This is a genomic window from Pseudomonas sp. ABFPK (genome assembly GCF_001586765.1).
Taxonomy (GTDB): Bacteria; Pseudomonadota; Gammaproteobacteria; order Pseudomonadales; family Pseudomonadaceae; genus Aquipseudomonas; species Aquipseudomonas asiatica.
This window is the reverse complement of sequence record NZ_LQXW01000015.1, coordinates 1-55,182: the sequence shown is the minus strand read 5'-3', so window position 1 is coordinate 55,182 and position 55,182 is coordinate 1. Positions and strand designations below refer to the sequence as shown.

The window sequence follows — 55,182 nt, the reverse complement described above, 5'->3', positions numbered from 1 at the left end:
GGATGTCCCCGGCCGCGGCCGACGCGACCTCAAGCGCCTGTTAAACGAACTGCAGGTGCCGCTTTTCCTGCGCCCGCGCCTGCCACTGCTGTACCAGGGCGAACGCTTGCTGGCGGTGGCCAACCTGCCCGGGCTGGTGCAGGCTGATTGCCAGCTGTCCTGGCAGTTGCCGACGAACGCGCAAGGTTTGAGCTGAAGGGTACATTCGGGTAGACTACCCTCCCTTCTTGATACAGCTTCTGTGGGTTCCGCGAAAACACAGGAGTTGCCGATTACCAAGCAGTTTTTTGCTGGGCTGATTCTGGAAATGACGAGCGAGCTCCATGCCGGGGATACCCCTGGTCTGTACAGACGCGGCAGTTTTTCGAGATGCACTGTGATTGACGCAGGTGATCGGGGGCTTCGGCCTTCCTTCGCTTTCTCCGGCGGCGCTGGCCGCCTTAACGCAGACTTCTAGGGTTTTTCATGACGCGCTACATATTCGTCACGGGCGGTGTTGTTTCTTCATTGGGGAAAGGCATTGCCTCGGCTTCCCTGGCGGCCATCCTGGAAGCGCGGGGCCTGAAGGTCACCATGCTCAAGCTGGATCCGTACATCAACGTCGATCCGGGCACCATGAGCCCGTTCCAGCACGGTGAAGTGTTCGTCACCCACGATGGCGCCGAGACCGACCTCGACCTGGGCCACTACGAGCGGTTCATCCGCACCACCATGACCCAGAACAACAACTTCACCACCGGCCGCATCTACGAGCACGTACTGCGCAAGGAACGTCGTGGTGACTACCTGGGCGCGACCATCCAGGTCATCCCGCACATCACCGATGAAATCAAGCGTCGCATCATCAAGGGCGCCGGCGATGCCGACGTGGCCCTGGTGGAAATCGGCGGTACCGTCGGTGACATCGAGTCGCAGCCGTTCCTCGAAGCCATCCGCCAGCTGCGCGTCGAAGTGGGCTCCAAGCGCGCCATGCTGATGCACCTGACCCTGGTCCCGTACATCGCCACCGCTGGCGAGACCAAGACCAAGCCGACCCAGCACTCGGTCAAGGAGCTGCGCTCCATCGGCCTGCAGCCTGACGTGCTGATCTGCCGCTCCGACCACCCGGTCGATGCCTCGTCGCGTCGCAAGATCGCGCTGTTCACCAACGTTGAAGAGCGTGCGGTGATCTCGCTGGAAGACGTCGACACCATCTACAAGATCCCGGGCGTGCTGCACGCACAGGGCCTGGACGATTTCGTCGTCGAGCGTTTCGGTCTGCAGTGCAATGGCGCCGACCTGTCCGAGTGGGACAAGGTGGTCGATGCCAAGCTCAACCCTGAGCACGAAGTGACCATCGCCATGGTCGGCAAGTACATGGAGCTGCTGGATGCGTACAAGTCGCTGATCGAAGCGATGAGCCACGCCGGCATCACCAACCGCACCAAGGTCAACCTGCGCTACATCGACTCGGAAGACATCGAGAACCAGGGCACCAGCCTGCTCGAAGGCGCCGATGCCATCCTGGTGCCGGGCGGTTTCGGCCTGCGCGGCGTGGAAGGCAAGATCACCGCGGTGCAATACGCCCGTGAGAACAAGGTGCCGTACCTGGGTATCTGCCTGGGCATGCAGGTGGCCGTGATCGAATTCGCCCGTAACGTGATGGGCTGGAAGGACGCCAACTCCACCGAGTTCGACCGCAACAGCGGCCACCCGGTAGTCGGCCTGATCACCGAGTGGGCCGATGCCACCGGTGCCGTCGAAACCCGCAGCGAAGCCTCCGACCTGGGCGGTACCATGCGACTGGGCGCACAGGACTGCCAGCTGGCGGCCGGTTCCAAGGTGCACGATTGCTACGGCAAGGACGTGATCACCGAGCGTCACCGCCATCGCTACGAAGTGAACAACAACCTGCTGCCGCAACTGATCGATGCCGGCCTGGTGGTTTCCGGCCGCTCTGAAGACGGCGCGCTGGTGGAAGTGGTGGAGTCCAAGGACCACCCATGGTTCGTCGCCTGCCAGTTCCACCCGGAATTCACCTCGACCCCGCGTGACGGCCACCCGCTGTTCAGCGGCTTCGTCAAGGCAGCCCTGGCTCAGAAGAACAAGGCCTGATCAATGACCCAGAAGATCATTCGCGTCGGTAACATCGAGATAGCCAACGACAAGCTGTTCGTCCTGTTCGGCGGCATGAACGTCCTGGAGTCCCGTGACCTGGCAATGAAGGTCTGCGAAGAGTACGTGCGGGTGACCGAGAAGCTCGGTATCCCGTACGTGTTCAAGGCCAGCTTCGACAAGGCCAACCGTTCGTCGGTGACCTCGTACCGTGGCCCGGGCATGGAAGAGGGGCTGAAGATCTTCGAAGAGATCAAGCGCACCTTCAACGTGCCGGTCATCACCGACGTGCACGAGCCTTATCAGGCCGAGCCTGTAGCCAAGGTGTGCGACATCATCCAGCTGCCGGCCTTCCTGTCGCGGCAGACCGACCTGGTGGTGGCCATGGCCAAGACCGGCGCAGTGATCAACATCAAGAAGGCCCAGTTCCTCGCGCCCCAGGAAATGAAACACATCCTGACCAAGTGCGAAGAGGCCGGTAACGACCAGTTGATTCTCTGCGAGCGTGGTTCGAGCTTCGGCTACAACAACCTGGTGGTGGACATGCTCGGCTTCGGCATCATGAAGAAGTTCGAGTACCCGGTGTTCTTCGACGTGACCCACGCCCTGCAGATGCCGGGTGGTCGCGCCGATTCCGCCGGTGGTCGCCGCGCCCAGGTCACCGACCTGGCCAAGGCCGGCATGAGCCAAGGCCTGGCAGGGCTGTTCCTCGAAGCACACCCCGATCCGGACAACGCCAAGTGCGATGGCCCATGTGCCCTGCGCCTGGACAAACTGGAGCCATTCCTGGCCCAGCTCAAGCAACTGGACGACCTGGTGAAAAGTTTTCCGACGGTAGAAACCGCGTAAAGCTCAATTCTCGGGTAAAGTACCGTCCGATCCACCCCTGACCAGTCGGTCAGGGGTTCCCTTCACCCGGCCTGCCCACTGCAATTCCGCCCGGTGAACGGCAAGAATTCCCTAAGCTAAGTTGTTTTCGTCAATTCTGGAGTGCTTACAACAATGGCAAAAATCGTCGACATCAAAGGTCGTGAAGTTCTCGATTCGCGTGGCAACCCCACCGTGGAAGCCGATGTACTGCTCGACAACGGCATCATCGGCAGCGCCTGCGCGCCGTCCGGTGCTTCCACTGGCTCGCGCGAAGCGCTGGAGCTGCGTGATGGCGACAAGAGCCGTTACCTGGGCAAGGGCGTGCTGAAGGCTGTCGCCAACATCAACGGCCCGATCCGTGACCTGCTGCTGGGCAAGGACCCTGCCGACCAGAAGGCCCTGGACCGCGCCATGATCGAGCTGGACGGTACCGAGAACAAGGCCAAGCTGGGCGCCAATGCCATCCTGGCCGTTTCCCTGGCTGCCGCCAAGGCCGCTGCCCAGGACCAGGACCTGCCGCTGTACGCGCACATCGCCAACCTGAACGGCACCCCTGGCCAGTACTCGATGCCGGTACCGATGATGAACATCATCAACGGTGGCGAGCACGCCGACAACAACGTCGACATCCAGGAGTTCATGGTACAGCCGGTTGGCGCCAAGACCTTCTCCGACGGCCTGCGCATGGGTACCGAAATCTTCCACCACCTCAAAGCCGTGCTCAAGGCCCGTGGCCTGAACACCGCCGTTGGTGACGAAGGTGGTTTCGCCCCTAACCTGGCTTCCAACGAAGACGCCCTGGGCGCCATCGCCGAAGCTGTCGAGAAAGCCGGCTACAAGCTGGGCACCGACGTGACCCTGGCCCTGGACTGCGCGGCTTCCGAGTTCTACGAAGACGGCAAGTACAACCTGTCCGGCGAAGGCAAGTCGTTCGACGCCGAAGGCTTTGCCGAGTACCTGAAAGGCCTGACCGAGCGCTTCCCGATCATCTCGATCGAAGACGGCCTGGACGAGTCCGACTGGGCTGGCTGGAAGATCCTCACCGACAAGATCGGCACCAAGGTGCAGCTGGTTGGCGACGACCTGTTCGTGACCAACACCAAGATCCTCAAGGAAGGCATCGAGAAGGGCATCGGTAACTCGATCCTGATCAAGTTCAACCAGATCGGCTCGCTGACCGAAACCCTGGAAGCCATCCAGATGGCCAAGGCTGCTGGCTACACCGCGGTGATTTCGCACCGTTCCGGTGAAACCGAAGACTCGACCATTGCCGACCTGGCTGTGGGTACCGCTGCCGGCCAGATCAAGACTGGCTCGCTGTGCCGTTCCGACCGCGTTTCCAAGTACAACCAGCTGCTGCGCATTGAAGAGCAACTGGGTGCCAAAGCGGTTTACCGCGGTCGTGCCGAGTTTCGCGGCTAAGCAAGAGATGGTAAAAAGACAGCAGCCGGAGTTGTGGGAACGTTCGTACTGAACTTTCCTACATTTCAACGGGTTTCTGTCGACGAAGCCTGGCCTCGGCCAGGCTTCGTGCTATTCGAGGCCCGGAAGTAATAATAGCCGGCGGCCTTTTTAACCTGGATAACGTGATGCGCAGTCCCTATTGGTTGTTCCTCGTCCTGCTCCTGCTGCTGGGTGGCCTGCAGTACCGCCTGTGGGTGGGTAATGGCAGCCTGGCGCAAGTGACCGAGCTGAAGCAGCAGATTGCCGAGCAGCATGCCGAAAACGAGCGCTTGCTCGAGCGCAACCGTGTGCTCGATGCCGAAGTGCTGGAGCTGAAAAAAGGCATGGAGACCGTCGAAGAGCGGGCTCGCCACGAATTGGGAATGGTCAAAGAGGGCGAAACCCTCTTCCAGTTGCCACAGAAATGATCGAAACCTTACCGGCCTTCTGGGCCGTGATTCCTGCTGCGGGCGTCGGTGCCCGCATGGCTGCCGACCGCCCCAAGCAGTATCTGGAGCTGGCCGGGCAGACCATTCTCGAGCACAGCCTCGACTGTTTTCTTGGCCACCCTATGCTCAAGGGCGTGGTGGTCAGCATTGCCGAAGATGACCCGTACTGGCCTCGCCTGCGCTGCGCCAGCGACTCGCGCATCCAGCGCGCCGTGGGAGGGCGCGAGCGTGCCGACTCAGTGCTCAATGCATTGCTGATGCTGCATGCCCAAGGGGCGGCGGACAGCGACTGGGTGCTGGTGCATGATGCTGCGCGACCAAACCTGGCGCGCAGCGATCTGGACAAGCTGTTGTCGGAGCTGGCGGACGACCCGGTGGGTGGCCTGCTGGCGGTGCCGGCTCGCGATACCCTCAAGCGGGCCGATGCTGATGGCCGGGTGGGCGCTACCGTAGACCGCAGTACCATCTGGCAGGCCTATACACCGCAGATGTTCCGCCTTGGGGCGTTGCATCAGGCGCTGGCCGAGTGCCTTGTGTCGGATGTGCTGGTGACCGACGAGTCCTCTGCCATCGAGTGGTCCGGCCAGGCGCCGCGGCTGGTCGAAGGGCGCAGCGACAACATCAAGGTGACCCGGCCGGAAGACCTGGAGTGGTTGCGCCAGCGTTGGGCAGGGCGCCGCTGAATTTCTTGCTCCTGTGCCGGCCTCTTCGCGGGTAAACCCGCTCCCACAGGTATCGCACATCCCTTCAGGTTTGCGCTGTACCTGTGGGAGCGGGTTTACCCGCGAAGAGGCCAGACCAGCCAGCACAAGGTTTCAGTTCAAGCGATACTCCGGCAACCCCGCCAACCCTTCTTTCAGGTAATCCACCAGCCGCCGTACCTTCGGCGACAGGTGCCGCTGCTGCGGATACAGCGCCCACACCGCGGTATTCGGTGGCTGGTGCGCCTCAAGCAACGACACCAGCGCACCACTGTTCAAGTGCTCCAGCACGTAGTAATCCGGCAACTGGCACAACCCCATCCCCTGCAGCGCTGCGTCCAGCACTGCCTGCCCGCTGTTGCAACGCCAGTTGCCCTGGACTCGCTGGCTGATCTCGCGGCCGTCCTGCTGTAGCGCCCACAAATCCGAACTGCCTACCAGGCAGTTGTGCCGCGCCAGTTCCGACAGGCTGTGCGGCCGACCATAACGTTCCAGGTAGGCCGGCGAAGCGCACAGGTACATGCGCCGGGGTGCCAGGCGGGTTGCCACCAGTCGTGAGTCGGCCAGCCGGCCCAGGCGGATGGCCAGGTCCATGCCTTCATGCACCAGGTCGAGGGTATGGTTGCTCAGTTCCACATCCACCCGCAGCTGCGGGTACAGCGCCATGAACCGCGTCACCAGCGGCACGATGAAACGCTCGCCGTAGGCCACCGCGCAGGTCATGCGCAGCAGCCCCTTGGGCTCGCTGGCCAGATCGCCCATGGCGCGTAGAGCTTCCTCGCGGCCATCCTGCAGGCGCTGGCAGTGCTGCAGGAATGTCTGCCCGGCCTCGCTCAGGGTCACCCGCCGGGTACTGCGGTACAACAGGCGCGTCTGCAGCCGCTCCTCCAGCCGGGCGATCTGCCGGCTGATGTGCGATGAGGAAACGCCCAGGCGCTCGGCGGCTGCAGTGAACTGGCCCGACTCGGCCACGGCGACGAACTCGTCGATGCCCTCCCAGCGGCTGCTCATTGATTATCCCTGTATGGCAATAATGTTTTGTCTTTACCTGGATTATTCATCAAAAGGTGGTGAATTACACTGCCAGACTGAATCGACCCTCTGTCTGGAGACCTTTGATGATCAAGTCCCGTGCTGCCGTAGCCTTCGAAGCCAAGAAACCCCTGGAAATCGTCGAAGTCGACGTGGCCATGCCCAAGGCCGGTGAAGTGCTGCTGCGCGTGGTCGCCAGCGGTGTCTGCCACACCGACGCCTACACTCTGTCGGGCGCCGACCCGGAGGGCATCTTCCCGTCGATCCTCGGTCACGAAGGTGGCGCGATCGTCGAGGCGATAGGCGAGGGCGTCACCTCGGTCGCCGTCGGTGACCACGTCATTCCGCTGTACACCCCGGAATGCGGCAAGTGCAAGTTCTGCCTCTCGGGCAAGACCAACCTTTGCCAGGCCATCCGCGCCACCCAGGGCAAGGGCCTGATGCCGGACGGCACCACGCGCTTCTCCTACAAAGGTCAGCAGCTGTTCCACTACATGGGTACCTCGACCTTCTCCGAGTACACCGTGCTGCCGGAAATCTCCGTGGCCAAGATCCAGAAAGAAGCGCCGCTGGAAAAGGTCTGCCTGCTGGGTTGTGGCGTCACCACCGGTATCGGCGCGGTGCTCAACACCGCCAAGGTCAAGCCGGGTGACACCGTGGCCATCTTCGGTCTGGGCGGCATCGGCCTGTCGGCAGTGATTGGTGCGGTCAAGGCAAAGGCGTCGCGCATCATTGCCATCGACATCAACCCTGCCAAGTTCGAGATCGCCCGTCAGCTGGGGGCCACCGACTGCATCAACCCGAAAGACTACGACCGCCCGATCCAGGAAGTGATCGTCGACCTCACCGACGGCGGCGTGGACTTCTCGTTCGAGTGCATCGGCAACGTGCAGCTGATGCGTGCTGCGCTGGAATGCTGCCACAAGGGCTGGGGTGAGTCGGTGATTATCGGCGTGGCCGGTGCCGGCCAGGAAATCGCCACCCGTCCGTTCCAGCTGGTTACCGGTCGCGTATGGCGTGGTTCGGCGTTCGGTGGCGTGCGTGGTCGCAGCGAGCTGCCGAGCTACGTGGAAATGTCCGAGAAGGGCGAGATCCCGCTGGATACCTTCATCACCCACACCATGGGCCTGGAAGACATCAACAAGGCCTTCGACCTGATGCATGAAGGCAAGAGCATCCGCAGCGTCATCCACTTCTGAGGTTTGCCATGAGCCTGGATAACATCTCCTGCCAGAAGAGCTTCGGCGGCTGGCACAAGCGTTACCGGCATCACTCCAAGGTGCTGGGTTGCGACATGGTGTTCGCCGTCTACCTGCCGCCGCAGGCCGAACAGGGCGAAAAGCTGCCGGTGCTGTACTGGCTCAGCGGCCTAACCTGCACCGACGAGAACTTCATGCAGAAGGCCGGTGCCCAGCGCCTGGCCGCGGAGCTTGGGTTGATCATCGTCGCCCCCGACACCAGCCCGCGTGGCGAGCAGGTGCCGGGCGACCCGGACGGTGGCTGGGACTTCGGCCTGGGTGCCGGGTTCTACCTCAATGCCACTCAGCAGCCCTGGGCCCAGCACTACCGCATGCACGACTATGTCGTGGAGGAGTTGCCCGCGTTGATCGAGGCGCACTTCCCGGCTTCGGGCGAGCGCAGCATCAGTGGCCACTCCATGGGCGGGCATGGCGCGCTGGTGTGCGCCTTGCGCAACCCGGGGCGCTACCGCTCGGTGTCGGCGTTCTCGCCGATCAGCAACCCGATGGATTGCCCGTGGGGCGAGAAAGCCTTCAGCCGCTACCTGGGTGAAGACCGTGCGCGCTGGCGCGAGTGGGATGCCAGCGTGCTGCTGGCCGAGGCTCCGGCCGGCGAATGCCCGCCGTTGCTGGTGGACCAGGGCGACCGTGACGACTTCCTCGAAAAGCAGCTCAAGCCTGAAGCGCTGGAGCAGGCGGCACGCAAAGGTGGGCATGAACTGACCCTGCGCCTGCAGCCTGGCTATGACCACAGCTACTACTTCATCGCCAGCTTCATCGAGGAGCACCTGCGTCATCATGCGGTGGCCTTGGGGCGGGTGTAAGGCGTAGCTGCGCGATCGCCTGCAGGAGCAGCCTTGTGCTGCGAATGGGCTGCGAAGCAGACCCTGGGTCTAACGCTATCGCCGATATTGCCGGGGCCGCTTTGCGGCCCATTCGCAGCACTAGGCTGCTCCTACAACGACGGCCCCAATACCGGTTAAAGCAGGTAGAATCACGCCCTGACTCATTCAGGGCGTTTTTCTATGCGTATTGGCCACGGCTACGATGTGCACCGTTTCTGCGACGGTGATTTCATTACCCTGGGCGGGGTGCGTATCCCCCACAAATACGGCCTCCTGGCCCACTCCGATGGCGACGTGCTGCTGCACGCCCTGAGCGATGCCTTGCTGGGCGCGGCAGCGCTGGGTGACATCGGCAAGCATTTCCCTGACACTGACCCGCAGTTCAAGGGCGCCGACAGCCGTGTTCTGCTGCGTCATGTGGTCGGCATCGTCCAGGCCAAGGGCTGGAAGGTCGGCAACATCGACGCCACCATCGTCGCCCAGGCGCCGAAGATGGCCCCGCACATCGAAACCATGCGCAAGCTGATCGCCGAAGATCTGCAGGTTGAACTCGACCAGGTCAACGTCAAGGCTACCACCACCGAGAAACTGGGCTTCACCGGCCGCGAGGAGGGCATCGCCGTGCATTCGGTAGCCCTGCTGCTGCCAGCATGACGGAACTTGAACTGCTGGGCCCGCGTGCATCGGGTGAACCACTGGGTACCGCCGTTCTCAAGGCAGTGGCCGAAGATTTCCAGGTCGACGAAGTACTGGACATCCCGCTGTCGGGACAGGGCGAGCACTTGTGGTTGTGGGTCGAAAAGCGTGACCTGAACACCGAGGAGGCGGCCCGTCGGCTGGCCCGTGCCGCTGGGGTGCCGGTGCGCACGATCAGCTACGCCGGCCTCAAGGACCGCCAGGCCCTGACCCGCCAATGGTTCAGCCTGCACCTGCCCGGCAAGGCCGACCCGGACCTGTCGCGTGCCGAGGATGCCAGCCTGCGTGTGCTCAAGCAGGTGCGCCACCAGCGCAAGCTGCAGCGCGGTGCGCATTCGGCCAACGGCTTCACGCTGCGCCTGACTGCCCTGGCTGCCGATCACCAGGCGGTGGATGCGCGCCTGGAACAGCTCAAGCAGTACGGTGTGCCGAATTATTTCGGCACCCAGCGCTTCGGCCACGGTGGCGGCAACGTTCACGACGCTCTTGATTGGGCCGCACGCAATGCCTTGCCCGAACAGCGCAACGTGCGTTCGCGGTTGCTCTCGGCCGGGCGCAGCTACCTGTTCAACCAGGTGCTGGCAGCCCGTGTTGCCGACGGCAGCTGGGCGCGTGCGCAGGTGGGCGACCTGTTGGCGTTCACCACGAGTCGTAGCTTCTTTCCTGCTGGGGAGTCGGAATGTTCCGATCCTCGGCTCGCGATTCTTGACCTGCATCCGACCGGCCCGCTGTGGGGGGCAGGCGATTCGCCGGCTACGGGGAGTACTGCGCAACAAGAGGATGCGATCGCCGCACAGCAGCCGGCACTTTGCCAGTGGCTGGCCCTGGCGGGCATGGATCACGAACGACGCATTCTGCGGCTCCCTATTGGCGGTCTTACGTGGCATTATCCCGAGCCTGATATCCTGCAACTGGAATTCGTCCTTCCGGCCGGATGTTTCGCCACCGTGGTGGTGCGCGAAATCGTGGATCTGGTGTCGGCGGGGCAGACGGACAGCTCATGCGTATTCTGATTTCGAACGACGACGGTGTTACCGCACCCGGCATCGCCGCGCTGCATGCTGCGCTGGTGGATTACGCCGAGTGCGTGGTTATTGCCCCGGATCAAGACAAGAGCGGCGCCAGCAGTTCGCTGACGCTGGACCGGCCACTGCACCCGCAGACCTTGGCCAATGGCTTCATCAGCCTCAACGGCACGCCGACCGACTGCGTGCACCTGGGGCTCAATGGGCTGTTGCCACAGGCGCCGGACATGGTTGTGTCGGGGATCAACCTCGGTGCCAACCTGGGTGACGATGTGCTCTATTCGGGCACGGTCGCGGCCGCGTTGGAAGGCCGTTTCCTCGGCGGTACCTCGCTGGCGTTTTCGCTGTTGTCGCGCCAGCCGGACAACCTGCCCACCGCGGCCCACATCGCCCGCCGCCTGGTCGAGGCTCAGTCGCGCCTGGCCTTGCCACCGCGCACCGTGCTCAACGTCAATATCCCCAACCTGCCGCTGGAGCACATTCGTGGCATCCAGCTCACCCGCCTCGGTCACCGGGCGCGGGCGGCGGCGCCGACCAAGGTGGTCAACCCACGCGGCAAGGAAGGCTACTGGATCGCTGTCGCCGGGGATGCCGAGGACGGTGGCCCGGGGACCGACTTCCACGCGGTGATGCAAGGCTATGTATCGATCACTCCGCTGCAGCTCGACCGCACCTTCAGTGATGCCTTCGAGCAGCTCGACGGTTGGCTGGAGGGCCTGCTCTGATGCGCGAGGACGATATGCTGCGGCGTGGCATCGGCATGACCTCCCAGCGCACCCGGGAGCGGCTGATCCAGCGCCTGTGCGAGGAGGGCGTTTCGAACACCAAGGTGCTCGACGTCATCCGTCGTACCCCGCGCCACCTGTTTGTCGACGAGGCGCTGGCGCATCGCGCCTACGAAGACACCGCTCTGCCGATCGGCCACAACCAGACGATCTCGCAACCGTTCATGGTTGCCCACATGAGTGAACTGCTGCTCGAGGCCGGGCCGCTGGACAAGGTGCTGGAGATCGGCACCGGCTCGGGCTACCAGACGGCAATCCTGGCCCAGTTGGTCGAGCGGGTGTTCTCGGTGGAACGCATCAAGGTGTTGCAGGACCGGGCCAAGGAGCGCCTGGTGGAACTGAACCTGCGCAACGTGGTGTTCCGCTGGGGGGATGGTTGCGAAGGCTGGCCGGCGCTGGCGCCGTACAACGGCATCATCGTCACCGCCGTAGCGCCGGAAGTGCCGCAGGCACTGCTCGACCAGCTTGCGCCGGGTGGTCGTATGGTGATTCCGGTGGGCCCAGCCGGCGAAACCCAGCAGCTGATGCTGATCGTGCGCGAGGAGCATGGATTCTCCCGCCGCGTGCTGGGGGCCGTGCGCTTCGTACCGCTGCTCAACGGCCCGCTGGCCTGAACACTGCTGGTTCGAGTCGCGCGATATTTTTGCGCCAGCACCGAATTCTTGCTGCAACGCCCTGTCTATCTGGCGGGGTGAAGCGCTAGCGCACAGCGTGTTGCAAGGCTTTGCAGCAGTCTTTCACCAACCCTGCCAATGCGGGCGGGCTTGGTTATAATTGCAATAATATTGCATTTGTTGTCATTTCGTTTTCGGCACCATGAGGGGAGCGCGGGTGGGTCACACAGTCATTCGGCAGCGCAAGGACGGGTCGGGTTTCACGCTTCTGGTGATTGCACTGGCCATGGGCACGCTACTGGTAGGTTGCTCGAGCACCAGCAGCAACAGCGCGCGGGTGGTCGACCGCAACAACACCGTGCCCAAGCGCCCGGCGGTAACCACTGGGCAGTACATCGTCAAACCTGGCGATACGCTGTTCTCCATCGCCTTCCGTTATGGCTGGGACTACAAGGAGCTGGCTGCGCGCAACGGTATCGCGGCGCCTTACACCATTCGCCCGGGGCAAGCGATTCGTTTCAGCAGCGGCTCTACCGGCAGCACCACGGTGGTGTCCAGCCCGTCGTCGTCGAGCAAGACCACGGTCATCCGGCGGCCTGTGGGAAGCACCAGCACACCTCCTGGCAACACCAGCAAACCGGCCACGCCGGCAGCCTCCAGCAGCGCCCCGGTGGTCGCCACGGTGCCTGCCGCGGAGCGCGCGGTAGGTGGCTGGACCTGGCCCGCCAACGGCGTGCTGATTGGAAAATTCGCTTCAAACGGTAGTTTGAATAAAGGCATTGATATCGCCGGTGATTTGGGACAGCCTGTTTTTGCTGCGTCTGATGGTGCAGTGGTGTACGCCGGGAGTGGCTTGAGGGGCTACGGCGAACTGATCATCATCAAGCACAGCGATACCTACGTCAGTGCCTACGGCCATAACCGCAGGCTGTTGGTTCGGGAGGGGCAGCAGGTCAAGGCAGGGCAGTCGATTGCTGAAATGGGGTCCACGGGCACAGATCGGGTGAAGCTGCATTTCGAGATTCGCCGCCAGGGCAAACCCGTCGATCCGCTCCAGTTCCTGCCACGTCGTTGACCGTTGTACCCGGCCTGTTCCTGTGATGTAGAGGGGACAGGCTCCAGCGCTGCCAGGGAGATAGGTGCCGCTCGAGTCTGAGTTCGAACTCAGCAAAGGACTATAACAATGGCTCTCAGTAAAGAAGTGCCGGAGTTTGACATCGACGATGACCTGCTTCTGATGGAGACGGGTATCGTTTTGGAAACGGATGTGGTGTCAGACGAACCTGCTGTATCTTCGGTTCGGACGAGGGCCAAGTCGGGCTCTTCGCTCAAGCAACACAAGTACATCGATTACAGCCGGGCGCTCGATGCCACCCAGTTGTATCTCAACGAGATAGGATTCTCGCCTCTGCTTTCGCCGGAAGAGGAAGTGCACTTTGCGCGCCTGTCGCAAAAGGGCGACCCTGCCGGCCGCAAGCGCATGATCGAAAGCAACCTGCGCCTGGTTGTAAAAATTGCCCGTCGTTACGTGAACCGCGGCCTGTCGCTGCTCGACCTGATCGAGGAGGGCAACCTTGGGCTGATCCGTGCGGTCGAGAAGTTCGACCCGGAGCGTGGTTTCCGGTTCTCGACTTATGCGACCTGGTGGATTCGCCAGACCATTGAACGGGCGATCATGAACCAGACCCGCACCATTCGCCTGCCGATCCACGTGGTCAAGGAACTGAACGTCTACCTGCGCGCTGCGCGCGAGCTGACCCAGAAACTGGACCACGAACCCTCGCCAGAAGAAATCGCCACGCTGCTGGAGAAACCGGTCGCCGAGGTCAAGCGCATGCTCGGCCTGAACGAGCGGGTGTCTTCGGTGGATGTGTCGCTCGGCCCGGACTCGGACAAGACCCTGCTCGATACCCTGACTGACGACCGCCCGACCGACCCATGCGAACTGCTGCAGGATGATGACCTGTCGCAGAGCATCGACCAGTGGCTGGGCGAGTTGACCGACAAGCAGCGTGAAGTGGTGGTGCGCCGCTTTGGCTTGCGGGGGCATGAAAGTAGCACCTTGGAAGATGTCGGACTGGAGATTGGCCTGACCCGCGAACGGGTGCGGCAGATCCAGGTCGAGGGGCTCAAGCGTTTGCGCGAGATTCTCGAGAAGAACGGCCTGTCCAGTGAGTCGTTGTTCCAGTAGCGGAAGCCTGTAACACAAAGCGCCCCGATGATTTCGGGGCGTTTTTGTATGTGGCGATCAGAGGTGTCCCATTCAAAATTGCGGGGGCGCTTTGCGCGCCTTTCGCGACACAAGGCCGCTCCCACAGGTATTTCATCGCCTTTGAATGCACCACTATGCTGTGGGAGCGGCCTTGTGTCGCGAAAGGGCTGCAAAGCAGCCCCAAGACATTATGTACTGCGCTACCCCAGTAACATCGCGTGTAAGCCTTTGCTTACTTGTTCTGTAAGCCTTTTATGTACGCTTCAGTAAATCATTGTCGTATCCAGATCCTGCGTTTTCCCAACTTCTTGAAAATCCTGACTTATTCAGCTGTGAGGAAATGTGTCACCTGCAACACCCTGTGAGGTTTCGCGGTTGCCGGCCAGGCTCAAGTCGCTAGTATTCGAACTGTGCACAGGGACATGCACAGGCCTTCAGGAGGAAAGCCAGGGACATCGCAAGACGCGATTTCATCAGGATGATGTTTGGGACAAGCAGGGACTACGGAAAAAATGTGGGCGGGTCAAACCGCCCCTTTTTTTGCCTGCAGAAAACAAAAAAGGCCCCAAGGGGCCTTTTTAGTGTCCGGACGCTATCAGCGCTCCAGATCTGCAATCTTGCCAGTCTTGCCATCCCATTCCTCAGCGTCCGGCAGGGCGTCCTTACGCTCGGTGATGTTCGGCCAGATTTCCGCCAGTTCGGCGTTCAGCTCGATGAAGTTTTCCATGCCCGCAGGCACTTCGTCTTCCGAGAAGATGGCTTGCGCTGGGCATTCCGGCTCGCACAAGGCGCAGTCGATGCACTCGTCCGGATGGATGACCAGGAAGTTCGGGCCTTCGTAGAAGCAGTCCACCGGACAGACTTCCACGCAGTCGGTGTATTTGCATTTGATGCAGTTGTCGGTGACGACGAAGGTCATTTCTAATTTTCTCCTCAGGCGACGGCGGCGGCCCTTCCTCTCAGGGCCGCGCGGTTTACGGGTATGTGGCTGCAGGCCAGGCTAATAACCTGCAGCACCAGCAAACCGCGGCGGATTCTACCAGCTTGTAGTGGGCGCCGTTATAACAGGTTCTTTAGTTGATATAGCATTTCGATAGCTTGACGCGGGGTCATGTCGTCCAGCTGCAGCTTGCCCAGCTTCTCGATGGCCGGGTGTGGCAGGCTGGCGAACAGGTCGCTCTGGTGCGGGACCTGTGGCACGTCCTTGGCCTTTTGGGCCAGTGGTTGTTCATGCGGCAGGCTGGTGGTTTCCAGCCTCGCCAGGTGTTCACGGGCACGCTGGATGACGGCCGTCGGCACGCCGGCCAGCTGCGCCACGGCCAGGCCGTAGCTCTGGCTGGCAGGACCAGGCAGCACGTGGTGCAGGAATACGATGCGTTCGTTGTGTTCGGTGGCGTTCAGGTGCACGTTGGCCACCAGTGGCTCGCTTTCCGGCAGCACGGTGAGTTCGAAGTAGTGCGTGGCGAACAGCGTGTAGGCGCGCAGCTGGGCCAGGCGCTCTGCGGCGGCCCAGGCCAGCGACAGGCCGTCGAAGGTACTGGTGCCGCGGCCCACTTCATCCATCAGCACCAGGCTGCGGTCGGTGGCATTGTGCAAGATGTTGGCGGTTTCGCTCATCTCGACCATGAAGGTCGAGCGGCCGCCGGCCAGGTCGTCGCTGGAGCCGATGCGGGTGAAGATGCGGTCGACCAGCGACAGCTCGCAGCTGGCAGCCGGCACGAAGCTGCCGATATGCGCCAGCAGCACGATCAGGGCGGTCTGGCGCATGTAGGTGGACTTACCGCCCATGTTCGGGCCGGTGATGATCAGCATGCGCGTGCTGTTGTCCAGGCCCAGGTCGTTGGCCACGAACGGTGTGGTCAGTACCTGTTCCACCACTGGGTGACGGCCCTGCTCGATGCGCAGGCACGGCTCGTCTACGAAGCGTGGGCAGTTCAGGTCGAGGTTCAGTGCACGTTCGGCCAGGTTGCTGAGCACGTCCAGTTCGGCCAGGGCGGCGGCGCTGTCCTGCAGCGGTGCCAGGTGGCTGATCAGGGTTTCCAGCAGGGCATCGTAGAGCATCTTCTCGCGGGCCAGGGCGCGGCTCTTGGCCGACAGCGCCTTGTCCTCGAACGCCTTCAGCTCCGGGGTGATGAAGCGCTCGGCGCCCTTTAGGGTCTGACGGCGGATGTAGTCACCCGGGGCCTGCTCGGCCTGCTTGGTAGGCAGCTCGATGAAGTAGCCATGCACCCTGTTGTAGCCGACCTTGAGGTTGGCCAGGCCGGTGCGGGCCTTTTCCCGGGCTTCCAGGTCGATCAGGAACTGGCCGGCGTTTTCGCTGATCGCCAGCAGTTCGTCCAGTTCGTTGTCATAGCCGGCCTTGAGCACGCCGCCATCGCGGATCACCGCCGGCGGGTTGTCGATGATCGCCCGCTCCAGCAGGCTGGCCAGTTCGGGGTAGGTGCCGGTAATGGCGGCCAGGCGTGCCAGGTGCGGCGCCTCCAGTTCGGCCATGGCGTTCTGCAGTTCGGGCAGCGCGCCCAGGGCATCGCGCAGGCGTGCCAGGTCGCGTGGGCGGGCGTTGCGCAGGCCGATGCGGGCGAGAATCCGCTCGATATCGCCAATTTCCTTGAGTTGCGGCTGCAGCTTCTCGAAGCGGTAGCCGTCGAGCAGGCAGCGGATCGAGTCCTGGCGCGCCTGCAGCACCTTGAGATCGCGCAACGGACGGTTCAACCAGCGGCTCAGCAAACGGCTGGCCATGGCGGTCTGGCAGCGGTCGACCACCGACTGCAGGGTGTTGTCTCGGCCGCCGGCCAGGTTGATGTCCAGCTCCAGGTTGCGGCGGCTGGCACCGTCGAGAATGACCGTGTCGTCCAGGCGTTCGTGGCGCAGGCTGCGCAGGTGCGGCAGGGCGGTGCGCTGGGTTTCCTTGGCGTAGATCAGCAGGCAACCGGCGGCGCCGATGGCCAGGGTCAGCTTGTCGCAGCCAAAGCCCTTGAGGTCCTTGGTCGCGAACTGCTGGCACAGGGCCTTGCGCGCCGAGTCGCGGTCGAAGTCCCATGGCGCACGGCGACGGGCGCCCGGTCGTTTCTCGGCAGGCAGGTCGCGCGGCCAGTCGTCGGGGATCAACAGCTCGACCGGGTTGAGGCGCTCGAGCTCGGCCAGCAGGTTTTCCCAGCCCTTGATCTCCTGCACGCTGAAGTTGCCACTGGTGATGTCCAGTACGGCCAGGCCGAACAGGCGCTCGTCCCCGAGCAGCGCGGCAATCAGGTTGTCGCGACGCTCGTCGAGCAGGGCCTCGTCGCTGACCGTACCCGGGGTGATGATGCGCACCACCTGGCGTTCCACCGGGCCCTTGCTGGTGGCGGGGTCGCCAATCTGCTCGCAGATCACCACCGATTCGCCGAGCTTGACCAGCTTTGCCAGGTAGCCTTCCAGCGAATGGAACGGAATCCCGCACATGGGGATGGACTGGCCGGCCGACTGACCGCGCGCGGTCAGGGTGATGTCCAGCAGCTTTGCGGCTTTTTTCGCATCTTCGTAGAAGATCTCGTAGAAGTCGCCCATGCGGTAGAACATCAGCTGGTCCGGGTGCTGGTTCTTCAGCTTCCAGTACTGCTGCATCATCGGGGTGTGTGCGGAGAAGTCGGAAATAGCTTTATTCATCAAGGGCTTAGAAAGTAGGTCTCAATATTGTGGGGCAAATTGGGGCGTTCTGTGTTGCATGCGCGACGCCGAGACCCACCGGATTTTCAAGCCGCATAGGTTAACACGGCTACCCGGCGGGCTGTACCTGCAAGTCCGGCGAGTGCACAGGGATGCGCTGAAGGCAGGTTGACATCATGGTGCCTCCATGGAGAATTACCTGCCTTCGCCCATCAGGGATGGCTTGCCTGACGCATTCGCGGTGGCCCGCGGCCCGGTAAAAAGTTATTGCAACAGGTTGATTAGTGCAGTGAGCGCAATTCGTTTTGATGTAGATGCGGTTTTTTGTATTTCCCTCGACACCCGCGCTGACCGGCGCACGCTGTTCAGCGAAACCATCGGGCGACAGCTCGACAACGAAGTGCTCTTTCATGTCGTCGAGAAAAACAGCGACCCCAAGCGCGGTTGCTACGAGTCCCATCAGCAACTGGCCCGTCATGCGCTGGACAATGGCCTTGATCGAATCCTGATCTTCGAAGACGATGCCAAGGCGTATGAGTTCAAGCCTTCGCGGGTGCGCTGGGTAAACCGCTTCATGCAGAAACGGCCCTTCGAGGCCTTGCACCTGGGTTATTCCATGGGGCGAACCTGGCTGACCTGGTTCCCGTTCATCGCCCGCGGGCGGGTGGTGGCGCTGCATGCCTATGTGCTGTCGCGCGAGGGCTGCCGGATCCTGGCAGAGACGCCCTACGATGGCACCCCGGTGGATGTGGTGGTCAAACACCGGATCCGACAGCACTGCGTGTTCCCCATGATGTTCCGCCAGCACGCCGCCGCAGTGGCCGGTAGCGACCTGGAACAGGTGGTGCGCAATGAGGACGAGTGGTGGGAGCGCAACTGGACCAAGCATCGTCGTTCACCGATGAAGAACATCTGGCGGACCGTGCTTCGGCTGAATTTCTGATTGGTGTGGGCTTGAGGTGCATGCCTTGAGAGGTTTGGCGCCTGTAAGATCGAGCGCCGCCCGCGCGGCGCTCGATCTTACAGGCGCCAAAAATCCAGAGGCGAACATCCTCGTGCCCAGCACGCCGCCAGACGCCCATTCCCCATCCCCAAAATGCTAGGGTAGAGGGCAGCCTTCAAGGAGCCCGACATGGACCCGATCACCACGCTTGCCACCCGCCTGGGTGAACACCTGCGTCGCTTCAACGCGCAGGTGACCACCGCCGAATCCTGCACCGGTGGCGGCATCGCCGAGGCCATCACCCGCGTGCCCGGCAGCTCGGCCTGGTTCGAGGCTGGGTACGTGACCTATTCCAACACCCAGAAAACCCGTCAGCTGGGAGTGCCCGCGGTGTTGTTCGGCCAGGTTGGCGCGGTCAGCCAGGAAGTGGTCGAAGCGATGGTCCGCGGCGCCCAGGCCGCCAGCGGCGCGCGCTTTGCCGTGGCGGTGAGCGGCGTGGCCGGGCCGGACGGTGGTTCGCCGGCCAAACCGGTGGGCACCGTGTGGCTGGCCTGGGGCGACGGCAACCATGTGTTCAGCGAGCGGCGCCAGTTTGACGGCGACCGCGAGGCGGTGCGCCGACAGACGGTGATCGCCGCGTTAGACGGCTTGTTACAGCTTGGTGCCGAGTAAATCGACGACAGGGGTTTGCGCGAGCGTCTGCCTGTGGAATAATACTGGCTACTTATACAGGTATTCCGGCCGTCAGGGCCAAGTCGAACACGTGAGGATTTCAATGGACGACAACAAGAAGCGCGCCTTGGCTGCGGCCCTGGGTCAGATCGAACGCCAATTCGGCAAGGGCGCCGTCATGCGCATGGGCGACCACGAGCGCCAGGCTATCCCTGCCATCTCCACCGGCTCGCTGGGCCTGGACATCGCCCTGGGCATCGGCGGCCTGCCAAAAGGCCGTATCGTCGAGATCTACGGCCCGGAATCGTCGGGTAAGACCACGCTGACCCTGTCGGTCATCGCCGAAGCCCAGAAAAACGGCGCCACCTGCGCCTTCGTCGACGCCGAACACGCCCTCGACCCCGAGTACGCCGGCAAGCTGGGCGTCAACGTCGACGACCTGCTGGTTTCGCAGCCGGACACCGGCGAACAGGCCCTGGAAATCACCGACATGCTGGTGCGTTCCAACGCCGTTGACGTGATCATCGTCGACTCCGTTGCTGCCCTGGTACCGAAGGCCGAGATCGAAGGCGAAATGGGTGACATGCACGTGGGTCTGCAGGCGCGCCTGATGTCCCAGGCGCTGCGCAAGATCACCGGTAACATCAAGAACGCCAACTGCCTGGTCATCTTCATCAACCAGATCCGTATGAAGATCGGTGTGATGTTCGGCAGCCCGGAAACCACCACCGGTGGTAACGCCCTGAAGTTCTACGCCTCGGTGCGTCTGGATATTCGCCGTACCGGTGCGGTCAAGGAAGGCGACGAGGTGGTCGGTAGCGAAACCCGCGTCAAGATCGTTAAGAACAAGGTTTCGCCACCTTTCCGTCAGGCCGAGTTTCAGATTCTCTACGGCAAAGGTATCTACCGTAACGGCGAGATCATTGACCTGGGTGTTTCCCAAGGCCTGGTCGAGAAGTCCGGTGCCTGGTACGCCTACCAGGGCAACAAGATCGGTCAAGGCAAGGCAAACGCTGCCAAGTACTTGGCTGAGAACCCGGCTATTGGCGCCGAGATCGAGAAGCAGATTCGCGAGAAGCTGCTGACCTCTGGTGCTGTTGCAGCTGCTGGCAAGGCTGCTGCTGCCGAAGCCGATGCCGATGACATGGCCGACGCTGACGCCGGCTATTGATTGCGCGGTAGATAGCCGAACATGTCCGCCGTACTCGACACCCCCGTCGCCATCCGGCGGACAGCCATGGACCTGCTTGCGCGACGTGAGCACGGTCGCGTCGAGCTGACGCGCAAGTTGCGTCAGCGCGGCGCTTCGGACGAGCTGATTGAGCCTGAACTCGATCGGCTCGCCGAAGAAGGGTTGCTTAGCGAAGCCCGCTACCTCGAAAGTTTCATCCGGTACCGTTCCAGCTCTGGCTATGGCCCTGCACGTATTCGCGAAGAGCTAGGCCAGCGCGGTTTGGCGCGTGCTGATATCGAGCAGGCACTACGCGAGAGCGAGGTGGACTGGGGCGGGCGCATGCGTGACATATGGCAGCGCAAGTTTGCCGGGCAGCGCCCGCAAGATCCCCGCGGCCGTGCCCAGCAAACCCGGTTTCTGGCTTACCGGGGTTTCCCCATGGACATGATCGGCCGGCTGCTCAGTGGGCGTGATCTCGACGATTACTGAGGGCTGGGGCCGTTTTACAGTCCTTTGTGGGAGCGGACTTGTGTCACGATCAACTGACCTTCAACGCCTCCCTGGCCCGCTGGGTCGTATGCATGGGCTGCGGCTTGGCCCAGTTCTCCGGCAGGTTGATGAAATCCACCAGCTCGCGCAGCCTGCCCTGATCCCGGCCATTGAAGGCAAATGACAAACGGGTCAGGTGGTTGAAGTTGCCCACTTCGTGCTCGGCGCTGCTGTCAGGTTGCTGGTGGTACTTGCCACTCAGACGCAAGTCGGCAAAGCCTTCCTGGATGTCATACAGCGCCGCTTCGCTGAGCGGGTGATGCATGCGGATCACGAACTGGCTCTTCAGCCAGCGGCTGGAGTGGTAGTTGCTGTAGAACTGGTTGATTTCCTCCACTGCCTCGTCAGCGCTGTGCACCAGGCGCAGCAGTTTCAGGTCGCTGGGCAAGATGTAGCGGTTTTCCTCCAGTTGCCGGCTGATGAAGTCCAGGCAGTCGCGCCAGAAGCTGCCACCTGGTGAGTCCAGCAGCACCACCGGTACCAGCGGGCTCTTGCCGGTCTGGATCAGGGTCAGCACCTCCAATGCTTCATCCAAAGTACCGAAACCACCCGGGCACAGCACCAGTGCATCGGCCTCCTTGACGAAGAAAAGCTTGCGGATGAAGAAGAAATGGAACGGCAGCAGCTTGTCGGTGCCATCTACCGTGGGGTTGGCGTGTTGTTCGAAGGGTAGGGTGATGTTGAACCCCAGGCTGTGGTCGCTGCCGGCGCCTTCATGGGCGGCTGCCATGATGCCGCCGCCGGCACCAGTTATGACCATCAGGTCAGAGCGCGCCAGGGTTGCGCCCAGTTCGCGGGCCAGGGCGTACATCGGGTGTTCCAGCGGGGTGCGCGCCGAGCCGAACACGGTCACCTTGCGCCGGTCCTTGTAGCGTTCCAGGGTGCGGAACGAATGGTCCAGTTCGCGCAGGGCCTGCAGGGTGATCTTGGCGCTCCAGCGGTCGGTGTCGTCATGGGCCATGCGCAGGATGGTCAGCATCATGTCGCGGTACAGCGGCAGGTTGGGGCTGTTCGGTGCCACCAGTTGCAGTTGTGCGTCGATGTTGCTCAGGTCGATGTTGTTGTCGCGGAAATGGCTGAACAGCAGTTCACTCGATTGGTAAGGCATGCAACGTCTCCTTCTGCACCTATACCTCTGACCTCAATCTAGACCCTTGCGCTCAATCCTGCCGGGGGTGTTCGCCACAGCCGCCCGTCGGCATGCAGCCACGGGGGATGCGGGTTTGGTTAACTGGGTAAAGCGAAACGTGTCGATGCAGGAGGTGGCGGTATGCATCGCTTGATCATCGAAGTTGACCGGCAGCTTTACCAGCAGCTGGAGAATGCGGCCCAGATGCATCACCTGAGCCTGGAGAACGAGTGCCGGCGCAGGCTGTCGGGGCTGGAATGCCAGTCGCGCTACCTGCAGGCGCTGCTGGCAGAGATGCGCGCCGATGCCGCTGAGGGGCGCTGGTGCGCCCGTGAAGACGAGAAGGCGTAGCGATCCGAGCTGGTTTACTTCTTCTTGTTGCCGGCCACGCAGCTGGCGTTGTCGAACGCCTGGTCCATGATCGGTTGATTGGTCTTGTATACCGTGAAGCGGTAGACCATCACCGCGCCTTTGGACATCAGGTTACGGAAACCGCTGTTGCGGCAGACGCTATCACCCAGCTGGCTGCGGACCTGTTCGGGGTTGGCCTGCATGCGCGCGGCATGGTCCTGGCGCACGCTCAGGTGGTTGACCAGTGCCTTGCCTTCCACCGTGTAACCCTGGTCGAGGATGTCCTCGTTGATGGCTCGCGGGGTGCCGATACTGCTCTCTTTGGCAACCTTCTGCAGCATGTTGTTCAGGTCGTATTCCTGCTTGGAAGCCGCCTGGGCTGCCAGGGGCAGGGCGAGCAACAGGCTCAGGGCGGGGACGATACGGCGCAGCATGAATCTCTCCTGGTTCGATGACTGGCGCTTTGACATGCGCGGGTCGACGGCGTTCCCTGAAAATCGCGCGGGCGCGAGGCTGGGGTACGGAAAAAACAGCGATTATAAGGTCCGCGCTGCCACCTGCACAGCAATTGCCCCCTGTTCTGGTAGACTGGCGCCCTTAGTTTTCTCCGAGTCATCCTTGTGTCCATTCCCAACCTGTCCAGAGGCCTGCCGGCATGAGCCATGCGGTAGCGCGCCTGCGCGCCGAACGCCTGGCTCGCAGCAACAAGCCCTTTATCGCCCGTGGTTCACGTGCCGAACGCTGCCCCGATTGCCGGGTCATTGCCACTCATTGCCTGTGCGCCTGGAAGCCCCGGGTGCAGGCCGAGTCCGGCGTGTGCCTGCTGATGCATGACACCGAGCCGCTCAAGCCCACCAATACCGGCTGGCTGATCGCCGACCTGATCGAGGACACCTCGGCTTTCGGCTGGCTGCGCACTTCGGTCGACGAACGTTTGCTGGCGTTGCTGGGCGACCCGCGTTGGCAGCCCTACATCGTCTTTCCCGGCGAATTCGTTGCCCAGGAGCGAGTGGTCAGCGAGGTAGTGCGCGAGCCCGGCAAGCGTCCGCTGTTCATCCTGCTGGATGCCACCTGGACCGAAGCGCGCAAGATGTTCCGCAAAAGCCCGTACCTTGATCGCTTCCCGGTGTTGAGCCTGCAGGCCGAGCAGATGTCCCGCTACCGCCTGCGCCGCTCCAAGCGCGATGATCACTTCTGTACCGCGGAAGTCGCGGCCATGTGCCTGGACCTTGCCGGCGATACCCAGGCCTCGCAGGCGCTGGACGCCTACCTGGATGTGTTCAGCCTGCATTACCTGAGCGGCAAGCGTCGCCTGCCGCTGGACGAGCAGGACGACACCCACCAGCGTTTGCATACCTTCCTATAGTCCAAGGGGCACAACCCCTGCTTTGGTTCATAATGACCCTTACCCGAGTGCCCGACACAGAACAGGATCCCCAGATCGATGGCCACTTACGAAATCCTGATTGCCGATGACCACCCGCTGTTCCGTGGCGCCTTGCGCCAGGCCGTTACCCTCGGCCTGGGCCCGGATGTACGCCTGGTAGAAGTTGCCAGCATTGCCGAACTGGAAACCCGTCTGAGCGAAAAAGACGACTGGGACCTGGTGTTGCTGGACTTGAACATGCCGGGTGCCTACGGTTTTTCCGGGCTGGTGCTGCTGCGCGGGCAATACCCGCAGATCCCCGTGGTGATGGTATCGGCGCAGGAAGAGGCTGCAGTGGTGGTCAAGTCCCGCGAATTTGGCGCCAGTGGCTTCATTCCCAAGTCCAGCACCCTGGAAGTGATCCAGGATGCGGTGCGCAAGGTGCTCGATGGTGAGGTCTGGTGGCCGCCGCAGGCGTTCGAAAAGGTCGATGTCTCGGCCGAAGCCAAGGCCGCCAGCGAAGGCCTTGCCAGCCTCACGCCGCAACAGTTCCGGGTGCTGACCATGGTCTGCGAAGGGCTGCTGAACAAGCAGATCGCCTATGAGCTGAACGTGTCGGAAGCGACCATCAAGGCCCATGTGACGGCAATCTTCCGCAAGCTGGGTGTGCGTACTCGCACCCAGGCGGCGTTGTTGCTGCAACAACTTGAATCGGTTGCCAGCAGCTGAGTGGGCGTGGCTTCACGCTTTTTTTACCCGTGCCGGTCTAGTCTGCTGGCCTTTCCGCTGTGAAGTGACTCACATGACATCGCCATTCAAGGGCCAGACTGGCCTCAAACGTATCTTCAACGCCGCCGGCTATTCGCTGGATGGGCTGCGCGCTGCCTTCAAGGGTGAGGCCGCGTTCCGCCAACTGGTGCTGCTCAACGTGCTGCTGGTCCCGATTGCCTTCTGGCTGCCGGTCAGCCGTGCAGAGCGTGCAATCATGATCGCCGTGTGCCTGTTGGGCTTGATCGTCGAATTGTTCAACTCGGCGGTGGAGGCAGCCATCGATCGTATTTCGCTGGAGCGCCACCCGCTGTCGAAAAACGCCAAGGACATGGGCAGCGCCGCGCAACTGGTGGCATTGACCATGGTGGCGCTGGTGTGGGGTGTGATCCTGCTTTAAGCGATCGGTGGCAACACGATCTCGTCACTGCGTGTGAAACCCGCGGTGAAGTTGCGGCAAAGTTCGAGAAATTCGCGCATGGCCGAGGTCTGGTACTTCTGTTTGTGCCAGATGAAGTAGAACTGGCGCATCAGGTCCAGCTCCGGGGTTTCCACCGCTACCAGGCTGCCGCGGCGGAAGGCGTCACGCAGGGCAAGGCGCGAGATGCAGCCGATGCCCAGGCCCGACTCCACCGCGCGCTTGATGGCTTCGGTGTGTTCCAGCTCCAGGCGGATGTTGAGGTTGGTGCGGTGGTGGCGCATGGCCTGGTCGAAGGTCAGGCGCGTGCCTGAGCCCTGTTCGCGCAGGATCCACGCCTCCTGGGACAAGGTCTGTACATCGGCGCGTCCCAGTTTGGCCAGCGGATGCTGTGGCGCGCAGAACACCACAAGTTCGTCCTCGACCCAGGGCTGCACTTCCAGGTCCGGGTGGTTGCAATCGCCTTCGATCAGACCCAGATCAATTTCGTAATGCGCCACCTGTTGCACGATATGCGCGGTGTTCTGCACATGCAGCTTCACCTGGCTTTCCGGGTGCACCTGCATGAAGCTGCCGATCAGCAGGGTGGCCAGGTAGTTGCCGATGGTCAGCGTGGCGCCGACTGCAAGCGAGCCGAAACCGGACTTGCCGTTGAGCAGGTCTTCGATTTCCTTGGCCTGGTCGAGCAGGGCCACTGCCTGCGGCAACAGTTGCTGGCCCAGGGCGTTGAGGCTCAGGCGCTTGCCGGCCCGGTCGAACAGCTGACAGCTGGACTGTCGCTCAAGCTCGGTGATCGAGGTGCTGGCGGCCGACTGCGACAAGGCCAACACACTGGCGGCGCGGGAAACGCTCTGGTGCTGGGCCACGGCAACGAAGACTTGCAGTTGACGAAGTGTAAATCGCATATCGATATAACCGATAACACATATCTTGATAATCCAGTTAACAGATATTGTCGCTGCCCCTAAACTATCGCGCAACTGCGCGTCTTGCGCGCGCCGCGTCTTTCTTCAGGAGCCCCATTAAATGAGCAACATGAACCACGAACGTGTCCTCAGTGTGCACCACTGGAACGACACCCTGTTCAGCTTCAAGTGCACCCGCGACCCGGGCCTGCGCTTCGAGAACGGTCAGTTCGTGATGATCGGCCTGCAACAAGAAAGCGGCCGTCCGCTCATGCGCGCCTATTCCATCGCCTCGCCGAACTGGGAAGAGCACCTGGAGTTCTTCAGCATCAAGGTGCCGGACGGTCCGCTGACCTCGCAGCTGCAGCACCTGAAGGAAGGCGACGAGATCATCATCAGCAAGAAGCCTACCGGTACCCTGGTACTCGACGACCTGAACCCGGGCAAGCACTTGTACCTGCTGAGCACCGGCACTGGCCTGGCACCGTTCATGAGTGTCATCCAGGACCCGGAAACCTACGAGCGCTTCGAGAAAGTGATCCTGGTGCACGGCGTGCGCTACGTGAACGAAGTGGCCTACCGCGAATTCATCACCGAGCACCTGCCGCAGAACGAGTTCTTCGGTGAGTCGGTTCGCGACAAGCTGATCTACTACCCGACCGTGACCCGTGAACCGTTCGAGAACCAGGGCCGCCTGACCGACCTGATGCGCAGCGGCAAGCTGTTCAGCGACATCGGCCTGCCACCGATCAACCCGCAGGACGACCGCGCGATGATCTGCGGCAGCCCGAGCATGCTCGACGAAACCAGCGAAGTGCTGGACAGCTTCGGCCTGAAGATCTCCCCGCGCATGCGCGAGCCGGGTGACTACCTGATCGAGCGTGCCTTCGTCGAGAAGTAAGGCGCAGGCTGATGCAAAAGAAGGCGACCCTTGGGTCGCCTTTCTTGTGCCTGTGATTCATATATCGCCAGCACTGGCCTCTTCGCGGGTAAACCCGCTCCCACAGGGCAGTGGTACCCCTGTGGGAGCGGGTTTACCCGCGAAGAGGCCGGAACAGGCAAGACACAATCTATTCGACGCGCGTCTCGCCGCTGTACACCAATATCTCCCTGCACCGCTTGCACAGGTAGCGCCGCCCCTGGCGCACCAGCTTGTGCCGCTGCGCGGTAAACGGGAAGTCGCTCTGCGGACACGGGCAGCGGTAGATGTAGCGGGTCACCACGCGCCGTTGCACTTCGTAGTTGTGGCAACGGTTGGGCGGCAGTTCATACACCCCGCGCATGATCAGCTGCCACTCTTCGCCATGGGCCTGGATGCGGTCGCCGAACAGATGGTGGGCCACCAGGTGCGCCACCTCATGGGCCACGGTCTGGCGCAAGAAGTCTTCCTGGTTTTCGCGGTAAAGCTGCAGGTTGAAGCGCAGCAGGTTCTCGTGCAGGTGGGCGACGCCGGCTTTTTGCCCGCGCAGCTTGAAGCTGATTTCCGGGCGTGGGAAGGGGCGTTTGAAGAAGGTTTCAGCTTGCTGGTAACAGGTTTCGACGCGTTGTCTGAGCAGCTCGGGCATGGCGGGGTGGTTCTCCTGACCGGACATTATGCCGCAACCCCGGGCAACCTGCCGAGCCACCGGTCAGCGCACAGCCAGAGGCCGCCTTGCGGCGGCCCCAGGTTTGATGCCCCAGTGTTGGTCGAGTCTGTTCTAGTTGGTGTAGACGGGCCCCACGCCCAGTCCCCAGATGATCACCGTGGCGGCCATGATCGCCACCAGTACCACAAGGCCTACCGCCAGCACCGAGCTGGAGAACAGGAAGCCTTCGTCGGACGGTATGTTCATGAACGTCGGCAAACCGACGTACAACAGGTACACCGTGTAGCAGATGGCGGCCGTGCCGATCAGCATGCCCAGCCACAGGTGCGGGTACAGCGCCGCCAGGCCGCCGATGAACAACGGTGTGGCGGTGTAGGTGGCAAAGGCGATGCACTGTGCCATGGACGGGTTGGCATCGTAGGTGCGGGCCATCCAGTGGATGAACGCCCCCATTACCGCCACCCCGGCAAGCATCGCCAGGTACGACATGATGCTCATCCAGATGGCGCTTTCCATGGTCAGCATAACCGCTGGCCGGTCGCCGATCACCCAGCCGACCTGGGTTGTACCGATGAACGCCGAAACGGCGGGGATCGCAGCCAGGATCAGGGTGTGCGTCAGGTACATGTGGCTGATGGTTTCTTCTTCGCCACGAATTTCCCGCCATTCCTGGTCGGGATGGGTAAACAGCCCCACAACGTGATGAATCATGCCGATCACTCCTCTCAATGTTGCCAAACGCCCCCCAGATGGAGCGCAAGCGGCCCTAGGCCCGAACACCGAAGCAAGCGGTAATGTGGCCTTATGTCGCAGTATAGGAAGCCGTTACCCGCATAAACCGTGCTTTTTAGAGCAAATTGCGCTGTAAGACGCGCTGTTGATTACAATGAAGTCTTTATCGGAATGCCTACAGCGCCGCCGCGTTTGTGCGTAAAATAGCCGGCTTTTGTCACACCTCGCGGATCCAAGCGCTATGGGCACCCTCTCGGTCAACCAGAACAAACTGCAAAAACGCCTGCGTCGTCTCGCCGGCGAAGCCATCACCGACTACAACATGATCGAGGATGGCGACAAGGTCATGGTCTGCCTGTCCGGCGGCAAGGACAGCTACACCATGCTCGACGTTCTGTTGCACCTGCAGAAGGTGGCACCGATCAAGTTCGAGATCGTCGCGGTGAACATGGACCAGAAGCAGCCGGGGTTCCCCGAGCATGTGCTGCCGGCCTACCTGAAGGAACTGGGCGTCGAGTACCACATTGTCGAGAAGGACACCTATTCGGTGGTCAAGGAGCTTGTCCCCGAGGGCAAGACCACCTGCTCGCTGTGTTCACGCCTGCGCCGTGGCACCCTGTACACCTTTGCCGACGAAATTGGCGCGACCAAGATGGCGCTGGGGCACCACCGCGACGATATCGTCGAAACCTTCTTCCTCAACATGTTCTTCAACGGTGCGCTCAAGGGCATGCCGCCGAAGCTGCGCGCCGACGATGGCCGCAACGTGGTGATCCGCCCGCTGGCCTACTGCAGCGAGAAGGATATCCAGGCCTACTCGGACATGAAGGAATTCCCGATCATCCCGTGCAACCTGTGCGGTTCGCAGGAAAACCTGCAGCGCCAGGTGGTCAAGGACATGCTGGTGGAGTGGGAGCGCAAGCACCCGGGGCGTACCGAGAGCATCTTCCGCGCCTTGCAGAACGTGGCACCGTCGCAGTTGGCCGACCGCAACCTGTTCGACTTCACCAGCCTGAAGATCGACGAGAACGCCACCCCACGTTTCCTTGACGTGCTGAACATCTGAGCCCATGCGCGATTACCAGTGGTTGCACGAGTACTGCCTGAACCGCTTCGGCTCGGCCCAGGCCCTGGAGGCCTTCCTGCCGCAGCCGCGCACACCGGCGCAACTGCGTGATATCAGCGACGATCGCTACCTTTCGACCTTGGCCCTGCGCGTGTTCCGCGCCGGGCTCAAGCACAGCCTGGTGGATGCCAAGTGGCCGGCGTTCGAGCAGGTGTTCTTCGGCTTCGACCCGGAGAAGGTGGTATTGATGGGCGCCGAGCACCTCGAGCGGCTGATGCACGACGAGCGCATCATTCGCCACCTGGGCAAGCTCAAGAGCGTGCCGCGCAATGCGCAGATGGTTCTTGACGTGGCCAAGGAGAAGGGCAGTTTCGGCGCCTTCATCGCCGACTGGCCGGTGACTGACATCGTCGGTTTGTGGAAGTACCTGGCCAAGCACGGCAACCAGCTGGGCGGGTTGTCGGCACCGCGCTTCCTGCGAATGGTTGGCAAGGACACGTTCATCCCTACCGATGACATGGCTGCGGCGTTGATTGCGCAGAAGGTGGTCGACAAGCCGCCGACCAGCCAGCGGGACCTGGCCCTGGTGCAGCAGGCGTTCAACCAGTGGCATGCGGAGAGTGGGCGGCCGCTGTGCCAGTTGTCGGTGATGCTGGCGCATACCGTCAACCATTGAGATTTGTGTTGGCCCCTTCGCGGGCATGCCCGCTCCCACAGGTACAGCGCCGACCTCAAGTGTGGCGCGAACCCTGTGGGAGCGGGCAAGCCCGCGAAGAATCTAACTGCCTTCGCCCGCCATGCGCCGCTCATGCTGGAACTTCCAGCGCACATACAGCAGCCCGGCAGTGAACAGCCCCAGGCTCACCAGCACTTCTACCCAGCCAAATACCGCCCGCGCCGGGTCGAACGCCGCCAGTACGCCCTTGATGAAATAGATATTCACCACGAAGCAGGTCCAGGCATGTGCCCGGGCGCTACCTGTCAGCATGCCCGGCAGCAACAGCAGCAACGGCACCAGCTCGATCGCCAGGATCACCTCGACCCGCGCCCCGTGCAGGTTGGCGAACCACAGGTTGTTCGCCACCAGCAGGGCGATCAGGCCGAAGAAGAATGCCAGGCTCAGCGCCCGTGTCAGGCGCAGGCGAGGCGCCAGCCACTCAAGCGGCGGCAATACCTTGGGCTTCTTAGCCACGTGCAGCCTCCAGGGCCTTTGCAGTGGTCGCCAGGCGTTGGCCAAGGGCGCGGCACAGGGCTATCTCGTGCTGGTCGAGCTCGCGCTTGCCATCGGCGCCAGCATGATGGCTGGCGCCATACGGGGTGCCGCCGCCACGGGTTTCGAGCAATGCCGATTCGCTGTACGGCAGGCCCATCACCAGCATGCCGTGGTGCATCAGCGGCAGCATCATCGACAGTAGAGTGGTTTCCTGTCCGCCGTGCAGGCTGGCGGTAGAGGTGAACACGCCTGCCGGCTTGCCGACCAGTTCACCGCCCAGCCACAGGCTGCTGGTGCCATCCAGGAAGTACTTGAGCGGCGCCGCCATGTTGCCGAAGCGGGTCGGGCTGCCCAGTACCAGGCCGGCGCAGTGGCGCAGGTCGTCCAGGGTGGCGTACAGCGCACCATTGGCCGGGATGTCCGGGGCCACTGCTTCGCACTCGGTGGAAATCGCCGGTACCGTGCGCAGGCGGGCTTCCATGCCGGCCAGCTCGATGCCGCGGGCGATGTGCCGGGCCATCTCGCTGGTCGAACCATGGCGGCTGTAATACAGCACCAGGATGTAGGGCTCGCTCACGGAAGGATCTCCAGTACTTTCTCGGGTGGTCGGCCGACCACGGCCTTGTCGCCAGCGACGAGGATCGGCCGCTCGATCAGCTTGGGGTGCCGGGCCATGGCCTCGATCAGTTGTGCGTCGGTCAGCGCCGGGTCGGCCAGGTTCAGCTCCTTGTACTCGTCCTCGCCGGTACGCAGCAGCTGGCGCGGGGCGATGCCCAGCTTGCCGAGCAGGGCCTTCAGGGTGGCCGCGTCGGGCGGGGTCTCGAGGTAGCGTACGATGGTCGGCGCCAGGCCGCGAGCTTCGAGCAGTTCCAGGGCGCCGCGGGATTTCGAGCAGCGCGGGTTATGATAGAGCGTGAGGTCGGTCATGTCGGGTCGCATCCAGCAGGGTGTGGCGGCTATTCTAACCGCAGCGACTGACCAATTTGCTTTAAAACTCGAGAAGGATTGACCCATGGCAAGGCGTCTGGCAGCAGTACTGGCCATCACCGCGAGCCTGTTGCTCGGTGGTTGCGGTGCCGATTATGGCGTGGACCAACACGGTAATACGGTTAAGGCCGAACAGATCGACGGGCACTGGCTGGTGCTCAACTACTGGGCCGAATGGTGCGGGCCGTGCCGTACCGAAATCCCTGAACTGAACGCGGCAGCCAAGCAATGGGCGGCCGATGGTATCAAGGTGGTGGGGGTGAACTTCGATGGCTTGCAAGGGCAGGAGCTGAAGCAGGCTGCCGAAACCCTGGGCATCGCTTTCACCGTATTGGCGCAGGACCCGGCCGAGCGCTATGACCTGCCACGTAGCGAGGCATTGCCGGTGACCTACATCATCGATGACAAGGGCAAGGTGCGGGAGCAACTTATGGGCGAGCAGACCCTGGAAGGGCTGCAGGCCAAGATCAAGGCGCTGAAGGGCGCCTGATGCATTTTGGGGCTGCTTTGCAGCCCATCGCGACACAAGGCCGCTCCTACAGGAGATCGCATCCCATGTAGGAGCGGCCTTGTGCCGCGATGGGCCGCAAAGCGGCCCCGGCAATATTCAGCCTTCCTCAGGCCAGAAGCGCAGTGGCTTGCCTTCGGCCGGCCAGAAACGCATCTGCTCGATAGGCGACACATCCCAGCGCTGCACTGTTTCCAGCGCCTGCAGGAAGCGTTTTTCCTGTTCCATCAACGCCGGCGCGCAGAGCTTGCGGGTCTTGCCGACCTTGCCGAAGCTAAGGTGCTCGCCGTCCAGTGTATATGGCGCGAACCAGTGGTTACAGCCGCCATTGCCATAGGCACGGCCATCGCTGGCCAAGGTCAGGGTCAGGTGGCTGTAGTCGATCAGCGGCCGTTCGCCAATCCACTCCAGCACATAGCTGCGCTCCTGCTGCAGCTTGGAAGGTTCTGCGGCGCAGCCGAGCAGGCCGGTGGCAATCAGCACGCCGGTCAGCAGATTTTTCACTCGGCGCTCTCCTGGCAACGCGGGCACAGGTGTTTTTCGCCACGGCTGGCCCAGCCCAGCTCGGCAACCCGCGCGCTGGCGGCAGGCTGGCGGGCTTTCTTGCCCAGCTTGGCGTCCACCGCGAACTCGAAGTCCAGCACGGCGTCGCAGCTGTCGCACGCGACCTGCCAGGTAAGGATTTCCAGCTCGTTGAACACCGGGCCGCTGGCCACGGCAACCCACTGGCCGCGCGGGTTGATCAGGTGGCGCACGCTCTCCACTGTCAGGCGCATGGACAAATCCTTGCTGCCCTTGAGGGTGACCAGCAGGGTGTCGCCTTTGTGCATCGAGCCGCCGTTGCCGGTGACCTGGTAACGGCCCGGCACCAGGGCGCGGCACTCGATCAGGGTGTGTTGCGGGTTGAAAAGGGTGTAGCGGAAATCGTGCTCGACCATGGGTCCTCCAGAAATGCCGCGTATCCTAGCACTAACCCATCACCAGATTCTGTGGATTGCCTGCCGCCCAGCGGTTGATGTTGTCCAGCGTGGTCGCGGCGATGGCATCCAGTGCCTCGCGGGTAAGGAACGCCTGGTGGGCAGTGATGATCACGTTGGGGAAGGTCAGCAGACGGGCCAGCACGTCGTCCTGCAGCGGCAGGTCGGAGCGGTCCTCGAAGAACAGCTGGGCTTCTTCTTCGTAGACGTCCAGGCCCAGGTAGCCGAGCTGACCGCTCTTCAGCGCGTCGATCAGCGCCGGGGTGTCGACCAGCGCGCCGCGGCCGGTGTTGATCAGCATGGCGCCGGGCTGCAACTGGGCCAGGCTTTGTGCATTGATAAGGTGCCGGGTGTGCTCGGTCAGCGGGCAGTGCAGGCTTATGACGCGGGCTTCACGCAGCAACTCGGGCAATGGCAGGTAGCGCGCGCCCAAGGCCAGCAGCTCGGGGTTGGGGTAAGGGTCATAGGCCAGCAACTGGCAGCCGAAACCGGACATGATGCGGGCAAAGGCGGTGCCGATCTGGCCGGTACCGACCACGCCGACGGTCTTGTCGTGCAGGTCGAAGCCGGTAAGCCCGTGCAGGGTGAAGTCACCCTCGCGGGTGCGGTTGTAGGCCCGGTGCAGGCGCCGGTTCAGGGCCAGGATCAGCGCCACTGCGTGTTCGGCAACGGCGTGCGGCGAGTAGGCCGGCACTCGCACTACGGTCAGGCCCAGGCGCTGGGCGGCGGCCAGGTCGACATGGTTGTAGCCGGCCGAGCGCAGGGCGACCAGGCGCGTGCCGCCCGCGGCCAGGCGCTGCAGTACCTGGGCGTCGAGCTCGTCATTGATGAAGGCGCAGACCACCTCGTAGCCATCGGCCAGGGTAGCGGTGTCGAGGGTCAGGCGGGCAGGCTGGAAGTGCAGGTCCAGTGTGGTGCCGCTGGCGGCACGGGTGAAGCTTTCCTGGTCGTAGTGCTGGCTGCTGAACAACAGGGCGCGCATGGTGGGGCTTCCTTTGCAGTGGTCTGGGGATTGTAGCCAGCGATGTTTGCCCGATATTGATCCGTGCCGGCCAGGTACATTCTTTGTAGGAGCAGCCTTGTGCTGCGAAGAGGCCAGCACAGGCGATACATTAATGGCCGCCTGCACCGGCCTCTTCGCAGCACAAGGCTGCTCCTACAAGTAATGTGCTCGGGCTTCAGGCGCTCAATCTGGCCTGCGCCGCCAGGCGGTTGATTGCCGCATCCAGTTCGTCCAGTGCCAGCTGTGCCAGCGGGTTTTCCTGCTTGAGCAAGGTTTCGCTGCGCTGGCAAGCGGCCCGCAACTGCGGCACACCGCAATAACGTGAGGCGCCGTTCAGGCGGTGCACCTGTTCGATCAGGCGGTTGCGGTCGTCGGCCTCGCGGGCGGCGCGTATGGCTTCGCGGTCGGCTTCCAGCGAGCCCAGCAGCATGCTCAGCATATCGGCCGCCAGGTCCGCTTTGCCGGCGGCCAGGCGCAGGCCTTCCTCAGGGTCCAGCACCTTCAGGTCATCACCGTTGGCCAGTTGCTCGGCCAGGCGTTCCTGCTCTGGCGCACCCAGGCTCAGGCCGGTCCATTTCATTACCACCTGGGCCAGCTGCCGTTCGCTGATTGGCTTGGTCAGGTAGTCGTCCATGCCTCCATGCAGCAACGCGCGTTTCTCGTTGGCCATGGCGTGGGCGGTGAGGGCGACGATCGGCAACGGGTCGCCGCTTTGGGTGTTTTCCCACAGGCGGATCTGCTCGGTGCAGGCGCGGCCGTCCATGCCGGGCATCTGCACGTCCATCAGCACCAGGTCGAACGGTTCGTTCTGTACCGCCTGTACTGCCGCATAGCCGTTGTCGACGGCCAGCACCTCGGCGCCCAGGTCTTCGAGCAGGGTCTGCACCAGCAGCAGGTTGGCGGGGTTGTCGTCGACGCAGAGGATCTTCGGCTGGCGCTGGCCGTTGATGCTGTTCACCTCGCCCTGCGGGCGGCGCGGTTGCACCAGTTCCAGCAACAGGCGGCGCAGTTTGCGCGTGCAGGTCGGCTTGGACAGCAACTGGCCATGGCCGTTGGGAAGGTACGGGTGGTACAGCGCCTGCTCGGTGGTCGGGCACAGCACCACGCACTGGCAATGGTAGCGCTCGAGCTGCTGATGGTAATGGCCCAGCTGCTCGGGCGACAGGTTGCCAAGGTTGGCCCCGAGCACGGCGAACTCGAACGGCAGGCCGGCCTGGCTGGCGGCTTGCACGCCCTGCAGCAGTTGGTCGAAGGAGGCGAACAGGCTGACGCTGAGGCCGCAGTCTTCCAGCTGGTGCTCCAACGCCTGGCGCGCCAGTTCGTGGCCATCGACGATGGCTGCGCGGCGGCCCAGCAGCGGTTGCAGCGGCAGCTCCTCGACACCATCGTGGGCCTTGGGCAGGTTGAGGCTGATCCAGAACTGCGAACCCTCGCCCGGGGTGCTGTCGACGCCGATTTCGCCGCCCATCTGCTCGATCAGGCGCTTGGAAATCACCAGCCCCAGGCCGGTGCCGCCAGGCTGGCGGGCCAGCGAGTTGTCGGCCTGGCTGAAGGCCTGGAACAGCGTACGCACATCTTGCGGCGACAAGCCGATGCCGGTGTCCTGCACGCTGATGCGCAGCTGCGCACTGTCCTCGTGCTCATCTTCGAGCATGGCGCGTACGACGATGGTGCCCTCGCGGGTGAACTTGATTGCGTTGCTGACCAGGTTGGTAAGGATCTGCTTGAGCCGCAACGGGTCGCCGATCAGCGACGACGGAGTATCGCGGTAGATCAGGCTGAGCAGTTCCAGCTGCTTGGCGTGGGCGGCCGGGGCGAGGATGGTCAGGGTGTCCTGGATCAGGTCGCGCAGGTTGAAGGGGATGCTGTCGAGCACCAGCTTGCCGGCCTCGATCTTGGAGAAGTCGAGGATCTCGTTGATGATCCCGAGCAGGTTGTCGGCAGACTTCTCGATGGTGCTCAGGTAGTCGAGCTGGCGCGGTGTCAGCTCGCTTTTTTGCAGCAGGTGGGTGAAACCGAGGATGCCGTTGAGCGGGGTGCGGATTTCGTGGCTCATGTTGGCCAGGAATTCCGACTTGATGCGGCTGGCCTCCAAGGCTTCCTTGCGCGCCATGTCCAGCTCGATGTTCTGGATCTCGATGGTTTCCAGGTTCTGGCGTACGTCCTCGGTGGCCTGGTCGATGCTGTGCTGCAGCTCTTCGTGGGCGTTGTGCAAGGTTTCGGCCATGCGGTTGATGCCGCGCGCCAGCTCGTCAAGCTCGTGGCTGCCCATGGCCGGCAGGCGCTCCTCGAGGTGGCCGTCCTTGAGCTGGTTGACCGCGTGCTTGATGCGCTTGATCGGGTCGTTGATGGTGCGGCTCATGCGCAGTGCCAGCAGGCCGCTGAGCACCAGGCATGCGAGGATCAGCAACAGGCTGGTGAACAGGTTGCGGTAGCCGCGCAGCAGGGTGCCGTCGTGGGACAGCTCGATCTCGACCCAGCCCAGCAGGCGTTCGGCTTCGGTCGGCACGGCATCGGTGGCCAGGTCGCGGTGGTGGCCGAACACTGGCATCAGATAGCGGGTGGCGTCATTGCCACTGCGTTGCAGCAGCTGGGTGCCGGTGCCGCCGCTGGGCGGCTGGTTGAGCATGCTCGGGCCGGCATGAGCCAGGCGCGTGCGGTCCGGGGCCAGGAAGGCGACTGCGCGCACATCGGCCTGCTCCAGTGTTTGTGCGGCAATGCGCTCAAGTTGTGCCGGTGCCAGCTTGGCCATGGCGGGCGCGGCCAACGGCGCCAGTTGCTCGGCGATCATCTTGCCGCGTTGCAGCAGCTGGGTGCGCAGGTCGTTCTGTTGCAGCCAGGTGAAGTAGCTACCCAGCACCAATGCCATCAGGCCGGCCGGTAGCAGGGCCAACAGCAGGACCCGGCTGCGAATTCCCAAGCGATCGAGCACACTCGCCTCCTGTCATGTGCCTGGACACCGTCAAGCGATGACGGCCAAGCCGGGAAGTTACTCCGCCTGCCGTGCTATTGCACCTCTTTAGTACGTGTTTTGTGCCCTTGCAGCGGCATTGGTCGCAGGGCGGTTGCCTGGCAGGCGCTGGATACTCAATAATCGCGCAATTGAGAATGCATGGCAGTTGCCAATGAATCCTGTAGCTATTCACAACTCCAATATCCTCGCCATCGAGGATGATCCGGTCCTCGGTACCTATCTGCACGAAGAGCTGCAGCGCGGCGGCTTCCAGGTGACCTGGTGCCGCAACGGCCTGGAGGGCCTTGAAACGGCGGGTCGCCATGCTTTCGACGTGGTGCTCATGGACATCCTGCTGCCCGGGCTAAACGGCCTGGATGCCCTGGCGCAGCTGCGCAAGCGCAGCGCCACGCCGGTGATCCTGATGTCGGCGCTAGGTGCCGAAGCCGACCGCATCAGCGGCTTCCAGCGTGGTGCCGACGACTACCTGCCCAAGCCGTTCAGCATGGCAGAGCTGCGGGTGCGCATCGAGGCTATCCTGCGCCGTGTGGCCCTCGAGCGGCGCCATCAAACCCCGCAGGTGCAGGACGGCAGTGGCGAGTTGCAATACGACGAGGCGCTGTGCGACGTGCGCCTGGATGGCCGCCTGGCCGGCCTGACACCCAGCGAATACCGCCTGCTCGACATTCTCAACCGCAACCTCGACGAAGTCCTGAGCAAGCCGTTCCTTTACCAGCAAGTACTGCAGCGAGGCTATTCGCGGCATGACCGCAGCCTGGACATGCACGTCAGCCAGATACGCCGCAAGCTCAAGGGCATCGGCTATCACGAACGGCAGATCCGTACAGTGTGGGGCAAGGGCTACGTGCTCAGCGTCAGCGAGGCGGAGTAACCCATGCTCGACCGCCATTCGCTGTTCTGGAAGCTGGCGATCCTGCTGGTGGGCTTCTGCCTGCTGATGATCGGCCTCAGTTACACCTGGGGTCGGCACATGGAGACCCAGAACGCCTTCCTTTCGGAGCCGGCGCGGCAGGCCTTGCGTGGCTATGCCGCCGAGGCCGAGCAGGCATGGCGCAGTGGTGGGCGGGCAGGGCTGGACCGCTGGGTGGCGGCGATGCACCAGCGCGAACGCGGCTGGGTTGGCGTGCTCGACCTGAACCTGCGGCCGCTCGACAGCGCCAGCCCCGACCCGCAGATCATGCAGCGGTTGACCCGCCTGCGCGGTGTCGACTGGCCGATGAGTCGGCGCAGCGTCGACCAGCCGTGGTTGCGCATACCGTTCCCGGGGGCACCGGAGCAGGGCATGTTGGTGATCGAACTGCCGCAGCGCTTCAACCCCGGCCAGTACCGGATGCTGTGGCGTATCATCACCAACGGCATCATCCCGGGTCTGTTCACCCTGCTGTTGTGCGTTGGCCTTTATCGCATGCTGATCGTGCCGTTGAACCAATTGCGCGAGCAGGCCAATGCCTGGCGCGCCGACCAGTTGTCGGCTCGCCTCGACTCACGCACCATCGCCCGGCATGACGAGCTGGGTGAACTGGCCCGTGCCTTCGACCAGATGGCCGAGCGGCTGCAGGGCACGGTAGCCATGCAGCAGCAGTTGCTGCGTGATCTGTCTCACGAAATGCGTACGCCACTCAGCCGGCTGCGGGTGGCCTGCGATGGTGAAACCGACCTGCAGCGCCTGCGTGAACGCCTGACACGGGAGGTGGACTGCATGCAGCAGCTGGTCGAGGATATCCTGCAACTGGCCTGGCAGGACGCCGAACGTGCGCCAATGAACCTTGAGCCGATCGAGGTGCAGGCGCTGTGGGAGCTGCTGGCCGAGAATGCCAGTTATGAAAGCGGCTGGGCACCGGCGCGGCTGCGCTGCGAAGTGCCGGCGGACTGCTGGGTGCAGGGCAACCTGAACTACCTGGCCCAGGCGCTGGAGAACATGTTGCGCAATGCCATTCGTCACTCGCCGGCCGAGGGTGTGGTGCGCCTCGGTGGGCAGCGTGAAGGCGGGTATTGGCGGTTGTGGCTGGAAGACGAAGGCGGTGGCGTGGCTGAAGAAGACCTGGAGCGGATCTTTGCACCGTTCTCACGGCTGGACGGTTCGCGGCCCGGGGATGGTGGTTTCGGCCTGGGGCTGAGCATCGCCCGCAGTGCAATCCAGCGTCAGGGTGGCACCTTGTGGGCGCAGAATGGCAAGCATGGGCTGCGGCTGTGGATGAGATTGCCGTTACATGTGCCGGCCCCTTCGCGGGTGAACCCGCTCCCACAGGTTCATCACTACTCTTGAGACCAGTGGAGTCCCTGTGGGAGCGGGTTCACCCGCGAAAGGGCCGGTACAGGCTATCGATATAGCTTGTAGCTATATTCATCACAGATTGCGTGATATGGCCGGGAAGGGTTTGCCGGTATGATAGGCACCCCTGCCGTCCGGATTGTGAAATACGCCATGACCTTGCAGTACCCAACCATCGCCGATTGCGTCGGCAATACGCCCCTGGTTCGCCTGCAGCGTATCGCTGGCGAAACCAGCAACACCCACCTGCTCAAGCTCGAAGGTAACAATCCCGCCGGCTCGGTGAAGGACCGCCCGGCACTGTCGATGATTACCCGCGCCGAACTGCGCGGCCAGATCAAGCCCGGCGACACCCTGATCGAAGCCACCTCCGGCAACACCGGCATCGCCCTGGCGATGGCTGCGGCGATCAAGGGCTACAAGATGATCCTGATCATGCCCGACAACTCCACCGCCGAGCGCAAGGCCGCCATGACCGCCTACGGCGCCGAGCTGATCCTGGTGACCAAGGAAGAGGGCATGGAAGGCGCCCGTGACCTGGCCGAGAAGCTGCAGGCCGAAGGTCGCGGCCTGGTGCTGGACCAGTTCGCCAACGGCGACAACCCCATCGCCCACTACAACAGCACCGGCCCCGAGATCTGGCAGCAGACCCAGGGCACCATCACCCATTTCGTCAGCTCCATGGGTACCACCGGTACCATCATGGGCTGCTCGCAGTACCTCAAGGAACAAAACCCGGCGGTGCAGATCATTGGCCTGCAACCAATGGAAGGCTCGGCAATTCCGGGCATCCGCCGCTGGCCCGAGGAATACCTGCCGAAAATCTTCGACGCCAGCCGTGTCGACCGCGTGGTCGACATGTCGCAGCAGGAAGCCGAGGAAACCACCCGCCGCCTTGCCCGTGAAGAGGGCATTTTCTGCGGCGTGTCTTCCGGTGGTGCAGTCGCGGCCATGCTGCGCCTGTCCCGCGAGGTGGAAAATGCCACGATGGTCGCGATCATCTGCGACCGTGGCGATCGTTACCTGTCTACCGGCCTGTTCGACCCGAGCTAAATGTCCAAGAAGAAAAGCAACAGCGGCCTGCGCTTCCAGCCGGCCGGCGGCAACCGCAGCCCCCAGGTCCCGGTGGGCAAGAAGCAGCGCCTGGAAATCGAGCGCCTGGCCGGTGACGGCCGGGGCATTGCCTTCCACGAAGGGCGCACCTGGTTCGTCAGCGGCGCCCTGGCCGGTGAGGCCGTTGAGGCGCGGGTGCTCAATGCCCGTGGCAAAGTGGTCGAGGCCCGCCTGGAGCGCCTGCTGCAGGCCAGCCCCGAACGCCGTCAGGCACCGTGCCGGTATTACGAGCGTTGCGGAGGCTGCAACCTGCAGCACCTGCCGCACGAAGCGCAACTGGCGCTCAAGCAGCGCACCCTGGCAGAGCAGCTGCAGCGGGTGGCCGGCGTGCAGCCCGAGGAATGGGCCGCACCGCTGAGTGGGCCGGAGTTCGGCTACCGGCGCCGCGCCCGCGTGGCCGTGCGCTGGGACGCCAAGGCGCGTCAGCTGGAGGTCGGCTTCCGTGCCGAAGCCAGCCAGGACATCATTGCCATCGACGATTGCGCGGTGCTGGTACAGCCCTTGCAGTCGATTCTGCGCCATTTACCGACCGTGCTGCGCTCGCTGAGCAAGCCGCAGGCGCTGGGCCATGTGGAACTGTTCAGCGGTACTGCCGAGGCGCTGCTGGTGCGCCATGTCGCGCCGTTGCCCGCCGAAGACCTGGCCAGGCTGCAGGCGTTCTGCGAACAGGCCAATGCCCAGTTGTGGCTGCAGGGCGAAGGGGAGCCGGCGCCAGTGGACCCGGCCGCGCAGCTGGGCTTTGCCCTGGCGCCCTGGCAGTTGGAACTGGCCTGGCGCCCAGGTGACTTCGTACAGGTGAATGCCCAGGTCAACACGGCGATGATAGAGCAGGCGCTGGCCTGGCTCGCACCGCAGGCCGACGAGCGCGTGCTGGACCTGTTCTGCGGCCTGGGCAACTTCGCCCTGCCACTGGCCCGGCAGGCGCGCGAGGTAGTGGCAGTGGAAGGAGTGCAGGCCATGGTCGATCGGGCCGCGGCCAATGCCCGGAACAACAATGTGCATAACGCACGGTTTTTTCAGGCCGATTTATCGCAGCCTTTGGCGGGTGCCGGATGGGCCGCCGAGGGCTTTTCTGCGGTACTCTTGGATCCACCGCGCGACGGTGCTTTCGAGGTGGTGCAAGGCATCGCCCGCCTCAAGGCCAGAAGGCTGGTCTATGTATCGTGCAACCCGGCCACGCTGGCGCGAGACGCGCAGGTGCTGGTCGGCCAGGGGTACCGGTTAAAAAGGGCCGGGATTCTCGACATGTTTCCTCAGACGGCGCATGTCGAGGCCATGGCGTTATTCGAAGCGGGCTAGCTGACTGGCCCCTTGGTGCGGCTTTCATGGAATGGTGGCCGCACGGTGATCGCCAGCGCACCCGTGTGGTGTGCTGTATGGAAAGGTAAAACAAAGATGGTACAGGTGAGAGTGCACCAGCCGGTCAACACCGACGGCAGTATCAATCTCGAAGCATGGTTGGACCATGTGGTAAGCGTCGATTCGGCACTGGATCGCGCAGCGCTGAAAGAGGCCTGCGAGTTTGCCCATGAAGTCGAGAAAAAGGGCAACCCGGCCAAGCATTCCTGGGCGGACGGTACGTCCAGCTTCCAGGCGGGCCTTGAGATCGCGGAAATCCTAGCCGACCTCAAGCTCGACCAGGATTCCCTGGTGGCGGCGGTCATCTACCGCTCGGTGCGCGAGGGCAAGGTGACGCTGGCCGAGGTCAGCCAGCGCTTTGGCCCGGTAGTGTCCAAGCTGATCGACGGTGTGCTGCGCATGGCCGCCATCAGCGCCAGCCTCAGCCCGCGCCAATCGCTGGTGCTGGGCTCGCAGGCGCAGGTCGAGAACCTGCGCAAGATGCTCGTGGCCATGGTCGACGACGTGCGCGTGGCGCTGATCAAGCTGGCCGAGCGCACCTGCGCGATCCGTGCGGTCAAGGCCGCCGACGACGAGAAACGCCTGCGTGTCGCGCGCGAGGTGTTCGATATCTATGCGCCGCTGGCGCACCGCCTGGGTATCGGCCACATCAAGTGGGAGTTGGAAGACCTTTCCTTCCGCTACCTCGAACCCGACCAGTACAAACAGATCGCCAAGCTGCTGCACGAGCGCCGGTTGGACCGCGAGCGGTTCATCAGCGAGGTTATGAACCAGCTGCAGAACGAGCTGCTGGCCACTGGCGTCAAGGCCGACATCAGCGGCCGGGCGAAACATATCTATTCGATCTGGCGCAAGATGCAGCGCAAAGGCCTGGAATTCAGCCAGATCTACGACGTGCGCGCGGTACGCGTGCTGGTGCCGGAAATTCGCGACTGCTACACCGCGTTGGGCATCGTGCATACCCTGTGGCGGCATATCCCCAAGGAGTTCGACGATTACATCGCCAACCCCAAGGAGAACGGCTATCGCTCGCTGCACACTGCGGTGATCGGCCCCGAGGGCAAGGTGCTGGAAGTGCAGATCCGTACCCACGGCATGCACGAGGAAGCCGAGCTTGGGGTATGTGCCCACTGGCGCTACAAGGGCACCGACGTCAAGTCCAGCTCCAACCATTACGAAGAGAAGATCTCCTGGCTGCGCCAAGTGCTGGAGTGGCACGAAGAGCTGGGCGACATCGGTGGCCTGGCCGAGCAGCTGCGGGTCGACATCGAGCCGGACCGGGTCTATGTGTTCACCCCGGACGGCCACGCCATCGACTTGCCAAAGGGTGCCACGCCGCTGGACTTCGCCTACCGCGTGCACACCGAAATCGGCCACAACTGCCGCGGCGCCAAGATCAACGGGCGCATCGTGCCGCTCAACTACAGCCTGCAGACCGGCGAGCAGGTCGAGATCATCACCAGCAAGCACGGCAATCCCAGCCGTGACTGGTTGAACTCCAACCTGGGCTACGTCACTACCTCGCGGGCACGGGCTAAAATCGTGCACTGGTTCAAGCTGCAGGCCCGCGACCAGAACGTCGCTGCCGGCAAGACCTTGCTCGAACGCGAGCTCAGCCGCCTGGGCCTGCCCCAGGTGGATTTCGAGCGCCTGGCCGAGAAGACCAACGTCAAGACCGCCGAGGACATGTTCGCCTCGCTCGGTGCCGGCGACCTGCGCCTGGCGCACCTGGTCAACGCCGCCCAGCAACTGCTTGAGCCCGAGCGCATCGAGCAGATCGAACTGGTACCGCGCAAGCCTACCGGGCCGCGTACCGGCAAGCGTGGCGACATCCAGATCCAGGGTGTCGGCAACCTGCTGACGCAGATGGCCGGCTGCTGCCAGCCGCTGCCGGGCGACGCCATCGTCGGCTACATCACTCAGGGCCGCGGTGTGAGCATCCACCGCCAGGACTGCGCTTCGGTGCTGCAGTTGGCGGGCAAGGAACCGGAGCGCATGATCCAGGTAAGCTGGGGGCCGATCCCGGTGCAGACCTACCCGGTCGACATCGTCATCCGTGCCTACGACCGCCCGGGCTTGCTGCGCGATGTGTCGCAAGTGCTGCTGAACGAAAAGATCAACGTGCTTGCGGTGAACACCCGCTCGAACAAGGAAGACAACACCGCGCTGATGTCGCTGACCATCGAGATTCCAGGCCTGGATGCGCTGGGGCGCCTGCTGGGGCGGATCTCGCAGTTGCCCAACATCATCGAGACGCGGCGTAATCGTACACCTTGAGACCGCGGTGCCTGCTTCGCGGGCTTGCCCGCTCCCACAGGCAAGATGCAGATTTCGAAACCTGCATGCATCCTGTGGGAGCGGGCAAGCCCGCGAAGAAGCCACCACCGAAGGACCTGCCTGAATGACCTACACCCTCGAAGACCTGCTGCACCTCATGGCCCGCCTGCGCGACCCGCAGTACGGCTGCCCGTGGGACCTGAAGCAGAACTACGCGAGCATCGTCCCGCACACCATCGAAGAGGCCTACGAGGTTGCCGATACCATCGAGCGTGGCGACTTCGAGCACCTGCAAGGTGAGCTGGGCGACCTGCTGTTCCAGGTGGTCTACTACAGCCAGCTGGCCCGCGAGGAGGGGCGTTTCGAGTTCGACGGCGTGGTCGACAGCATCACCCGCAAGCTCATTCGCCGTCACCCGCATGTATTCCCCACCGGCGAGCTGTATGCGCCGGTGGACACCCCCAGCCTGGACGAGGCCCAGGTCAAGTCACGCTGGGAAGAAATCAAGGCTGAAGAGCGCGCGGAAAAGAGCCAGCCCGAACAGCTGTCGTTGCTCGACGACGTACCAGCGGCATTGCCGGCGTTGTCGCGGGCAGCCAAACTGCAAAAGCGCGCGGCCACGGTCGGTTTCGACTGGCCTGCGGCATTGCCGGTGCTGGACAAGGTGCGCGAAGAGCTGGACGAAGTACTGCAGGCCATGGCCGACGGCGATGCCGATGCGCTCGAGGATGAAATCGGCGACCTGTTGTTTGCCGCCGTCAACCTGGCCCGCCACCTCAAGCATGACCCGGAACACGCCCTGCGCCGTGCCAATCGCAAGTTCGAGCGGCGTTTCCGCTTCATCGAACAGGCATTGCGCGACAGTGGCCGCCCCATCGAAGATTGTAACCTTGATGAACTGGACGCCCTTTGGGGTGAAGCCAAACGTCAGGAAAAGAACCTGCCCAGCTGCGGCTGAGCTGTTGCATAAGTGAGTGAACATTCATGAGCCTTTCCCTTCGCGACCAACTGCTCAAAGCCGGTCTGGTCAACCAGAAACAGGTTTCCCAGGCCAACAAGGCCGAGAAGAAACAGAAACGCCTGGAGCACAAAGGCCAGGTCGAGGTGGACGACAGCCAGCAGCGCATGGCCAAGGAAGCCATGGCCGAGAAAGCCAAGCGTGACCAGGAACTGAACCGCCAGCAGCAGGAAAAAGCCGAGCAGAAGGCCCGCGCCGCGCAGATCAAGCAGTTGATCGAAGCGACTCGCCTGCCGAAGCTGAGCACCGAGGACTACTACAACTTCGTCGACGACAAGAAGGTCAAGCGCATTGCCGTCAATGCCCTGATGCGGACCAAGCTGAGCAATGGTGCGCTGGCCGTGGTGTCGTTTGCCGGCGGCTATGAGGTGATCCCTCGTGAGGCGGCATTGAAGATCCAGGAGCGCGACCCTGGCCGTGTCCTGCTGCTGAACACCCATGTCGAGGAAGCGGACGAGGACGACCCGTACGCAGCCTACAAGATCCCTGATGATCTGATGTGGTAACCACGAAAAACCCCGCCTTGGCGGGGTTTTTCATTTGAAGATGGGTCATTGCGTGGCGCGCTGGTTTTCCAGGTTTTCCAGCTCTGTACGGTACTGATGCGCTTCATGTTCGTTGTGGAACATCCCCACCAGTTGGCCCTGTTGGTGCACATCCCAGATCCGCACACCAGCGGCCAGGCCTTCGTGGGACATTTTCGATTCGTCGCGTTCGGTTACTTGGACTGTCATCGTTAAACTCCACTGTTTCAGTTGGCTGCGACACTGTGTCGCACAACCTCTTTATAGAGTTTGTTAGCAGGCTAAGTAAATAAAACCGGCATGAAACAAGTTTCATGGAAGCCGGAGCGCAGTCAAATGTGGGAGCGGCCTTGTGTCGCGAAACGGCCGCAGAGCGGCCCCGGCACCCTGAGTCAGGGCAGAGGCCGTGGGGCCGCTGCGCGCCCCTTTCGCGACGCAAGGCCGCTCCCACAAGAGCGCGCCTTCTCCAGTGCAGAAAAAAGCCCCGCACAAGGCGGGGCTTCGGGTGCTGCTGGCAGCGCTGGCTCAGTTGCCCTTCACCGGCTTGCCATCGACCGTGCCATCCTGCAGCACGATCACGTATTCCTTGCCATCGGTCTCGACCTGGCGCAGTTGCACCAGCAGGTAGTCCCAGTTCTTGGCGAACCACAGCTCGGTGATGCGCTTGCTCTGGCTTGGGTCGCGCACGCGCTCGACCTTCACCGCATCGACCTGGCCAGTCTTGGTAGTGACCTTTTCGGTGCCCAGCACGCGGAAGTCGTAGGTGTCGATCTCGTCACCATCGACCACCTGGTAGGTCATGCTCTTCTTGCCGGCGGCCAAGTCATGTTGCAGGGCCAACTGGTAGGACGACTTGTCCAGCACACCACGGTTCAGCGGCAGGTTGATGGCATCGCCACGGTCGCTGCCGGTGACCTTTTTGCTGTTCCAGTCGAAAGTCAGGTCAACCTTCTTGGCCTTGCCCAGGCCACCACGCTCGAAGTGGTACTTCTGTGGCAGCAGGGTGTCGTTGTCCATGCGCAGGGTGCTTTGCTCGGTCAGGCTGGCGATCATCATGGAAGCCTTGAAATTAAGGTCCCAGGTACCGTTGGCATTCTTGACCAGGCTGCGCTCGGCGGTGCCGCTCATGGGCAGTTGCTTCCAGTCTGCGGTATAGCTGGCCGAGAAAGGCTTCAGATCAGCTGCCTGGAGGGGCAGGGCGAGCACGGCGAGAGCCAAGAGCAGGGCGCGACGCATAAATTCTCCTAGGATCGAATCAAGTGACCGCTGGCCGCCAGGGGCTGGCCATCCAGTAATGCACCCTGTTCGCCAAGGCGCAAGCGCCCTTCTGCGAACCAGCGCACCGCCAGCGGGTAAATCAGGTGTTCCTGGCGGTGTACCCGCTGGGCCAGGCTTTCGACGGTATCGTCAGGCACCACCGGTACCACAGCCTGTACGACCAGAGGGCCGCCATCGAGTTCCTCAGTCACGAAGTGTACGCTGCAGCCGTGCTCGGCGTCGCCTGCCTCCAGCGCCCGACGGTGGGTATGCAGGCCCTTGTACTTGGGCAGCAGCGACGGGTGGATGTTGAGCAGGCGGCCCTGGTAGTGGCGCACGAAGTCGCCACTGAGGATGCGCATGAAACCGGCCAGCACCACCAGGTCGGGGGCGAAACCGTCGATGCGCGCCATCAGCGCGGCATCGAAGGCTTCACGGCCGTCGAACTGGGTGTGCTCGAGCACGACGCTGTCGATGCCGGCCGCCGCGGCGCGTTGCAGGCCGTAGGCATCGGCGCGGTTGGAAACCACCGCACGGATGCGCACCGGGCTGTCCTGGCCTTGGCAGCTGTCGATCAGGGCTTGCAGGTTGCTGCCGGAGCCCGACAGCAGTACCACTACATTGCAGGTCTTGCTTGGCATCAGTGTGCCTTGAGGTTTTGCAGCTCGACCTGGGCAGCGCCTTCGGCGGCTTCGGCGATGTGGCCGATCACCCATGGCTGCTCGCCAGCGGCGCGCAGTTCGTTCAGGGCTGCTTCTACCTGGTCCTGGGCCACGCAGATGACCATGCCGACGCCGCAGTTCAGCACGCGGTGCATTTCATGCTCGTCGACGTTGCCTTTTTCCTGCAGGAAGTCGAACACCGCCGGGCGCTGCCAGCTGGCCACGTCGATGACCGCCTGGGCGTTGGCCGGCAGTACGCGCGGGATGTTGTCCAGCAGGCCGCCACCGGTGATGTGGGCCATGGCCTTGACCGCGCCGGTGTTCTTGATCAGTTGCAGCAGCGGCTTGACGTAGATGCGGGTCGGCGCCATCAGCAGGTCGGTCAGCGGCTTGCCGTCCAGCTGGGTGTTCTCGATGTCGGTGGCGGACACTTCGAGGATCTTGCGGATCAGCGAGTAGCCGTTGGAGTGCGGGCCCGAGGACGGCAGGGCGATCAGTGCGTCGCCGGTGGCAACCTTGGAGCCGTCGATGATCTCGGCCTTTTCCACCACGCCGACGCAGAAGCCGGCCAGGTCGTAGTCTTCGCCTTCGTACATGCCAGGCATTTCGGCGGTTTCACCACCGACCAGCGAGCAGCCGGCCAGTTCGCAACCGGCACCGATGCCGGTGACCACGGTGGCGGCCACGTCGACGTTCAGTTTGCCGGTGGCATAGTAGTCGAGGAAGAACAGCGGCTCGGCGCCGCACACGACCAGGTCGTTGACGCACATGGCGACCAGGTCCTGGCCGATGCTGTCGTGCTTGTTCAGGTTCAGTGCCAGGCGCAGCTTGGTGCCGACGCCGTCGGTGCCGGAGACCAGCACCGGCTGCTTGTAGCCGGCCGGGATCTCGCAGAGGGCGCCGAAGCCGCCCAGGCCACCCATGACTTCAGGGCGTGCGGTGCGTTTTGCCACGCCCTTGATGCGTTCGACCAGTGCTTCGCCGGCGTCGATGTCTACACCGGCGTCCTTGTAGCTCAGGGAGGGTTGCTTGCTCATTGATCCAGGCCTTTAGGAGGGAGGGATTCTTAAAAACGACCATGACGGCCAAGGCCGGCTGGTAAGCGGCGGCTGCCTGAAACGTCAGTGGTCTGTGAAGGCGCGCGATTTTATCAGGGTTGCCGGGCAGCGGCCATCCTCAGGCCGACGGGCAGGGCATGAAAATAGGTAAAAAGTTGGGGGTGTTCGCCACGAGAGGTGTGGCGCCTGTTAGATCGAGCGCCGCCCGCGCGGCGCTTCGCAGCACAAGGCTGCTCCTACATTTGTTTCGGGCCAGTAACGCCTGTGCCAGTGCACGCGACCGCCTTGTTTGTCCGGCACGATATCGAGGTGGACACCAAGGGCCCGTGCGCGTCTGCCCCAGGAATAACTGGCCCGAAACAGATGTAGGAGCAGCCTTGTGCTGCGAAGCGCCGCGCGGGCGGCGCTCGATCTCGCAGGCGCCACAAGGGCCGCGCCATGCACGCGCAGGCGCTGAACCTGTTGCGGCGAACACCTGTCAGACCCATCACATTTCCCAGGCAATCTCCGCAACCAATCTTTCATCCTCGCGACTGGTTACCTTTCGCCCCCGTGTATAAGGTATAGGCATTGCGGTAAATGGACAGGAATCCTCCATGCGTCTCTTCAATATTCTGGCAGTCGGTTGCCTGGCCCTGATCTCGGCCAGTGCCCAGGCTGAAAATGTCTCCGGCCTTTACCAGGTGCGCGAGCCGGTCACAGGGCAGGGCGCCGAAGCCCGTGCCGCGGCTACCATCCAGGCTCTCGATACCCTGGTAACGCGCCTGACCGGCGACCCCAAGGCGGCACAAAGCCCGGCATTGGCCGCTTTGCGCAAGGACCCGCAGCAAATCATCAACCAGGTCGCCAGCGAAGCCGGGCCACCCGAGTCGGTGTTGGTCGAGTTCGACCCTGGCAGTACCGAACGGGCCTTGCGCAAGGCCGGCCTGGCATTGTGGGGCAGCAACCGGCCCTCGATTCTCGGCTGGTGGCTGAACGACAGTGTCGAAGGCAGCAACCTGGTAGGTGATGGCCAAGCCAGCGCCCAGCCCCTGCGTCGTGCCGCCCAGCACCGTGGCCTGCCGTTGCGGCTGCCGCTGGCCGACTTGCAGGAGCAATTGGTGGCCAATGCCGAGCAGATCGAAGGCAGTGACCCTGCGGCGCTGCGCGACGCCTCAGGGCGCTACGGCGCCGATGCCTTGCTGGCGGTGCATGCCCGGGAAGCCGACGGCAAATGGCAGGGCAAATGGCAGCTTTGGCTGGGTGACCAGCGTGAGCAAGGCACCGCCGAGGGTGCCGACCCGGCAGCGCTGGCCGACGCCGTGATGCTGGCGCTCAGCAGCCGCCTGGCGCCGCGCTACGTCACCCGCCCGGGGGCCAGCAGCCAGTTGCAGTTGCAAGTGCAGGGGATGAACCTGCAGCGCTACGCCGAGCTGGCCCGCGTGCTCGAACCCTTTGGCCCGCGCCTGCAGATGGCCGAAGGCAGCACCCTGACCTACGGTGTGACCGCCAACCGCGAACAGCTGCGCGCCCAGCTTGGCCTGGCCAAGCTGCAGGAAGTACCGGTAGAGCAGGCGCCCGCTGTGCAGCCCCCTCCAGCTCCGGCAGACGCTGCCGGCGCTGGGCAACCAGTGCCGGCCCAGCCAGCACCCAAGCCGTTCGACGGTTTGCGTTTTCGCTGGTAAGGGGAGCACACCGTGACCGACGTACGTCGTTGGATCTGGCTGGGCGTTGCCCTGCTGGTCGCCGTGCTGCTTTACAGCCTGCACAACATTCTTACCCCGTTCCTGGTCGGCGTGCTGCTGGCCTATCTGGCCGACCCGCTGGTCGACCGCCTGGAGCGCCTGGGGCTGTCGCGCACCTGGGGCGTAGTGGTGGTGTTCGGCCTGTTCACCTTGCTGTTGCTGGCCTTGCTGCTGGTTCTGGTGCCGCTGCTGGCCAAGCAGCTGGTGCGCCTGTACGAACTGGCGCCGCAGATGCTCGACTGGCTCGAGCACGTGGCGCTGCCCTGGGTGCAGAGCCGCCTGGGCCTGGCTGACGGCTTCTGGAAGTTCGACAAGATCAAGGCCGCCATCGGCTCGCACATGGGCCAGACCACCGATATCGTCGGTGTGCTGCTGTCCCATGCCACTGCCTCGAGCCTGGCGCTGATGGCCTGGCTGGCCAACATGGTGCTGATCCCGGTGGTGGGTTTCTATCTGCTGCGCGACTGGGACCTGATGATGGCCAAGCTGCGTGGCCTGCTGCCGCGCCAGCGTGAGCCGCAAGTGATGGACCTTGCAGGCGAATGCCATGAGGTGCTGGGGGCGTTCGTGCGCGGGCAATTGATGGTGATGGTGGCCTTGGGCATCATCTATTCGGCCGGGCTGATGCTGGTGGGGCTGGAACTGGGGCTACTGATCGGCATGCTCGCCGGGTTGGCTGCCATCGTGCCGTACATGGGTTTCATCATCGGGATCGGCGCGGCCTTGGTGGCTGGCCTGTTCCAGTTTGGCGGCGACCTGTACCCGATGCTGGGTATCGTCGCAGTGTTCATGGTCGGCCAGGCGCTGGAAGGCATGGTGCTGACCCCGCTGCTGGTCGGTGACCGCATTGGCCTGCACCCGGTTGCGGTGATTTTCGCGATCCTGGCCGGCGGTGAGCTGTTCGGCTTTACCGGGGTGTTGCTGGCGCTGCCGGTGGCGGCGGTGATCATGGTGCTGCTGCGGCATGTGCATGACTTGTACAAGGAATCGGACATGTATGCCGGGGATATCGACCCGGAGTTGTGACCCTGGGGCCGCCTTAATGCCGGCCAGTTAAGAAAATTGGGGCTGCAAAGCAGCCCCAAAACAGCCAAAAAAAGCGCAACTCGTTGATTTTACTTGTGCTATCTGCTGCCGTGATTGTGCGCCCCGCGCTGCGGGTATAGACTTTGCACATTGTTCACCAAAGGCCCCCTGCGGTCCTGTCGACCGCCCGCGAGCATGAAACCACCGATCCAGTTGCCCCTGGGTGTGCGCCTGCGCGATGACGCCACCTTCATCAACTACTATCCGGGCGCCAATGCTGCGGCATTGGGCTACGTCGAGCGGCTATGCGAAGCCGACGCCGGCTGGACCGAGAGCCTTATCTACCTGTGGGGCAAGCAAGGTGTTGGCCGTACCCACCTGCTACAGGCCGCTACCCACCGCTTCCAGCAACGCGGCGAGCCAGCCGTCTACCTGCCGCTGGCGCAATTGCTCGATCGTGGCGTAGGGCTGCTCGACTACCTGGCCCAGTATGAACTGGTGTGCATCGACGACCTGCACGTGATCGCCGGCAAGGCTGACTGGGAAGAGGCCATGTTCCACCTGTTCAACCGCCTGCGTGACAGCGGCCGGCGCCTGCTGCTGGCCGCCTCGGCATCGCCGCGCGAACTGCCGATCAAGCTGCCGGACCTGAAGTCGCGGCTGACCCTGGCCCTGGTGTTCCAGATGCGTGGCCTGTCCGATGAAGACAAGCTGCGTGCCCTGCAACTGCGTGCTTCGCGCCGCGGCCTGCACCTTACCGACGAAGTCGGCCACTTCATCCTCACCCGCGGCGCACGCAGCATGAGCGCGTTGTTCGACCTGCTGGAACGCCTCGATCAGGCCTCGTTGCAGGCACAGCGCAAGCTCACCATCCCTTTCCTCAAAGAAACCCTGGGCTGGTAACCCCGAAAACGCTGGGCCAGAGCGGCAAAACGAAAAAGTCACATCTTTTTCGATAAAATTTGCAAATGGCCATGATAGAGGGCATAGTTTCACCCTTCTAAAGGATTACAGACACGGTCGTGCCCATGCTGAAGCGCTTCGCACCCCTCGTGCCACTCGCACTCGTGACCCTGCTTTTTGGCTGCGCGGCCCAAGGCCCAGCTTCTCATTCAGAGCTGCAGCCCCAGGATCACTCCCCGATCGCCGCACAATCGGCGTTCAAGGCCAAAGCCTCGTCCTCGTCGGTATTCGGCGAGCCGGAAGAGCTGGCTACCGAAGATGACCTGGAGGCTTTCTCCAGCAACAAGCCATACCAGTTGCCAGCTCTGGCTGACAGCATTCTCGAGCGCGGCATGTCGCTGATCGGCACCCGCTACCGCTTCGGCGGTACCTCGGAGAAGTCCGGCTTCGACTGCAGTGGTTTCATCGGCTATCTGTTCCGCGAAGAGGCGGGCGTGACCTTGCCGCGTTCCACGCGTGAAATGATCAACGTCGATGCCCCGAAAGTGGCCCGCAACAAGCTCAAGCCAGGTGACCTGCTGTTCTTCAGCACCAATGGTCGCGGCCGTGTCAGCCATGCTGGCATCTACCTGGGTGACAACCAGTTCATCCACTCCAGCAGCCGCCGCAGCGGTGGCGTGCGCATCGACAGCCTCGGTGACCGCTACTGGAGCAAGACCTTCATCGAAGCCAAGCGTGCCTTGGCCATGGCGCCGACCACCAATATCGCGCGCAACTGATGGCAAAATGATGTACCTTGCCGCGGCGGCGATGCTTTGAAGAAAAGCTCGCCGCCGTGCGCATTTATAGAAAACGTCTAATCTAATTTCTCAACTCTTTTCGGCTGCGGCCCAGCGGACTCAGACAGGATGTTCTGGCCATGGTAAAGATGGCGCGCTTCGCATTTCTCTCCTTGGCAGCCTTGCTGGCTGCCTGCTCCAGCCGTGCGCCTGCGCCGGCCCCTGTGGTACAGCCGCAGGTAACCTATAGCCAGCCCAGCCCTTCGCCGATTGCCGATGACGTGCTGATGCGTGCCATCGGCCTGGTGGGCACGCCTTATCGCTGGGGTGGCAATACGCCGGACTCCGGTTTCGATTGCAGTGGCCTGATCAAGTACGTCTATCGTGATGCTGCCGGCATAAGCCTGCCGCGTTCGACGCGTGAGATGATCGTAATGCGCGCGCCAACCGTGGATGCCAAGTCGCTGCAGTCCGGCGACCTGGTGTTCTTCGCCACCAGTGGCGGCTCGCAGGTCAGCCATGCGGGCATCTATGTCGGGGAAGGGCGCTTCGTGCATGCACCTTCCAGCGGTGGCACGGTGCGCCTGGACTACCTGTCCAACAGCTACTGGGCCAAGGCTTACCTGCAGGCCAAGCGCGTCATTCCGCAAGGGCATCTGGCGCAGAACCCCTGAGGACAGGCGGGGCTTTGCTCACCCGCCAGACCACGTTGCCGACATCATCGGCTACCAGCACGCCGCCACGCCCGTCGGTGATTACGCCGACCGGGCGCCCTTGGGCCTTGCCATGCTCATCCAGAAAACCGGTAAGCAGGTCTACGGGCTTGCCCGAGGGCTTTCCTGATGGGTCGAACGGCACGAAAATCACCTTGTAGCCACTGTGTGGCTTGCGGTTCCACGACCCGTGCTGGCCCACGAATGCCCCTTGTTCGAAGGGCGGTGGTAGCCCGTTCGGTTCGGCGAATGCCAGCCCCAGCGATGCCGTGTGTGGGCCCACGGCGTAGTCGGGCACCAGTGCCTGGGCTACTTTTTCAGGCGCTGTCGGTTGCACGCGCTCGTCCACGTGGCGGCCGTAGTAGCTGTAGGGCCAACCATAGAAACCGCCGTCCCTCACGGAAGTGATGTAGTCCGGTACAAGATCGCTACCGATCTCGTCACGCTCGTTGACTGCCGTCCACAACGCGCCGCTGTGTGGCTCCCATGCCAGGCCGTTAGGGTTGCGCAGGCCGGTGGCGAACAGGCGGTGCTGGCCGCTGGTGGGGTCCACTTCCCAGATCGCGGCGCGCCCCTGTTCCTTGTCCATACCGTTTTCGCCTACGTTGCTGTTGGAGCCGACCGTCACGAAAAGCTTCTTGCCATCGGGGCTGGCGATGACGTTCTTGGTCCAGTGGTGGTTGAGCGGCCCGCCTGGCAACTCGACCACTGGCTGGCCTTCATTGCGAATTTGCATGGCACCGGGCTCATAGTGAAAGCGCAGCAGCCTGTCGGTGTTGGCGATATACAGGTCCTTGCCGACCAGCGCCATGCCGAACGGAGAGTTGAGCTCTTCGATGAAGGTTGTACGGATTTCAGCCACGCCGTCGTGGTCGGCATCACGTAGCAGGGTAATGCGGTTTGCGCTGGGTACGCCTGCGCCTGCCCGCTTCATCACCTTCTTCATGACCCAGCCGCGCAGGCCCTTGCCATCTTCGGGCTTGGGCGGGGCATTGGTTTCGGCCACCAGGACGTCGCCGTTGGGCAGCAGGTATAGCCAGCGAGGGTGGTCGAGCCCGCTGGCGAACGCTTTCACCTGAGTGCCTGGTGCTGCCTCGGGCTTGGCGTCCTTGGGCCAGCCCACTGCCGGGGCGATATTCACCGTGGGGAGGGTTGTCTTGACCGGAGCAGGCAGCTGGGGGGTTGGACCACTGCCGTCGAGTACATTCAGCAGGGCGGTTTCGCCGCAGGCAGTCAGGCTGGCGGCCAATAACCAAGGCGTCAGGTGTTTCATGGGGCGGCGTCCTCCTAACAGGGCCTATGAATTGAGAGGTCGGTGACATTCGCCAGGTTCCCGGCAACTTTCCAACTGCCGTTGCCGTTGCTTTTGCTTCTAAGCGCGCGATAGTTCAGGCGCCACCGATTGCGACTTCAGGAGGCCGAGCGAAGGGACTGCGGAGGGAGGTGACGGGCATGGATGCCCGTCAAGCGCTGAGGCCCCATGGATGGGGCCTGCAGCGCGTACTCCCGGGAGCAGGCCCGTAGCGA

58 protein-coding genes (1 of these 58 only partly in view) are annotated in these 55,182 nt (G+C 63.0%); 38 read left to right on the top strand and 20 right to left on the bottom strand.

Annotated elements, in window-relative coordinates:
• From tilS to ispD, 6 genes are all read left to right on the top strand, one after another.
• Nucleotides 1-196, top strand: the 3' portion of a protein-coding gene (gene tilS, locus WM94_RS12335; RefSeq protein WP_061551304.1) for a tRNA lysidine(34) synthetase TilS. It extends 1,088 nt beyond the left edge of the window; the window shows 196 of its 1,284 coding nt (coding positions 1,089-1,284); its start codon lies off the left edge, out of view; its stop codon occupies nt 194-196.
• A gap of 269 nt (nt 197-465) precedes the next feature.
• Nucleotides 466-2,094, top strand: a complete 1,629-nt coding sequence (locus WM94_RS12330) for a CTP synthase (RefSeq protein ID WP_004375437.1) — start codon at nt 466-468, stop codon at nt 2,092-2,094.
• Between the two features lie 3 nt (nt 2,095-2,097).
• Nucleotides 2,098-2,943: a 3-deoxy-8-phosphooctulonate synthase gene (gene kdsA / locus WM94_RS12325; RefSeq protein ID WP_061551303.1), complete on the top strand. Its 846-nt coding sequence runs from the start codon at nt 2,098-2,100 to the stop codon at nt 2,941-2,943.
• A 153-nt stretch (nt 2,944-3,096) separates the two neighbouring features.
• A complete protein-coding gene (gene eno / locus WM94_RS12320; protein ID WP_015269203.1) occupies nt 3,097-4,386 on the top strand; it encodes a phosphopyruvate hydratase in 1,290 nt (429 codons plus the stop codon).
• Nucleotides 4,387-4,553: 167 nt separating this feature from the next.
• Nucleotides 4,554-4,835: a cell division protein FtsB gene (gene ftsB / locus WM94_RS12315; RefSeq protein WP_004375443.1), complete on the top strand. Its 282-nt coding sequence runs from the start codon at nt 4,554-4,556 to the stop codon at nt 4,833-4,835.
• A complete protein-coding gene (gene ispD / locus WM94_RS12310) occupies nt 4,832-5,539 on the top strand; it encodes a 2-C-methyl-D-erythritol 4-phosphate cytidylyltransferase (RefSeq protein WP_039614791.1) in 708 nt (235 codons plus the stop codon). The genes ftsB and ispD overlap by 4 nt, the downstream gene beginning before the upstream one ends.
• A gap of 132 nt (nt 5,540-5,671) precedes the next feature.
• Here ispD and WM94_RS12305 read toward each other — a convergent pair whose 3' ends face one another.
• Entirely contained in the window at nt 5,672-6,568 is an 897-nt protein-coding gene (locus tag WM94_RS12305; protein WP_015269205.1) for a LysR substrate-binding domain-containing protein, read from the bottom strand.
• 107 nt (nt 6,569-6,675) lie between these two features.
• Between WM94_RS12305 and WM94_RS12300 the strand changes: the two genes are divergently transcribed.
• From WM94_RS12300 to rpoS, 8 genes are all read left to right on the top strand, one after another.
• Entirely contained in the window at nt 6,676-7,788 is a 1,113-nt protein-coding gene (locus tag WM94_RS12300; protein WP_039614790.1) for an S-(hydroxymethyl)glutathione dehydrogenase/class III alcohol dehydrogenase, read from the top strand.
• An 8-nt stretch (nt 7,789-7,796) separates the two neighbouring features.
• Nucleotides 7,797-8,651: an S-formylglutathione hydrolase gene (gene fghA / locus WM94_RS12295; protein WP_039614789.1), complete on the top strand. Its 855-nt coding sequence runs from the start codon at nt 7,797-7,799 to the stop codon at nt 8,649-8,651.
• A 201-nt stretch (nt 8,652-8,852) separates the two neighbouring features.
• The gene (gene ispF, locus WM94_RS12290; protein ID WP_015269207.1) at nt 8,853-9,326 is read left to right on the top strand and encodes a 2-C-methyl-D-erythritol 2,4-cyclodiphosphate synthase; all 474 of its coding nucleotides are present in this window, start codon (nt 8,853-8,855) and stop codon (nt 9,324-9,326) included.
• A complete protein-coding gene (gene truD, locus WM94_RS12285) occupies nt 9,323-10,381 on the top strand; it encodes a tRNA pseudouridine(13) synthase TruD (protein WP_061551302.1) in 1,059 nt (352 codons plus the stop codon). The genes ispF and truD overlap by 4 nt, the downstream gene beginning before the upstream one ends.
• Nucleotides 10,369-11,118 carry a 5'/3'-nucleotidase SurE gene (gene surE / locus WM94_RS12280; RefSeq protein ID WP_013971274.1) on the top strand — a complete coding sequence of 250 codons (750 nt, stop codon included), beginning with the start codon at nt 10,369-10,371 and terminating at the stop codon, nt 11,116-11,118. The genes truD and surE overlap by 13 nt, the downstream gene beginning before the upstream one ends.
• A 35-nt stretch (nt 11,119-11,153) precedes the next feature.
• On the top strand, nt 11,154-11,792 hold the full coding sequence (locus WM94_RS12275) for a protein-L-isoaspartate(D-aspartate) O-methyltransferase (protein ID WP_015269209.1): 639 nt from the start codon (nt 11,154-11,156) through the stop codon (nt 11,790-11,792).
• 217 nt (nt 11,793-12,009) lie between these two features.
• Nucleotides 12,010-12,867: a peptidoglycan DD-metalloendopeptidase family protein gene (locus tag WM94_RS12270; RefSeq protein WP_023662488.1), complete on the top strand. Its 858-nt coding sequence runs from the start codon at nt 12,010-12,012 to the stop codon at nt 12,865-12,867.
• Between the two features lie 108 nt (nt 12,868-12,975).
• Complete coding sequence (rpoS, locus tag WM94_RS12265) at nt 12,976-13,983, top strand: RNA polymerase sigma factor RpoS (protein WP_013971277.1); 1,008 nt, start codon at nt 12,976-12,978, stop codon at nt 13,981-13,983.
• 616 nt (nt 13,984-14,599) lie between these two features.
• Here rpoS and fdxA read toward each other — a convergent pair.
• Together fdxA and mutS are read right to left on the bottom strand one after the other, a co-directional pair.
• Nucleotides 14,600-14,923 (bottom strand): ferredoxin FdxA, encoded by a 324-nt coding sequence (gene fdxA / locus WM94_RS12260; protein ID WP_004375459.1) that lies wholly within the window; start codon nt 14,921-14,923, stop codon nt 14,600-14,602.
• Nucleotides 14,924-15,063: 140 nt separating this feature from the next.
• A complete protein-coding gene (gene mutS, locus WM94_RS12255; protein WP_061551329.1) occupies nt 15,064-17,637 on the bottom strand; it encodes a DNA mismatch repair protein MutS in 2,574 nt (857 codons plus the stop codon).
• Between the two features lie 301 nt (nt 17,638-17,938).
• Here mutS and WM94_RS12250 point away from each other — a divergent pair, with 301 nt between their 5' ends.
• The 4 genes from WM94_RS12250 to recX all read left to right on the top strand — a co-directional run bounded on the left by WM94_RS12250 (nt 17,939) and on the right by recX (nt 20,927).
• The gene (locus WM94_RS12250; protein WP_039615086.1) at nt 17,939-18,592 is read left to right on the top strand and encodes a hypothetical protein; all 654 of its coding nucleotides are present in this window, start codon (nt 17,939-17,941) and stop codon (nt 18,590-18,592) included.
• Between the two features lie 189 nt (nt 18,593-18,781).
• Nucleotides 18,782-19,264: a CinA family protein gene (locus WM94_RS12245; protein ID WP_061551301.1), complete on the top strand. Its 483-nt coding sequence runs from the start codon at nt 18,782-18,784 to the stop codon at nt 19,262-19,264.
• Between the two features lie 103 nt (nt 19,265-19,367).
• Entirely contained in the window at nt 19,368-20,435 is a 1,068-nt protein-coding gene (gene recA, locus WM94_RS12240; RefSeq protein ID WP_015269214.1) for a recombinase RecA, read from the top strand.
• A 21-nt stretch (nt 20,436-20,456) separates the two neighbouring features.
• A complete protein-coding gene (gene recX, locus WM94_RS12235) occupies nt 20,457-20,927 on the top strand; it encodes a recombination regulator RecX (RefSeq protein ID WP_004375466.1) in 471 nt (156 codons plus the stop codon).
• Nucleotides 20,928-20,976: 49 nt separating this feature from the next.
• Here recX and WM94_RS12230 read toward each other — a convergent pair whose 3' ends face one another.
• The gene (locus tag WM94_RS12230; RefSeq protein WP_004375469.1) at nt 20,977-22,095 is read right to left on the bottom strand and encodes an LOG family protein; all 1,119 of its coding nucleotides are present in this window, start codon (nt 22,093-22,095) and stop codon (nt 20,977-20,979) included.
• A 162-nt stretch (nt 22,096-22,257) separates the two neighbouring features.
• On the opposite strand from WM94_RS12230, the gene WM94_RS12225 reads away from it, so the two are divergent.
• On the top strand, nt 22,258-22,467 hold the full coding sequence (locus WM94_RS12225; protein ID WP_004375471.1) for a hypothetical protein: 210 nt from the start codon (nt 22,258-22,260) through the stop codon (nt 22,465-22,467).
• A gap of 14 nt (nt 22,468-22,481) precedes the next feature.
• Here WM94_RS12225 and WM94_RS12220 read toward each other — a convergent pair whose 3' ends face one another.
• On the bottom strand, nt 22,482-22,901 hold the full coding sequence (locus WM94_RS12220; protein WP_061551300.1) for a quorum-sensing-regulated virulence factor family protein: 420 nt from the start codon (nt 22,899-22,901) through the stop codon (nt 22,482-22,484).
• Between the two features lie 221 nt (nt 22,902-23,122).
• Between WM94_RS12220 and WM94_RS12215 the strand changes: the two genes are divergently transcribed.
• From WM94_RS12215 to WM94_RS12205, 3 genes are all read left to right on the top strand, one after another.
• Nucleotides 23,123-23,833 (top strand): tRNA-uridine aminocarboxypropyltransferase, encoded by a 711-nt coding sequence (locus WM94_RS12215; protein WP_025337999.1) that lies wholly within the window; start codon nt 23,123-23,125, stop codon nt 23,831-23,833.
• Nucleotides 23,834-23,911: 78 nt separating this feature from the next.
• The gene (erdR, locus tag WM94_RS12210) at nt 23,912-24,562 is read left to right on the top strand and encodes a response regulator transcription factor ErdR (protein WP_039615079.1); all 651 of its coding nucleotides are present in this window, start codon (nt 23,912-23,914) and stop codon (nt 24,560-24,562) included.
• Nucleotides 24,563-24,635: 73 nt separating this feature from the next.
• Complete coding sequence (locus tag WM94_RS12205; protein WP_004375479.1) at nt 24,636-25,001, top strand: diacylglycerol kinase; 366 nt, start codon at nt 24,636-24,638, stop codon at nt 24,999-25,001.
• Here WM94_RS12205 and finR read toward each other — a convergent pair.
• Nucleotides 24,998-25,924 carry a LysR family transcriptional regulator FinR gene (gene finR / locus WM94_RS12200; protein WP_004375481.1) on the bottom strand — a complete coding sequence of 309 codons (927 nt, stop codon included), beginning with the start codon at nt 25,922-25,924 and terminating at the stop codon, nt 24,998-25,000. The two genes, WM94_RS12205 and finR, sit on opposite strands and share 4 nt — an antisense overlap.
• A 121-nt stretch (nt 25,925-26,045) precedes the next feature.
• On the opposite strand from finR, the gene fpr reads away from it, so the two are divergent.
• A complete protein-coding gene (gene fpr / locus WM94_RS12195) occupies nt 26,046-26,825 on the top strand; it encodes a ferredoxin-NADP reductase (RefSeq protein WP_004375483.1) in 780 nt (259 codons plus the stop codon).
• A gap of 169 nt (nt 26,826-26,994) precedes the next feature.
• On the opposite strand, the gene WM94_RS12190 is transcribed toward fpr, so the two are convergent.
• Together WM94_RS12190 and WM94_RS12185 are read right to left on the bottom strand one after the other, a co-directional pair.
• Nucleotides 26,995-27,489, bottom strand: coding sequence for a SprT family zinc-dependent metalloprotease (locus tag WM94_RS12190; RefSeq protein WP_013971347.1), 495 nt, complete (start codon nt 27,487-27,489; stop codon nt 26,995-26,997).
• Between the two features lie 132 nt (nt 27,490-27,621).
• A complete protein-coding gene (locus tag WM94_RS12185) occupies nt 27,622-28,221 on the bottom strand; it encodes a Yip1 family protein (protein ID WP_003252385.1) in 600 nt (199 codons plus the stop codon).
• 262 nt (nt 28,222-28,483) lie between these two features.
• Between WM94_RS12185 and ttcA the strand changes: the two genes are divergently transcribed.
• Both ttcA and WM94_RS12175 read left to right on the top strand, forming a co-directional pair.
• Nucleotides 28,484-29,308 (top strand): tRNA 2-thiocytidine(32) synthetase TtcA, encoded by an 825-nt coding sequence (ttcA, locus tag WM94_RS12180; RefSeq protein ID WP_012270926.1) that lies wholly within the window; start codon nt 28,484-28,486, stop codon nt 29,306-29,308.
• 4 nt (nt 29,309-29,312) lie between these two features.
• Entirely contained in the window at nt 29,313-29,984 is a 672-nt protein-coding gene (locus WM94_RS12175) for a DNA-3-methyladenine glycosylase I (RefSeq protein ID WP_004375485.1), read from the top strand.
• A 102-nt stretch (nt 29,985-30,086) separates the two neighbouring features.
• Here the strand turns inward: WM94_RS12175 and WM94_RS12170 are convergent, their stop codons facing one another.
• From WM94_RS12170 to arsC, 3 genes are read right to left on the bottom strand one after another with little or no spacing between them, the layout of a single operon-like run.
• Nucleotides 30,087-30,500, bottom strand: a complete 414-nt coding sequence (locus WM94_RS12170; RefSeq protein WP_039615077.1) for a DUF2069 domain-containing protein — start codon at nt 30,498-30,500, stop codon at nt 30,087-30,089.
• The gene (wrbA, locus tag WM94_RS12165; RefSeq protein ID WP_015269222.1) at nt 30,493-31,098 is read right to left on the bottom strand and encodes an NAD(P)H:quinone oxidoreductase; all 606 of its coding nucleotides are present in this window, start codon (nt 31,096-31,098) and stop codon (nt 30,493-30,495) included. Before wrbA ends, WM94_RS12170 begins: the two co-directional genes overlap by 8 nt.
• Nucleotides 31,095-31,448: an arsenate reductase (glutaredoxin) gene (gene arsC, locus WM94_RS12160; RefSeq protein WP_061551299.1), complete on the bottom strand. Its 354-nt coding sequence runs from the start codon at nt 31,446-31,448 to the stop codon at nt 31,095-31,097. Before arsC ends, wrbA begins: the two co-directional genes overlap by 4 nt.
• An 85-nt stretch (nt 31,449-31,533) precedes the next feature.
• On the opposite strand from arsC, the gene WM94_RS12155 reads away from it, so the two are divergent.
• Entirely contained in the window at nt 31,534-31,998 is a 465-nt protein-coding gene (locus WM94_RS12155) for a TlpA disulfide reductase family protein (RefSeq protein ID WP_015269224.1), read from the top strand.
• A 117-nt stretch (nt 31,999-32,115) separates the two neighbouring features.
• On the opposite strand, the gene WM94_RS12150 is transcribed toward WM94_RS12155, so the two are convergent.
• From WM94_RS12150 to WM94_RS12135, 4 genes are all read right to left on the bottom strand, one after another.
• On the bottom strand, nt 32,116-32,520 hold the full coding sequence (locus WM94_RS12150) for an META domain-containing protein (protein WP_004375489.1): 405 nt from the start codon (nt 32,518-32,520) through the stop codon (nt 32,116-32,118).
• Nucleotides 32,517-32,954, bottom strand: a complete 438-nt coding sequence (locus WM94_RS12145; RefSeq protein ID WP_004375491.1) for a hypothetical protein — start codon at nt 32,952-32,954, stop codon at nt 32,517-32,519. The genes WM94_RS12150 and WM94_RS12145 overlap by 4 nt, the downstream gene beginning before the upstream one ends.
• A gap of 31 nt (nt 32,955-32,985) precedes the next feature.
• Nucleotides 32,986-33,975: a 2-hydroxyacid dehydrogenase gene (locus WM94_RS12140; protein ID WP_061551298.1), complete on the bottom strand. Its 990-nt coding sequence runs from the start codon at nt 33,973-33,975 to the stop codon at nt 32,986-32,988.
• Nucleotides 33,976-34,171: 196 nt separating this feature from the next.
• On the bottom strand, nt 34,172-36,928 hold the full coding sequence (locus WM94_RS12135) for a response regulator (RefSeq protein ID WP_061551297.1): 2,757 nt from the start codon (nt 36,926-36,928) through the stop codon (nt 34,172-34,174).
• Nucleotides 36,929-37,121: 193 nt separating this feature from the next.
• Here WM94_RS12135 and WM94_RS12130 point away from each other — a divergent pair, with 193 nt between their 5' ends.
• From WM94_RS12130 to WM94_RS12100, 7 genes are all read left to right on the top strand, one after another.
• The gene (locus WM94_RS12130) at nt 37,122-37,841 is read left to right on the top strand and encodes a response regulator transcription factor (protein ID WP_061551296.1); all 720 of its coding nucleotides are present in this window, start codon (nt 37,122-37,124) and stop codon (nt 37,839-37,841) included.
• Between the two features lie 3 nt (nt 37,842-37,844).
• The gene (locus tag WM94_RS12125) at nt 37,845-39,236 is read left to right on the top strand and encodes a sensor histidine kinase (RefSeq protein WP_061551295.1); all 1,392 of its coding nucleotides are present in this window, start codon (nt 37,845-37,847) and stop codon (nt 39,234-39,236) included.
• A 159-nt stretch (nt 39,237-39,395) separates the two neighbouring features.
• Nucleotides 39,396-40,295, top strand: coding sequence for a cysteine synthase CysM (gene cysM, locus WM94_RS12120; protein ID WP_061551294.1), 900 nt, complete (start codon nt 39,396-39,398; stop codon nt 40,293-40,295).
• Nucleotides 40,296-41,654: a 23S rRNA (uracil(1939)-C(5))-methyltransferase RlmD gene (gene rlmD / locus WM94_RS12115; RefSeq protein ID WP_061551293.1), complete on the top strand. Its 1,359-nt coding sequence runs from the start codon at nt 40,296-40,298 to the stop codon at nt 41,652-41,654.
• Between the two features lie 96 nt (nt 41,655-41,750).
• Nucleotides 41,751-43,991 carry a GTP diphosphokinase gene (gene relA, locus WM94_RS12110; protein WP_015269231.1) on the top strand — a complete coding sequence of 747 codons (2,241 nt, stop codon included), beginning with the start codon at nt 41,751-41,753 and terminating at the stop codon, nt 43,989-43,991.
• Between the two features lie 124 nt (nt 43,992-44,115).
• Nucleotides 44,116-44,949: a nucleoside triphosphate pyrophosphohydrolase gene (mazG, locus tag WM94_RS12105; RefSeq protein WP_015269232.1), complete on the top strand. Its 834-nt coding sequence runs from the start codon at nt 44,116-44,118 to the stop codon at nt 44,947-44,949.
• Between the two features lie 26 nt (nt 44,950-44,975).
• Nucleotides 44,976-45,515, top strand: a complete 540-nt coding sequence (locus tag WM94_RS12100) for a DUF2058 domain-containing protein (RefSeq protein ID WP_013971362.1) — start codon at nt 44,976-44,978, stop codon at nt 45,513-45,515.
• Nucleotides 45,516-45,560: 45 nt separating this feature from the next.
• On the opposite strand, the gene WM94_RS12095 is transcribed toward WM94_RS12100, so the two are convergent.
• From WM94_RS12095 to purM, 4 genes are all read right to left on the bottom strand, one after another.
• Nucleotides 45,561-45,743 (bottom strand): hypothetical protein, encoded by a 183-nt coding sequence (locus WM94_RS12095; protein ID WP_003257734.1) that lies wholly within the window; start codon nt 45,741-45,743, stop codon nt 45,561-45,563.
• A 315-nt stretch (nt 45,744-46,058) separates the two neighbouring features.
• Nucleotides 46,059-46,769 carry a DUF3108 domain-containing protein gene (locus tag WM94_RS12090; protein WP_023662920.1) on the bottom strand — a complete coding sequence of 237 codons (711 nt, stop codon included), beginning with the start codon at nt 46,767-46,769 and terminating at the stop codon, nt 46,059-46,061.
• An 8-nt stretch (nt 46,770-46,777) separates the two neighbouring features.
• Complete coding sequence (gene purN, locus WM94_RS12085) at nt 46,778-47,431, bottom strand: phosphoribosylglycinamide formyltransferase (RefSeq protein ID WP_039615069.1); 654 nt, start codon at nt 47,429-47,431, stop codon at nt 46,778-46,780.
• Nucleotides 47,431-48,489, bottom strand: a complete 1,059-nt coding sequence (purM, locus tag WM94_RS12080; protein WP_013971366.1) for a phosphoribosylformylglycinamidine cyclo-ligase — start codon at nt 48,487-48,489, stop codon at nt 47,431-47,433. Before purM ends, purN begins: the two co-directional genes overlap by 1 nt.
• A 617-nt stretch (nt 48,490-49,106) precedes the next feature.
• On the opposite strand from purM, the gene WM94_RS12075 reads away from it, so the two are divergent.
• From WM94_RS12075 to WM94_RS12055, 5 genes are all read left to right on the top strand, one after another.
• On the top strand, nt 49,107-50,174 hold the full coding sequence (locus WM94_RS12075; protein WP_054573072.1) for a DUF2066 domain-containing protein: 1,068 nt from the start codon (nt 49,107-49,109) through the stop codon (nt 50,172-50,174).
• A gap of 12 nt (nt 50,175-50,186) precedes the next feature.
• Entirely contained in the window at nt 50,187-51,260 is a 1,074-nt protein-coding gene (locus WM94_RS12070) for an AI-2E family transporter (protein WP_061551292.1), read from the top strand.
• A 195-nt stretch (nt 51,261-51,455) separates the two neighbouring features.
• The gene (gene hda / locus WM94_RS12065) at nt 51,456-52,163 is read left to right on the top strand and encodes a DnaA regulatory inactivator Hda (protein ID WP_013971369.1); all 708 of its coding nucleotides are present in this window, start codon (nt 51,456-51,458) and stop codon (nt 52,161-52,163) included.
• Between the two features lie 125 nt (nt 52,164-52,288).
• The gene (locus WM94_RS12060; RefSeq protein ID WP_061551291.1) at nt 52,289-52,942 is read left to right on the top strand and encodes a C40 family peptidase; all 654 of its coding nucleotides are present in this window, start codon (nt 52,289-52,291) and stop codon (nt 52,940-52,942) included.
• 140 nt (nt 52,943-53,082) lie between these two features.
• Nucleotides 53,083-53,616, top strand: coding sequence for a C40 family peptidase (locus WM94_RS12055; RefSeq protein ID WP_013971371.1), 534 nt, complete (start codon nt 53,083-53,085; stop codon nt 53,614-53,616).
• On the opposite strand, the gene WM94_RS12050 is transcribed toward WM94_RS12055, so the two are convergent.
• Nucleotides 53,582-54,928, bottom strand: coding sequence for a sorbosone dehydrogenase family protein (locus tag WM94_RS12050; RefSeq protein ID WP_061551290.1), 1,347 nt, complete (start codon nt 54,926-54,928; stop codon nt 53,582-53,584). The two genes, WM94_RS12055 and WM94_RS12050, sit on opposite strands and share 35 nt — an antisense overlap.
• Nucleotides 54,929-55,182 lie beyond the last annotated feature (254 nt).

Bases quoted from the DNA above. Each gene is read 5' to 3' on its own strand.
- WM94_RS12330 (WP_004375437.1), top strand. From the start codon at position 466: ATGACGCGCTACATATTCGTCACGGGCGGTGTTGTTTCTTCATTGGGG.
- kdsA (WP_061551303.1), top strand. From the start codon at position 2,098: ATGACCCAGAAGATCATTCGCGTCGGTAACATCGAGATAGCCAACGAC.
- eno (WP_015269203.1), top strand. From the start codon at position 3,097: ATGGCAAAAATCGTCGACATCAAAGGTCGTGAAGTTCTCGATTCGCGT.
- ftsB (WP_004375443.1), top strand. From the start codon at position 4,554: ATGCGCAGTCCCTATTGGTTGTTCCTCGTCCTGCTCCTGCTGCTGGGT.
- ispD (WP_039614791.1), top strand. From the start codon at position 4,832: ATGATCGAAACCTTACCGGCCTTCTGGGCCGTGATTCCTGCTGCGGGC.
- WM94_RS12305 (WP_015269205.1), bottom strand. From the start codon at position 6,568: ATGAGCAGCCGCTGGGAGGGCATCGACGAGTTCGTCGCCGTGGCCGAG.
- WM94_RS12300 (WP_039614790.1), top strand. From the start codon at position 6,676: ATGATCAAGTCCCGTGCTGCCGTAGCCTTCGAAGCCAAGAAACCCCTG.
- fghA (WP_039614789.1), top strand. From the start codon at position 7,797: ATGAGCCTGGATAACATCTCCTGCCAGAAGAGCTTCGGCGGCTGGCAC.
- ispF (WP_015269207.1), top strand. From the start codon at position 8,853: ATGCGTATTGGCCACGGCTACGATGTGCACCGTTTCTGCGACGGTGAT.
- truD (WP_061551302.1), top strand. From the start codon at position 9,323: ATGACGGAACTTGAACTGCTGGGCCCGCGTGCATCGGGTGAACCACTG.
- surE (WP_013971274.1), top strand. From the start codon at position 10,369: ATGCGTATTCTGATTTCGAACGACGACGGTGTTACCGCACCCGGCATC.
- WM94_RS12275 (WP_015269209.1), top strand. From the start codon at position 11,154: ATGACCTCCCAGCGCACCCGGGAGCGGCTGATCCAGCGCCTGTGCGAG.
- rpoS (WP_013971277.1), top strand. From the start codon at position 12,976: ATGGCTCTCAGTAAAGAAGTGCCGGAGTTTGACATCGACGATGACCTG.
- fdxA (WP_004375459.1), bottom strand. From the start codon at position 14,923: ATGACCTTCGTCGTCACCGACAACTGCATCAAATGCAAATACACCGAC.
- WM94_RS12245 (WP_061551301.1), top strand. From the start codon at position 18,782: ATGGACCCGATCACCACGCTTGCCACCCGCCTGGGTGAACACCTGCGT.
- recA (WP_015269214.1), top strand. From the start codon at position 19,368: ATGGACGACAACAAGAAGCGCGCCTTGGCTGCGGCCCTGGGTCAGATC.
- recX (WP_004375466.1), top strand. From the start codon at position 20,457: ATGTCCGCCGTACTCGACACCCCCGTCGCCATCCGGCGGACAGCCATG.
- WM94_RS12230 (WP_004375469.1), bottom strand. From the start codon at position 22,095: ATGCCTTACCAATCGAGTGAACTGCTGTTCAGCCATTTCCGCGACAAC.
- WM94_RS12225 (WP_004375471.1), top strand. From the start codon at position 22,258: ATGCATCGCTTGATCATCGAAGTTGACCGGCAGCTTTACCAGCAGCTG.
- WM94_RS12220 (WP_061551300.1), bottom strand. From the start codon at position 22,901: ATGCTGCGCCGTATCGTCCCCGCCCTGAGCCTGTTGCTCGCCCTGCCC.
- WM94_RS12215 (WP_025337999.1), top strand. From the start codon at position 23,123: ATGAGCCATGCGGTAGCGCGCCTGCGCGCCGAACGCCTGGCTCGCAGC.
- erdR (WP_039615079.1), top strand. From the start codon at position 23,912: ATGGCCACTTACGAAATCCTGATTGCCGATGACCACCCGCTGTTCCGT.
- WM94_RS12205 (WP_004375479.1), top strand. From the start codon at position 24,636: ATGACATCGCCATTCAAGGGCCAGACTGGCCTCAAACGTATCTTCAAC.
- finR (WP_004375481.1), bottom strand. From the start codon at position 25,924: ATGCGATTTACACTTCGTCAACTGCAAGTCTTCGTTGCCGTGGCCCAG.
- fpr (WP_004375483.1), top strand. From the start codon at position 26,046: ATGAGCAACATGAACCACGAACGTGTCCTCAGTGTGCACCACTGGAAC.
- WM94_RS12190 (WP_013971347.1), bottom strand. From the start codon at position 27,489: ATGCCCGAGCTGCTCAGACAACGCGTCGAAACCTGTTACCAGCAAGCT.
- WM94_RS12185 (WP_003252385.1), bottom strand. From the start codon at position 28,221: ATGATTCATCACGTTGTGGGGCTGTTTACCCATCCCGACCAGGAATGG.
- ttcA (WP_012270926.1), top strand. From the start codon at position 28,484: ATGGGCACCCTCTCGGTCAACCAGAACAAACTGCAAAAACGCCTGCGT.
- WM94_RS12175 (WP_004375485.1), top strand. From the start codon at position 29,313: ATGCGCGATTACCAGTGGTTGCACGAGTACTGCCTGAACCGCTTCGGC.
- arsC (WP_061551299.1), bottom strand. From the start codon at position 31,448: ATGACCGACCTCACGCTCTATCATAACCCGCGCTGCTCGAAATCCCGC.
- WM94_RS12155 (WP_015269224.1), top strand. From the start codon at position 31,534: ATGGCAAGGCGTCTGGCAGCAGTACTGGCCATCACCGCGAGCCTGTTG.
- WM94_RS12145 (WP_004375491.1), bottom strand. From the start codon at position 32,954: ATGGTCGAGCACGATTTCCGCTACACCCTTTTCAACCCGCAACACACC.
- WM94_RS12140 (WP_061551298.1), bottom strand. From the start codon at position 33,975: ATGCGCGCCCTGTTGTTCAGCAGCCAGCACTACGACCAGGAAAGCTTC.
- WM94_RS12130 (WP_061551296.1), top strand. From the start codon at position 37,122: ATGAATCCTGTAGCTATTCACAACTCCAATATCCTCGCCATCGAGGAT.
- WM94_RS12125 (WP_061551295.1), top strand. From the start codon at position 37,845: ATGCTCGACCGCCATTCGCTGTTCTGGAAGCTGGCGATCCTGCTGGTG.
- cysM (WP_061551294.1), top strand. From the start codon at position 39,396: ATGACCTTGCAGTACCCAACCATCGCCGATTGCGTCGGCAATACGCCC.
- rlmD (WP_061551293.1), top strand. From the start codon at position 40,296: ATGTCCAAGAAGAAAAGCAACAGCGGCCTGCGCTTCCAGCCGGCCGGC.
- relA (WP_015269231.1), top strand. From the start codon at position 41,751: ATGGTACAGGTGAGAGTGCACCAGCCGGTCAACACCGACGGCAGTATC.
- mazG (WP_015269232.1), top strand. From the start codon at position 44,116: ATGACCTACACCCTCGAAGACCTGCTGCACCTCATGGCCCGCCTGCGC.
- WM94_RS12100 (WP_013971362.1), top strand. From the start codon at position 44,976: ATGAGCCTTTCCCTTCGCGACCAACTGCTCAAAGCCGGTCTGGTCAAC.
- WM94_RS12095 (WP_003257734.1), bottom strand. From the start codon at position 45,743: ATGACAGTCCAAGTAACCGAACGCGACGAATCGAAAATGTCCCACGAA.
- WM94_RS12090 (WP_023662920.1), bottom strand. From the start codon at position 46,769: ATGCGTCGCGCCCTGCTCTTGGCTCTCGCCGTGCTCGCCCTGCCCCTC.
- purN (WP_039615069.1), bottom strand. From the start codon at position 47,431: ATGCCAAGCAAGACCTGCAATGTAGTGGTACTGCTGTCGGGCTCCGGC.
- purM (WP_013971366.1), bottom strand. From the start codon at position 48,489: ATGAGCAAGCAACCCTCCCTGAGCTACAAGGACGCCGGTGTAGACATC.
- WM94_RS12075 (WP_054573072.1), top strand. From the start codon at position 49,107: ATGCGTCTCTTCAATATTCTGGCAGTCGGTTGCCTGGCCCTGATCTCG.
- hda (WP_013971369.1), top strand. From the start codon at position 51,456: ATGAAACCACCGATCCAGTTGCCCCTGGGTGTGCGCCTGCGCGATGAC.
- WM94_RS12060 (WP_061551291.1), top strand. From the start codon at position 52,289: ATGCTGAAGCGCTTCGCACCCCTCGTGCCACTCGCACTCGTGACCCTG.
- WM94_RS12055 (WP_013971371.1), top strand. From the start codon at position 53,083: ATGGTAAAGATGGCGCGCTTCGCATTTCTCTCCTTGGCAGCCTTGCTG.
- WM94_RS12050 (WP_061551290.1), bottom strand. From the start codon at position 54,928: ATGAAACACCTGACGCCTTGGTTATTGGCCGCCAGCCTGACTGCCTGC.